Source organism: Sorangium sp. So ce1014 (assembly GCF_051521505.1).
In the GTDB taxonomy this organism is placed as follows: Bacteria; Myxococcota_A; Polyangia; order Polyangiales; family Polyangiaceae; genus Sorangium.
Genome location: NZ_CP150356.1, coordinates 6,844,143 through 6,901,813, shown reverse-complemented (window position 1 = coordinate 6,901,813; position 57,671 = coordinate 6,844,143). Strand labels below are relative to the sequence as shown.

The window sequence follows — 57,671 nt, the reverse complement described above, 5'->3', positions numbered from 1 at the left end:
GCCGTCGGCGTGAAGCTGAAGCAGGTCGGCGCCTACGTGAAGCAGCAGGCGATTGGCGCGATCATCGGGGCGGTCCTCGCGCACCAGATCGCCGTGACGAAGCTGTGAGCGCGGATGCGAGTCGTTAAACCCCTCAAGATGCCGGCGCTCACGCGCGTCGTCGAGGTCGCGCGTCGCCTCAGGTTCCACGTGGGCGCCATGGTCGCGTTCCCGCTCGACGCGCCGCGCGCGGTCGTCGACGAGATGACCTTCTGGCCGGCCGCGATGGCGGAGCTCGGCAACATCGCGCTCGACGACGGCATCGCCAAGGCGCGCGGCGAGCTGCTCGTCGCGGGCCGGTGCCACGCCCCGGAGGGCCGCCGCGTCGCCGCGTCGTTCGTGCGCGCGCGGCTCGGCTCCATCGACAAGCGCCTGGCCGTGCTGGGCGACCGGCACTGGACCGGCCGCGGCTTCACCGAGCCGGAGCCGTTCTCGGACATGCCCATCGACTGGGCGCGCGCCCTCGGCGGGCCGAAGGACCCGGCGAACCCCTACGGCAAGGGGATCGAGGAGATCGAGCGCGGCGGGCAGCGCGTCCGGCCGCTCCCGAACGTGGAGCACTACGGCGCGCTGATCCGCTCGCCGTCCGACCGGCCGGGCCCGGCGTCCTTCCTCCCGATGGACGTGAGCTTCGCCCAGCGCCGCGCCCGCGCGGGGACGTACGGCGGGGACTACGCCGAGAAGTGGGCGCCCGGCCTGCCGCCCGACGTCGATCCGTCGTTCTTCAACGTCGCGCCGAGCGATCAGTGGAGCGCCGAGCCGTTCCGGGGCGACGAGGCGTTCCTCGTGGAGAACATGCACCCGGCGCGCCCGCGCATCGAGGGCGCGCTCCCCGGCCTCTGCGCGCGCGTGCTCGTCACCCGCCGCGACGCGAGCGGGGAGGCGTTCGTGGAGCTCCCGGTCCGCTGCGACACGGTGTGGCTCCTCCCCTCGGCCAACCTCGGCGTCGTGATCTTCCACGGCTCGATGCCGGCGGCCGACGACGACGCGGCGGAGATCGTCGACCTCGTCGTGGCCTGCGAGGAGATCGGCCGCCCCCGGCCGATCGAGCACTACCGCGAGGCGCTCGCCCGGCGGCTCGACAAGGACCGGGGCGCGATCGCGGGGCTCAGCGACAGCGATCTCATGCCGCCGCGCGAGTCGGGCGTCGCGGCGAACATCGCCGGGCTCGACATGATGCAGTGGATCAAGAGCGAGAACCTGGCCGCGAAGAACCTGCGGCGCGGCGCGGAGCGGGACCGCGAGCGCCGCCGCGAGGAGCTCCTGGCCGACGGCGACGATCCGGCGCGCTACGGCCTCGACGCGCCGCTGCCCGAGGAGGAGGCGCCCCCGCCCGTCGACGACCTCGACGCGCTGGTCGTGTACCTGGACGACGCGTCGCGAAAGTTCGAGGAGGAGCAGGTGAAGGCGGCCCGCACGAAGGACGAGGCCGAGGCGCGCATGCGGGCGCGGGCCGCGGACATGGGGGTGTCCGAGGAGACGCTCCGGCGCGCCGAGACCGAGGGCGAGCCCCCCGGCGGCCCGCCGAAGTTCTCGGCCCAGGCGCAGCTCCAGCAGTACGCCGAGCTGGCCGAGGCGGGGCGCCGCGGCGGCGTGCCCAACGACGAGCTCGAGGCGATGCTCGCAGATCCGGCGTTCCACGAGCAGCTGGTCCGCCTGGAGCAGGCGGCGCGCGAGGGCTACCGCGGCTCGGCGCACCTGACGCCCGCGGCCCTGCCGATGACCTCCGAGGCCGCCCTGATGGCGCGCGTCGTCATCGAGGCGGCGCGCGACGCGCGCGAGCCGCTCGACGAGCGCGATCTCACCGGCGCCGACCTGCGCGGGGTCGACCTGCGGGGGATGAGCTTCGCGCGCGCGTTCCTCGAGGGGGCCGACCTGCGCGGCTGCGACCTGTCCGGCGCGGTGCTCGAGGGCGCGGTGCTCGCGAAGGCCGACCTCACGGGGGCGAACCTCACGGGCGCGCGGCTCCGGGGCGCGAACCTGGGCAAGGCGAACCTCGAGCGCGCCGTGCTCGACGACGCCGATCTGACCGAGGCCGTCCTGATGGGCGCGAAGCTCGCCGGGGCGCGGCTCCAGCGCGCGCGGCTCGAGCGCGCCGACGTCCTGCAGGTGAGCTGGGAGGGCGTGGATCTCTCCGGCGCGGACCTCGCGGTCTGCACGTTCCTCCAGGCGAGCTTCGCCGGGGCGAACCTCACCGGGGTGAACCTCGAGCGGGCGATGCTGCTCGAGTGCTCGCTCGACGGCGCGGACCTCTCGGGCGCCCGGCTGCACAAGGCCACGCTGATGAGCTGCACGGGGGCGCGGGCGCGCTTCGTGGGGGCGCGCTTCTCCGAGGGCGTCGCCATCTACAAGAGCGGCCTGCCGGAGGCCGATTTCCGCGACGCCGTGCTCGAGAAGACGTGCTTCAGGACGACGGACCTGCGCGGCGCGCGCTTCGATCGCGCCCAGATGACGATGACCGATCTCTCCGAGGCGGACGCGACGGGCGCGATCTTCGACCGCGCCGTCCTGAAGGGCGCCCTCCTGATCCGGACGATCCTGGACGGCGCCTCGCTCCGCGGATGCAACCTGACCGAGGCGATCCTCTCGAAATCGCGCCTCGCCGGGGCGGATTTCACCGGCGCCCAGCTCTGCCGCGCCGATTTCAGCCGCGCGCGCGGGGACAGCCGGACGACCTTCGCCGAGGCGGCGGTCGATTTCACCCGGTTCGACCGGCAGGGCGCGCCGGCCGCTGGAGGCGCGACATGAACCGCGACGAGGTGCTCGACAAGATCCGCCACGGCGAGGCGATCCAGGCCGTGGATCTCTCCGGGCTCGACCTGACGGGCGCGGATCTCTCGGGCGCGGTGTTCGACCGCGTGCGCATGCCGCGCGCGATGCGGGGCGCGCTCATCAAGGAGTCGACGTTCTCCGAGTGCGATCTGTCGGGCGCGGACATGACGGGCGCGGACCTGCACCTGACGAGCTTCGTGCAGAGCTGCCTCGACGGGGCGGCGCTGTCGGGGTCGAAGCTCATCGGCGCGAGCTTCGTCGAGACGACGTTCGAGGGCGCGGCGCTGTCGGGCGCGGAGGCGCAGGTCGCGAACTGGGCGAAGTGCTCGTTCACGCGCGCCTCGCTCGAGGGGGCGAACCTCGATCGGTCGAACCTCATCGAGATCACGGCCGACGGCGCGAATTTCTCGCGCGCGAACCTCGAGAAGGCGACGATGTACAAGCTCGACCTGCGCACCGCGCTGCTCGACGGCGCGAACCTGACGCTCACGACGCTGCTCGAGTCCGAGCTCGGCGCGCGGGCGTTCCAGGGGACGAAGCTCTTCCGCACGCAGTTCATGCGCGGCAGCGTCGCGGGATCGAGCTTCGCGGGCTGCGACGCGACGCAGTGCAACTTCGTCGGGGCCGACGTCTCGGGCTGCGACTTCAGCGACGCGGTCCTGACGCAGGCGCTCTTCAGCGAGGCGAAGGCGGCGCGGGCGCGGTTCTCGCGGGCGAGGCTCCAGCAGGCGATGTTCGAGCGGGCCGCGCTCGCGGAGGCCGATTTCTCGGGCGCGGAGCTCGTCGAGGCGTACCTCGCCTTCGCCTCGTGCCCCGGCGCGCGCTTCGTCGGCGCGAAGCTCGCGTACGCCGACCTCTCGCACTGCGATCTCTCGGGCGCGGACTTCACGCAGGCGGGGATGTTCCGCGCGAAGCTGCACCGCGCCCGCCGCGACGGCGCGCGGCTGCCGGCCGGGGCAGGGTGGCTCGGCGACGACGAGAAGCTCGCCGCGCTCGAGGACTGGAAGCCGAAGCGCGGCGGCGAGCGCGACGCCGAGCGCCCGTGAAGCTTCGGTGAAGCGCGAGGATGCCGTTGATTCTCTCCGAAAACTCCCCGAGACTGGCGCTGCTGCGCGCACGTCCCGGACGGGCGGAGCCAGGCCGAGGAGACCCGAGATGCAGAGCATGGCGGCCCGCGAGCCCCTGACGGAGGCACACGACGACAGCGCGCAGGACGATCTCCTGGCCGCGGTGGATCTGCCGTCGATGGAGGCGTCGCCGCGGCGCGCGCCGTCGCTCGAGACGGGCGTCGTCCGGGGCACGGCGTCGGGGCTCCTTGTCGAGCTCGGCGGCGGTCCAACCCTCGCGCGGCGGGCGAAGAGCTGCCTCGTCGCGCCGGACGCGGGGGATCGCGTGCTCTGCGCGGCGGACGGCGACCAGGTGTTCGTCCTCGCGGTGCTCGAGGGCGAGGCCGGCGCGACGACGCGGATCGTGGCCGAGGGCGACCTGAAGGTGCAGGCGACGGGGCGCCTCGGGCTCTGCGCGGGCGATCAGATCGAGATCGCCGCGGCCCGGGAGGTGGGTCTGTTCACGGGCAAGCTCCAGATCCGCGCGCAGGCGGCGGCGGCCGCGATCGAGGAGCTCGGGCTCGTCGGCCGCTCGCTCGAGGCGCACCTCCAGCAGGCGGTTGTCGTCGCCGAGCGCATGGAGGTGCGCGCCGACCGCCTGGTGCAGCGCGCGAAGAAGGCGTTCCGCTTCATCGAGGCGCTCGATCAGGTGCGCGCGGGCATCTTCGACCTCCGCGCGGAGGGCCTCGCGGCCGTCCGCGGGGAGAACACGATCGTCGCCGCGCGGACGCTCGCGAAGCTCGACGGCGAGCAGGTCAAGATCGGCTGAACGGCGCGCCGCGCGGCGTCGCGGACGCCGGCAAGGACGAGGGGTGAATCGATGCTCGCGAAGACGACCGCAGGGGGGATGTGCCTGGCGTTCCCCGACGTGTGCCTGACCCCGACGCCGGCCCCGGTGCCGATCCCGTACCCGAACATCTCGCTGCATCCGATGAGCGTGATGTTCGTGCCGAACGTGCTCGTCACGTGCGCGCCGGCGCACAACATGCTGACCGTCGCGCCGCTCACGATGGGGGACAACCCGGGCGTCGCGCTCGGCGTCGCGTCCGGGATGGTGATGGGCCCGTCGCGCAACGTGACCGCGGCCTTCACGGTGATCGTCGGCTGCGCGCCGATGACGCGCCTGACGAGCATCTCGCTGCAAAACAGCACGAACGCGGTCGGCATGGCGATCGTGCCGAGCATCACCACGGTCATCGTGCTCTCCCCGTGAGCGGCGCGCGCCCTGGATCCGTGATGGCGGCGACCGCGCCCGAGAGGAGCCCGCTCGCCGAGGCGCTCGTCCGGCTCGACGAGGCGATGCGCCCGCTGCGGGGCAGCAGCCTCGATCCGGAGCGGCGCCGCGTGGCGGTCCGGCTCGCGGACCTGGCCCGCTGCGAGGACGCCGACCTGTCGGCCTTCGCCAGGCGGCACCTGCCGGGCCGCGCGGTGGACGAGCCGGCGCTGCGCGCCGCGCGCGAGATGATCCTGGCGATCGGCCGCGTCCTCGACCCGGAGGGCGAGAGCGCCGAGGCGATGGGCGCGCTCCAGGGCGTGCATCGCGTGCTCGACGAGCGGCTGGCGGAGGCGAAGCGGGCCGCGGCGCGGCGCGAGGCGGAGGCAGCCGCGGCCGCAGCCGCTGACGCTGTCGCGACGGGCGCGCCGGCGCTGGTCGAGGCGTCGGGGCCGCTCTCTCGGCCGGGCGCGGGCTTGCCCTTCGTGTCCGCGCCGATGGCCGTGTCCGCGCCGATGGCCGTGTCCGCGCCGATGTCCGTGTCCGCGCCGATGTCCGTGTCCGCGCCGATGGCCATGTCCGCGCCGATGGCCGTGTCCGCGCCGATGGCCGTGCCTGTGCCCGAGCCCGTGCCGGCGTCCGCTCCCCGGACGGAGCCGCCGTCTTCCCGGGCGGGGCCGCCCGTGTGGGGCGAGGAGCCCAGGCCCCCCAGCAAGACGCTTCCCGAGACGGGGAGGCTCGTCGACTCGGCGTTGCCGTTCATCCCGGTGGCCTCCGAGGAGCGCCCGCGGCCGGCCGTCGCGCGCTTCGACGCGGCCCTTCCTTTTCAGCCCGTCGCGGGCCACAACGGAACACCGCCGCACGAGATCCCCCCGGCGGCGGCGCACCACGGCCCCGCGGCGCCGTCGCCCCCTCTCGAGCGCCCCCCCGTCGTGGCCGGTCCGAGCGCCTTTCCGGCCGCCGCGCCGAGCGTCCCGCCCTCGGTCATCCCGACCGCTCAGCCGGCCCCCCTGCCGAGCGTCCCGCCCCCCTCCGCGCCGGCGCCTGCGAGCACCGGCGACCCGCTCAGCACGCGCTCGACGCCCCCGCTCTCGCTCACGCTCAACCAGTACGCCGGCCTCGTCGTCGCGTGCGAGCTGTACCCCGCCTACGTCGAGAGCACGCACGCGCGTTACGGCGTTCCCTCTCCAGCCGCGCGCGCCGCGCTCGACGCCTTCTGGGCGACCCGCCTCGCCGCCGATCCCGCGCTCGCCCAGCGCTGGCCGGAGCTCTGCGAGGCGGCGCGCAGGTACTTCCTGCAATCGCGCTGAACGCCGGGATGCTCGCGCGCTTCCGCGGCGCCAACCTCGACACGCCGTCGCCTCAGGGCGTGCTCTCGGGATCGGCCGGATCGCTGCCCCCCGCGATCTCGTCGCCGTCGAGGTGGCCGTCGAGATCGCGGTCGACCCCCATGCGCTCGCCGGATCCGGGGGGCGCGCAGGTGTAGGTCAGCGCGCTGCCGGGCAAGGCGACAAGCCATCGCAGCAGCGTATCCGGGATGGCGTCGAGCAACTGCCGGTCGCCCGCGAACTGGCCGCCGCCGAGGTAGAGGAACCCGAAATCGTGGTGCGCGAGCCGGCCCTTCGCGATGAGATCGCACTCGCCGGCGTCCGCGCGCTCCCTCAGGAGATCGATGCGCTCCGTGACCGCGGCGTAACTGCTCGCGGTGAGCGTCGCCTGCTGCCCGACGATCGGCGCGAGGTTCGTGTCGAAGGCCAGCATGAACTGCTCGATATCCCGCTTGACCTGGGCGTTCTCAGGGGTCACCGGGAGTCCGAGGGGATTGCCCGCGAACAGGTCGAATCCGCTGTTGAAGCGGAACAGATCCGGGAAGGCGCCGTCGTGGTTAAAGCCGAAGCCGCGCACCTGATCGCCGAGGAACGGATCGGGGCCGAGCGAGACGTGGTTGAAGCCCGCGCCGAACATACCGACCTTCTGGTAAAGGCCGCGGAGGTGCGGGACCTTGAAGAACTGGGGATCCGGTGAGGTCCCCGCGCGGCCGTCGGTCCCGAAGAAGCCGGCGAAGGCGCCCTCGGAGGGGTTGGCGTCCGGGTCGAGCCGGTGACAGCTGTCGCATGCGCCCGTCGGCGTGACGACGGTGTTCAGGAAGGCGTCGCGCCCGCTCTCCTGGGAGGGAGTGAGCGAGTTGTCGAGGCTCCGGATCGGGTTGGGCGGGTAGGTGACCTGGAGGATGAAGTCGGTGAAGGCCTGCATCTCCGGGTCGTCGAGCTCGGCGTGCCGCCCGAGCAGATCCATGAACGCGGGGTTGAACCTCTTGAACGCGGCCTCCTCGTCGAAGCCGCCCTCGTCTGGCTGCGACGTGGCCCCGGCGTTGCCGCCGGTGCGGTCGCCGCGCCAGTGCATGGGGCCCTGGTTTTCCATGCCGCGCAGGCTCTGGGTCGTCATCGGCCCCTTCATCGGGTGGAAATCGGGGTTCTCGCCGAAGAACCCGTCCTCGCCGAACCCGGCGCCGGGGATGGGCGGAACGACGAGCGTCGGGTTGTCGATCACCGAGCCGTCCGGATTGCCGAGGTCCCAGGCGAGGCTGTCGAGGTCGCCGAAGATATGGCAGCTCCCGCAGGACGAGTCCCCGTGGCTCGAGCTCCTCCGGGCGTCATAGAGGAACGGCCGCCCCTCGACGACGCTCGGCGGCTCGGGGTTGTACATGGACAGGTGCGCGATCTCCTCGCGCGCGGCGGTGTTCACCACGGAGATCGCGTTGTCGAAGCGGGTCATCACGTACATGCGCCCGCGGGCCTCGTCGAGCACCATCCCGGTCGGGCCGCCGCCGGTGAGCGGGATCCGGTCGGCCGTGCTCGGCACGAAGGTGTCGCCCTCGAGCGCGGCTGTGTCATAGACGCCGATCCTGGAGGAGCCGAACGCGGCGACGTACAGCGTCTCGCCGTCGCCGCTCACCGCCATGCCGAGCGGCTGCGCGAGGCTCTTCTCGTTCTCGTCGTTCGGGAGCGGGGCGCAGCAGGCGTCGTACTCGATGTGCTTGTTGAGGTGCCGCGGGGCGGCGCCCGCGGAGCTCAGCACCGTGATCCGGCTCTCGTGCAGGTGACCCCGCAGGCTGCTCCCGGCGAAGATGCCCGGCCCCTCGAAGCGGAGGTCGTTGCGCGCCTCGGTGTTGCTGACATACACCTTCCCGCTCACCGGGTTCACGGCCATGTTGAAGAGGACGGTGCCGACGCCGGTGTAGAAGCCGCCCGAGCCCGCGAGCTGCGCCGGCGGATGGGCCGTTGCGTCGATGACGAACACGTCCTTGTCCGGCAGGGAGAGCCGCAGCTTGTCGTCCCAGGGACGGTTCAGCTCATCGACCCAGTGCTCGCCGTCGAACTTGACGATGAGCCCCACCTCGGGCCTCGGGATCTCCTCGAAGTTCGTCGTGGGCCCGGGCAGCCCGCCGGCCGTCTCGCCCCCGTCGGGAACGAGGGAGTCGTGGACGATGGTTGTGCGGTTGCCGGAGTGGAATGCCGCCGCATAGACGCGGGATCCGTCCGGCGTCGCCGCCAGCGCACGGGGCGTGTCGCTGAACAGGGTGACGATGGTGAGCGGGTCGCCGCCGAGCGAGGCGCCGAGGCTCGCGGCGTCGAAGACCCACACGTCGGCGCGGCCGACCCCGGGCGTTGTGAGCTGCGGATCGTGGGGGATGTTCTGGCCGCGATGGGCCGCCGTGATGAAGGCGCGCCGCTTGTTCGGCCCGGCGAAGACGATATCGCGCGGCTCGTCGCCGACGAGCAGGGTGCGCACGACGGCGCCCCGGTACCCGAGCGGGCCGAGGCGGACCACGCTCACGCTGTCGGACAGGTGGTTGACGACCCAGACCTCCTCGTCGCTCCGCGCCGCGACCGCGACGGGCTCGAGCCCGACGGGGATCGAGGCGCGGTGGGCCAGTCCGCCCGTGTTGACGGCAAAGACCTCCAGTCGGTTGTCCGGTGTGTTGACGGCGAAGAGCAGCTTGCCGCTCGGCGAGAGGGCGAGGGGACGGACCTGCCCGCTCTCGAACAGCCTGTAGGACGTCGTGGCGATCGCCTCCGGGCAGATGGACAGGCCAGCGATCAGCGTCGTGGCGAAGGCAGCCCTCGAGAGAGCACGGCCAATGCCGCGCCTCGAGAGCCCGATGCTCCTGGCGTTCATGAGTCCTCCTTCAAGGGGGGTGGCGCTGGTACGTGAAGAGGCAAGCGAAGGAAAGGTGCTCAGCTTCGGATGCTACAGAATGTGTTGTGACTGACAACAGTAAAGTAGTTGAAGAGCGCGGATCGCCACGCCGTCCCGCGGATACGGCGGACGTCCACGCTGGCTGGTAGTTGCCGTGATGTTGCTGAACACCCGCGTACGCCGCCGGCAGAGGGCTCCATCGATCCCTGGAACGTGGCTCCGACGCCGCGGCGTACATGGACATCGGGCGTCGTCCCGCCCGCGCGCGCCAGGTCGCGGCCGCGGGCTCGCGGTGTCGGGGGTGCGCCGTGGATTTCGGCCTGATCGGCCGTTCGTCAGCCCCGGACGGGGCGATCTGCGGGATGGCGGGGAGCGCTGGCGATTGATGCGTACGCCGCCGGTGGGGGCGCAGCGAGGGGGGCGATGCTCAGTTGTCGGGGGCGCCCGCGCAGATCCAGTCGTTGATCGTCTTGAGCTCGGCCTCGGGCAGAGACGCGCCTGGGGGCATCTTGCTTTCGTCAGGGTCGCACAGGCCGGTTTCCTTCAGCTTGTTCATGAGATAGCTGCTGCTCGGCATGAACGGTACGACGAGCGCCTGCTCGCGGGAGCACGAGCCGGCGTCCTGATGGACCATCGCGCCGATCGCCTCGCTCGGGCGGAGGTCGAGCCCGCCGGCCAGAAAGGCGGGGTTCCCGTGGCAGGTCGAGCAGCTCCTCTCGAGGATCGGGACCACATCGGCGAAGGTCGCGGTGTCCGGGCCGCACGCGGGATCCATCGGAGGTGCGCCGCCGGTGCCGGCGGTTGTGGAGCCGCCACCCGCGCCGCCGGTGCCGGCGGTTGTGGAGCCGCCGCCTTCGCCGCCGGCGCCAACGGTGGTGGAGGCGCCGCCCTCGCCGCCGGCGCCAACGGTGGTGGAGCCGCCGCCTTCGCCGCCCGCGCCAGCGGTGGTGGAGGCGCCGCCTTCGCCGCCGGCGCCAGCGGTGGTGGAGCCGCCGCCTTCGCCGCCCGCGCCAGCGGTGGTGGAGGCGCCGCCTTCGCCGCCCGCGCCAACAGTGGTGGAGCCGCCGCCCGTGCCGGCCGTGGCGCTGTCACCGCCCTGGCTCGAGCTGCTGGCGCTGCCGGTCGTGGTGGCGGCGTCGCTATCGTCCGTGTCGCCGGCGCCAAGGATCCCAGGATCGATGTTGAGCCCGTTGCAGGCCGTCGCCGAGATGCCGATGGCCAGGCACAAGACCAATCGAAGCGGAGTGTTAAAGTAAAGCAAGGTACCTCTTCATGGTGATGGTCGCGCGACGTTCGTCGCGCGATCGATTCATGAACAGATTAGAAAGCACGGTGGCGCTCACGATGCAATGCGTGATGACGGGCGAGTCGAGCGTTTCATGTGATGATATCACTGCAATGCAATCACGACGCTGGACCTCGATGTTGGCTGAGGCCTCCTGCTATGGTGCGCGCACAGGCGATGTTGTCGTTTACCCGGAGAGGTTTCCGCATGAAGACGAGATGTTGGAAATATCTATCGAGTTGCACTCCCACGTTCCTGGTTTCGTGTGCAGCGGGCAGCGCCACCCGCACGCCGGAATGAGACGCACCGGCAAGGACGCCGGAAAAATCCTCTCCTCTCCTGGCGTTCTTGGCGCCTTGGTGGTTTTTTTTCTCCGGGAGGCAGTTCCCAGGCAAGATTCCGGGCCAGCCTCTGTCGGACACGCCTCGTTCGCTCTGCGTCGCGATCGACCTGATCTCGATTCGTGAGTGATTCTCGAACCAGCGCCGCTTTCTCACGAGAGCGGATTGCGTGGCGCTCATCGATCCACCAGCGTGTGCAGCGTGGCTGTACGATGGGATGGCTGCCGCGAAACGCTCGATTTTCAGCTCGCACTTCAGCTTTCCGGCCCAGCTCGCGCACAGGACCTTCGCTTCCGGACAGCTCGCGCGGCGACAGGAGGGTGGTACGGCCGATCGGCCGCGCCGGCAGCCCCGGTGACCGGCTGGCCCCCGGGCTGGCGCATGTGGTAGTCCGTGCGGGTGACAGAGCCCGCGCATGATCCTGGCCGTGTTCCCACGCTCGTCGGTCGATCGAGCTCCCATTTCACGCGCGTCACGCGCATCTTCGCCGCCGAGCTCGGGGTCGCCCACGCCTTCGAGGTCGTACCCGACCTGCGCTCGCTGGACACCGCGGACTACGCGGGCAACCCCGCGCTGCGCCTGCCGATCCTGCGGACGGGGGCGACCACGTGGCTCGGCTCGCTCAACATCTGCCGAGAGCTCGCGCGCCGGGCGCCGGTGCCGCGGCGCGTGGTCTGGCCCGAGCACCTCACCGAGGCGCTGACCGCGAACGCGCAAGAGCTCGTCGTGCAGGCCATGGCCACCGAGGTCACGCTGATCATGGGCCAGCTCGCGGGGACGCCGCAGGACGACGCGCAGCTCACGAAGCTGCAGAAGAGCCTGCTCAACATGCTGGCCTGGCTCGACGAGAACCTCCAGGCGGCGCGCGCGGGGCTGCCCCAGGATCGCGACCTCAGCTACCTGGAGGTCTGCACGTTCTGTCTCGTCACGCACCTCGAGTTCCGGAAGATGCTGCCGACGAGCGGCTATCGCGCCCTGACGGCCTTCTGCGACGAATTCGGCCAGCGCGCCGCGGCCCAGGCGACCACGTACCGCTTCGACGCGCCGTGAGCCCGCCAGGCCGGCGCGCGGTGTCGCTCCGCGCCGGGAGACCTGACCCTAACGCCGCCTCACCGCGCCCGTGCGCGATCGCCGGAGCCTCCGCCGCGGCGCGGCGCCTCCCCTGGAAGGGCTGAGCGCGCCTCGCCAGAGCGGCGGCGAAAGGATAGGCGAAAGCGTGGCCATCCGCCGGGTCGCGGCCTCAAGGCCGCCAGGCGTACGGCGGTGCGACCGTCACCTCGGTCGCCGTCGAGACGCCTCTCCAGTCGTCGGGAACAAACCCGTAGAATGTGTCGCTCGACTTCGACGAAGCGACGAACTCGACGTCTCCGAGCAGCTGTGCCGTTCCGGAGACGGACTGGTTATCGCCAAACCAGCCCAGCGGATAGAACGTGGTCTGCACGATCGCCGAGCCGCTCACGTCGAATCCGCGCGCCTGGATGCCCGAGCCGCCTTGCCCGACGAGGCTGAGCGCGCCGATCCGGCCGCCGGAGATCGCGCCGCTCACGATCGTCGCATGATCCTCGACGCGGACATCGCCGCTCACCTCGCCGCCGAGGATCGTGGCGTAAGGACCCACATGGACGCGCGACGGCGTGCCCGCGGGCGCGCAGCCGCCTCCGTTCGCGTGCCTCGCGGTGCCCGACGGACACGCCTCGAGCTGACCGCCCTGGAACCCGGCGGGCCACGCGCCGTCGATCTGCACCATGTACGGATAGCGATAGATCGACGGGTACGCCGGACCATCCGAGGGATTCGTCCAGACGAGCTTCTGGTACTCGGTCGGCGTCGCGACCACGACCAGGTAGACGTTCTCGCCCGGGCTGACGCAGAGGTCCAGCTCGCCGTCGCTCCCGCGCTGCAGCGGGCTGTAGCGCGACGTGGTGAGCTCCGGGTCCGTCGCCACGAGGCCCCAGCGCCAGCCGGAGTCGGCGCCTGTCTGCGTCACACCCCGGAACGCGACCCGCACGCTTGTCGCGTCCGGTCGCGGGTGCAGGCGCACGACATTGTAACCCCAGCGCTGCGGCGCCCAGTGGTACGGCGACACGAAGCGGCGATCCTGCGCCCAGTCCGCGTCGAGCGCCTCGAGCCGCGTGAGCCGGAGCCGCCGATCGGTGCGACCGCGCGACGTCCGGTCGGCCTCGATCGAGCCATAAGCCCGGCGATACACGCTGGATGGATCGCCGCCGTCCGTCGGCGGCGGGTCCCTGTAGTCCCAGGTGATGTTGTGCATCGCCCACTCGCCGAACAGGTCGTTGAGCTGCTCGATGTCCCACCCCCGGCTCAGCATGAGCTTCTGCCACGGATCGCCCTGGCCGCGCGGCGCCTCGTGGGCCCACATGTCGTTGACGGCGCTGTAGCAGTGCTTGTCCTTCAGGAACTCGAAGAACTGCCAGTTGCAGTAACGGTCGCGCGTGTTGCCGTAGTAGAGGTGCGGCATGTTGGGCAGCATCTCCGAGCAGTGCACGTTGTCACGCCAGATCTGGTGCGGCATCCAGTTCGCGTGGCTCTCGAAGATCCAGCAGCCGGTGCCGCCGCAATCCGGGAATGCCTGGGTCGTCGACTGCACGCCGTGCATGAACTCGTGGGCGAGCCCCCACGGGTCGCGGGCGGCGCCGGGACCGATCCACATTCCCATGTAGCCGACGCCGTCACGGGTCCACCCGCCGCCCCAGAGCGGAAAGCTGTTGTCGAAGTGAACCGCGGCCTTCCACTTGTTCGCCGAGCCGCAGTACGGCTCGGGGAAGAAGATGGGGCTGCCGAAGTACGTGTCCCAGATGCTCTCGAGCGTGTCCGCGGCCTCCCGCGCCTGGCTCAGCGTGATCTCGGTGCCTTCGGGCCAGTAGAAGGCGAAGTGCGCGGACTCGTGGCGCAGCGGCGCGCCCGTCTCACCGCCGCCGCGCGGCGCCGTCCAGGTGCCCGCCGTGCAGCTCGCCCCCGTGGTCTCGCAGCTCGTCGCCCACGTCGTGCTCGTCGTGCCCTGCTGGCAGCCGTCGGGGCCGCCGCCTGCAGCGCCCGTCGACGTGCTCGCTCCCATCGGTCCGCCGGCCCCCCCGGCGCCCCCGGCCCCCCCGGCGCTCCCGGCGCCTGCGATCCCCCCCGCGCCGGCGGCGCTTGAAGTCGCCTCCGTGCCGCCGCCGCTGGACGCCGATTCCAGAGCACGTTCCTCCGATGGAGCACCGCACGCTGCGAGGAGCCCGGCGACGGCGAGCAGCGCTGAGCCCTTCGCGAGCCGCTGCTCGACGACCGCGCGAGCCGTGTGCCGATGGCCCGTTGACGCGCGGTGTGGGGTCGTGGAGCTCCCACGCACGGCGTGGTCGCAGTTCGCCGGTGACTCATCCGCCTCGTTGAGCATGCCGTATTCTCATCCGGTGCGCGCTCGGCAGGCAAAAGAAAACAAGGCGGGCCGGCCGCGCGCCGCAGCGAGCTTCTGCCAGTGCGCCCCACGCTGCGTCACGCGCGTCCGTACCGTCGCTGTCCGTGCACCACCACGGCTCGCGCCTCGCGCTCGGCGTCCTGCGTCTTGATTGTCTCACGCTTGTCGTAGATCTTCTTTCCCCTCGCCAGCGCGATCTCGACCTTGGCCCGACCGCCCTTGAAGTAGAGCCGGGTAGCGACGGCGGTCATCCCCTCGCGGGCGATCGAGAAGCCGATGCGCTCGATCTCGCGTCGGTGGAGGAGGAGCTTGCGCGCGCCCTTCGGCAAGTGGCCGAAGGCGGCGCTGGCCATCGCGGCGATGCTCACACCTTGCAAGAACACCTCGTCTCGGAAGACCGTGCAGAACGAGTCGGTCAAGTCGGCCTTGCCGGCGCGAAGCATCTTCACCTCGCTCCCCTTGAGGACGATCCCCGCCTCGAACCGGTCGCCGAGGTCGTAATCGAAGCCCGCGCGCTTGTTGCGCACGATGAGAGTCTCGCCCGGCCTGGCCTTTTCCTTCGGCACGAGGGGGAGCTTAGCACGACCCCGGGCTACGGGGTGAGGCGCGGAGAGGTCTGTGTCCGGTTCATCCCCTCATTCCCCTGCTGAGTTGGCGTGAGCTGAAGGTCAGGAGTCGGCCAAGCGTCGGCCAAGCGTCGGCCAAGCGTTGGCCAAGCGTCGGCCAAGCGTCAGATTGCGTGGCGCGTGTCCTCTTTGCGCCGATCCGTCCGGCGCTGCCCTGCGGCGCTTTCGCGCTGTAGCACATCGCGCGTCGGAGCTCGCTGGATTTTCATGACCCGGGTCTCCGTGGCGGATCGAGCCGCTGTGAGCGACGTGGCTCACGGACCTCTCGGCCGCCGACAGGCGGTGTGTGAAAACGTGGACCGTGGCTGGAGCGCCAAGGTATTCTTCTCCACGAGGGCTCGCGTGGTATCCATCGAGGTGGTCGAGGGGGCAATCTTCGCCGGCCGTTATCGGCTGATTCGCCGCCTCGCCGCCGGCGCCATGGGCGCGGTGTACGAGGCGCGTCACCTCGGGACCGATCGCCGGTGGGCGCTCAAGGTGATGCTCTCCCACATCATCGAGCGCCCCGAGCTCCGCAGGCGCTTCGAGATCGAGGCGCGGGTGACCGCGCACATCGAGAGTCCGTTCATCGTGGAGGTCTTCGACGCCGGGGTCGACGACGCGACCGGGGTGCCGTTCCTCGTCATGGAGCTGCTCCGCGGGGAGGAGCTCGGCCGATGTCTGCGGCGCGTGGGGCGGTTCTCGCCCGAGGAGACGCTCGCGTGCCTGCACCCGATGGCGCTCGCGCTCGACGAGACGCACCGGGCGGGGATCGTCCATCGCGACCTCAAGCCGGCAAACGTCTTTCTCAGCGTGCGCGCGGACGGCGAGCGGCGCATCAAGATCCTCGATTTCGGCGTGGCAAAGATCATCGCCGAGAGCACCGCCGCCGGAGGCGCGACCCAGACCGTGGGGACGCCGCTCTACATGGCGCCCGAGCAGTTCCGGGGCCGGCGCGTCTCGGCGGCGACGGACATCTACGCGCTCGGGATGATGGCCTATACGTTCCTCGTCGGCGAGGCGTACTGGGTCGATGAAAGAAAGGAAGAAGACAACCTCGTCGCCTTCGCGCTCAGCGCGGCGTATGGCCCGGTGGAGCCGGCGAGCTCGCGCGCGGCCAGGAACGGCGTCTCCCTGCCCGGCGGCTTCGATGCATGGTTCGCGCAGGCGACAGCCGTCGATCCGGACCGGCGATTCGCCACGGCGACCGCGGCGGTGCGCGCGCTCGGCGGCGCGCTCGGGATCGCCGACAGGGCTCCCCTCGACCTGCCTTGTCCGGCCCCCGGCAGCGTGGAGGGATCTGCGGCGGAGACGGTGGCGGCCGCGGAAGGGGACGGCGCCCACGAGCAGGGCGGGGCGCGACCAGGACCCACAGGGACCGCGCCGGAAGAGACCGAGTCGGCGTTCCCCGAGGGCTCGACGGCGACACGTTCGATATCGGAGCTCGAGTCTGCTGCTCCCGTCGGAGCCGGAGGACAGGCGGCGCCCGAGGACTCTGTGCCATCGCTGCGCGCGTCGTCGCCGCCCGGTCGACCTCGAAGGGCGGGAATTGGGCTGCTGGCTCTGGCGAGCGGTGCGGTCGTCGCGGTCGCCGGCGCATCGGTCCTCTATCGGCAGATGTCCGCACGAGCCGTGCCTCCTTCCGACTCGGCCGTGCCCTCTCCCGTCTCGCCCCTGCATTGGCCGTCTTCGGTGCTGGCGTGCCCGCCCTTCGATGCGTCGGGCGTCGACGCGCCTGCAGGTTGGCTGGGCGCTGCTGCGGCGTCCCTCTTCTGCGAACGAGCGCGCTTCGTGCTGGGGGGGGCCTCCGGGCGGACGCTCATCCCCGCCGAGCTCCTGGCGCTCCCGGCGCAGCCCGTGGACCGGTTCCCCGAGGATCCCTACGCCGCCCCAGGAGCACGCGCCAGAGCGGTTGAAGAAGCGCACCGGCGAGCGGCCGCCTACGTCGACGGCGACGTCGTCCGGGAGGGCTCCGGCTTCCGGATCACGGTCACCCTCCGCCGCCCCGACGGGGCCGAGATCGACCGCTCCGTGGGCGCCGGGCGTGCCCTCTACGAGGCCGTGAGGGACGCGATGCATCCTCTCGCCGAGCGGGGAGCGCTCCCGGTGGCGCCTTCCCTCGATTCGACGATGGCGGACTTCTCGCGCGCTCGCGACATCGGCGGCGCCCTCGTGCTGTTCGACCTCGCCGCGGCCATGAGCAACAACGCGGGCGGGCTCCCGGACGAGTGCTCCCGCGTCGCGGCGAGGAGCGCCGATCTCGCGGAGCTCGGGCGCGCCGAGGGCCGCCATTGCGCCTACACGCTCGGCCTTCCCCTGCCGGAGGTGGAGCTGCCTCCGCGGAGCGAGCCTGCCTCCTCGGGCGAGCTCGCCGCGCGCGGTCGCGTCGAGCACGTGGCCCTGCGCGAGGACGATCCGGCCACGATCGCCGAGCTCGAGGGCCGCTTCGCGCGCGAGGCCACGCCGCTCGGGCGCTCGACGCTCGCCACGACCCTCTCGTGCCTCCTTCAGTCGCCCGACCCGAAGCGGGCCGCGGAGATGGCCCTGCTCGCGGTCCAGGCGGAGCCGAGGAACCCGATCGGCGAGGGCTGCGCGCCTTGGCTCCAGCTCCTCTCGGTGACCTATGGCACCACGAGCGCAGGGGCGACGCTGCGCGCGATGCAGGCCTGGGTGCCCTGGAACAGCTATGGCTGGCTGTTTCAGGCGAAGCGCCCGGGCGACAGGGCCATTGCGCTCGCGGCTGCCCGGCGCGCCTATGTCCTCTCGCCGCTCGACACGTCCGTGGCCGGCACCCTCGCGGACGAGCTGCTCGCCTCCGGCGCGCACGAGGAGGCGCGGGGCATCGCGGTCGCGCTCGCGACCGGGGGGTATCCCGTCCACCGCGTGGCGAGCGACCTGCTCCTCGTGCGGTTCGAGGCGAGCGAGGCTCGGTTCGGCGCCGCGCTCGCGCGTGCCAGACGCGCCATGGTCGTCGCGGCGGACGACGCCGGCTGGCTGCGCGTGCAGCGCCTCGAGATTGCCTGGCGCGCGCTGCAGATCGCGCTCGTCCTCGGCCGCGCGCAGGAGATCGCCGATCTCCTCGTGGAGCGATTCCTCGATCCCGAGCCTCCGCCGCTCGACGGCGCATACCTCGACGTCCCGCTCCGGCTCCCTGCGATCTGCGCGCACGCCTCGCCCGCGGTATCCCGCCGCTGCTTCGCCCGATTCCGGGAGCTCCGAGAGCGCCTGTCGTACAGCGCCCTCCCGGACGCGGACGCCTTCACCGAGGGCGCCGAGCGCTATGCGAAGCGCGATTTTGCGGGCGCGGCGCGGGCGTTCCGGCCTCTGCTCAGGACGCCGGGGCCGTTCGTCGAGGTGCTCGCCGAGCCGATGGTGGAGACGTTCGAGCGCACGGGGGAGAGCGAGCTCGTCGCGCGGCTGGAGGCGGCGCTCGCCGATCGCTCTTTTGAGCTCAACGGGGCGAGCCTCGCGGTGGTGCGCGCCGCGCGCCGCGCGGCTCGGCGGGGGGAAGGCGACCGGGCGCGGGCGCTCGCGCAGCAGGTGCTGGACGCGTGGTCGGTGGCGGATGAGACGGTGCCCGCGGTGGCGGAGATGCGGCGGCTCGTCGAGGCGCCGGCGCGGTGAGCGGCGCTTTGCTCGGGGCTCAGTCGCAGGCTTGGCCGCCCACGGTCTGGACTTCCCTGACGCAGACGCTGTCCCAGGCGGTGGTGCAGCAGAAGGGATCCACGCTGCAGATGCTCGTCGCGAGCGAGCTACAGTCGCCGAAGAGCGCTGCGCCGGTCGTGCATTCGTCGTGGGAACACGCGGTGAGCGCGCACTCGCTCTGAAATTCGTCAACGCAGAGGCTGTCCCAGGCGGTGCTGCAGCAGTAGGGATCCGCCTCGCAGATCCTGGCCACGCAACCGGGCGAGGAGAGGGATGGCACGTCGCAGCCGGGGGTGAGCTCATCGCCTGCGGTGGAGAGCGTGTGGCCGCAGGCGCCTTCGACGCACTGCGCGCTCTTCGCCACGGTCTTCACCTCGGTGACGCATTGGCTGTCCCAGGCGGTGTTGCAGCAGTAGGCATCCGCGGCGCACACGCTCGTCACGACGGGGCTGCATTCATCGTCGAGCGGGGCCCCCGTGGTGCATTCGCCGTGGATACATTGGTTCGCCAGCAAGCAGCCCTTGCTGTCGCTGGAGAGGGCGCAAGGGTCGCTGAGAAACACGGTGATCCCGTGCTGCCACGGACGACGGGCACGTTGCTCCCCTTCGCAGTCGAGGTACGCCGAGCTGGGGGCCTCGCTCTCACCGAAGCAGAGCTGGGTGTACGCGGGCGCCGTGCGCACGTCGCTGCTCGGCGCCGCTCGACAAGGCAAGGGCTCCCGCAGGAGACAATCCTCGTCACTGGGGCCTCCGCAGAGCCGGTCGGCGAGGTGCGCCTTTCCGACGCTCCAGATGTCGCTGTAGCACGCGTATCCATTCTTCGGCCAATTGTTGAAGATATCGCCGAAGAACGAGCCCTCGCGATAGGTGAAGACATCCTCCTCCCTGGCGGGGTATTTGGCAGGGGTGCCGGGGGAGGGGACCACGTCGAGCTCGGGCGGCAACTGCTCCTTGGGGTCCGGCGACGCGAGCATGACGCTGAACAGGTCGCCAGGCGGGCAAGGGAACGAGATCTCCTCTTCCTCGGCGAAGTCTGCCACGAAGCCCGCATAACCAGGTAGATGCCTGGAGCTCGCGACGTCCGGTTGGTCGTGATCGCAACCGTGGATGCCTCTGCACACGCGCACCATGGGCTGAACCACGGACCCGCGCTCGCGCTGCAAGGTCACCGAGGTCTCGGGCTCGCACCTGCCCACGTAGGCCGCCTGCCAGCCGCAGTCGCGCCTGTTCTTGTCTTCGGCGTCGTGGGGCGTGCATGCCTCGAAGCTGGCGATCGGCGCCCGGTCGCGGAGCTCGCGCTCGACCCGGACCTTGTCCCGGAGCACGAAGAGGCTCGCATCCTGGCCGCGGATCGAGATGGGGACCTGCCTATCCAGGGCATTCAGCCGCGCAAGGACACAGCTCGAGACCACCTCGAGGCACCCTTGCGTGGGTCGATCCCCCCAGCTACCCAGCGGGGACTTCTCGCCGCAAAGGCCGAGCTTGCCCTGCCAGATGAAGGTCTCGGCGTGGATCGTGGCCTTCACTTGCTCATCGGGACCGAGCGCGCACGAGACGATCACCTCCATGAGCTCGCTTGCGTTGCCAGCGGCTGCGTCGATGAATCGCTCGGCCATGTGGGGGGACGCCGACAGGATCGCGTCGAGCCCCTGGGTATCGAGCCTGTGGTCCCTCAGCGCCTCCAGCAGCGAGGCGTTCTGGGAGAGCGCTCCGGGGTCGAGCCCATTCTGTGGCATCTCGAAGGCCGTGCCCCTCAGGGCCTGCCGCGTCGAGGCGGTCACCTCGTCTTCCATCATGTTTCCGGCCCTGCACCCCATGGCGACGACGGCGGGCACGAGGGCGAACCAGGCAAGGACGTGTCGACAGCTCATGCCCACCGCCCTTACAAGACCCATGCCCGCCCCCGTCGAACGCCCCTCCGCGCTCTCGGTCCGCGAGGCGCAGGTTGCAGGGTTGCACCTCCTGTTGCATCCAGTGCTCGGTTGCGCCTCGGCGACGCCCGTCCGGAGATGGTGTATGCAGAAAGTGCGATGATCGACGGTCCGGAGAACGGAACGCTCTCCTCCACCGAGGAGCCCAAGGAGATCGGCGACGTCCATCACCGCCCCCACCTGTTCCTCGTCCTCGAGGCGCACCGCCCGCTCGCCCCTCCCATGCGGCTCTCGCTGGCGAAGCTCGACGAGCTCGTCATCGGCCGCGGGACCGCCCGCGAGATCGAGGCGATGCCCGGCGCTCGCCGGCTCACGCTTCGCACCGACGATCGCCACATGTCCTCGACCCACGCGCGCCTCGGCAAGCTGCTCCAGCGCTGGGTCCTCGACGACCTCGGATCCAAGAACGGCACGCTGATCGACGGCGTTCGAACGACTCGAGCCGAGCTCAAGGACGGCGATCGGATCGAGCTCGGGCAGAGTTTTTTCATCTACCGGGAAGCCATTCCCTGCGATTCGAACGATCCTCCCGTGCTCGACTGGACTGCGTTGCGTCCGGAGGTCCCGGGCCTCGCGACCGTGCTCCCTCAGCTCCATCGCATGTTCGCGAGGCTCGTCCCCATCGCGCGCTCGACGGTCTCGGTGATCCTCGAAGGCGAGACCGGCACCGGCAAGGAGGTGATGGCGCGCGCCCTCCACGCGCTCTCGCGGCGGACCGGCGATTTCGTTGCCGTCAATTGCGGCGCGCTCCCGAAGGACCTCGTGGAGGCCGAGCTCTTTGGCCACAAGAGGGGAGCTTTCTCGGGCGCGACGGAGGATCGTCTCGGCCTCGTCCGCAGCGCCGACCGGGGTACGCTGTTCCTCGACGAGATCGGCGATCTGCCGGCGCCGGCGCAGGCGGCCTTGCTCCGGACCCTGCAGGAGCGCGAGGTCCGCCCGATCGGCGGCGCGCGCTCGGTCGCGGTCGATCTCCGGGTGATCGCGGCGACCCACCGATCCCTCGAGCGGATGGTCGAAGGCGGCGCGTTTCGTGGCGATCTCTGGAACCGCCTCGCCGGCCACAAGGTCGAGCTTCCCCCGCTCCGCGCGCGCCGCGAGGACCTCGGCCTGCTCACCGGCGCGCTCCTCGCCCGCCTCCCGCCGGAGCACGCCGCGCGGCTCCGGATCCACCCGCGCGCGGCGAGGGCGATGCTCCGCCATGATTGGCCGGGGAACGTGCGAGAGCTGGAGAAGTGCCTCGGGACAGCGGTCGTGCTCGCGGGGGAGGAGGGGCAGGTGGGGCTGGAGCATCTTTCCCCTGCGGTGCAGCGCGCGCTGGAAGCGCCGGAGGCAAGGGATGCCGCGCGGCGGGAGGAGCTCGTCCGGTTGCTCGGCGTGCACAGAGGGAATATCTCCGCCGTGGCGAGCGAGATGGGCAAGGCGCGGATGCAGATCCAGCGCTGGCTGAAGCGGTATGGGGTCGACGCGGAGCGGTTCCGGAGATAGCCACGCTCCTGACCGGCGGAGCGCCGCGCGGCCGCGGGCTCACGGCCGTCTGCAATGCGGTGAGGTCCCGCGGCGCGGGAGCGCCTGGTTCAATTTTCCCGGAATGGAAGAACTCGAAGCGGCTTGCGCCGAAGTTCTTCTGTCGATTAGGATCAACCTGTGAAGCGCGCGCCATCGTCGGCGACGCCAGCTCAAGAGGTGCTCGGACATGCGTCGATTTCAGAATCACGTTCTCGTTGTCGCGTCGATCTCTCTGGGACTGCTCGCGGCCGAGCCAGCGCACGCGGCGTCCGTGGTGCCGGTGAGCCGGGCGACGTGGGGGGCGAGCGGCGTACCGGACTACGTCAACATGCACATCTACGTCCCGGACCAGCTGGCGGAGAATCCACCCATCGTGGTGGCCTGCCACTCTTGCAGCACGCCGGTGAGTGGGTTCTTCAACAGCATCTCGGGTATCCGCGCGGGGGCCGACAAGAACGGCTTCATCATCATCCTTCCGGAGGCCATGGGCCGAAACTGCTGGGATGTGGGCACGACGAAATCCCTGACCCACGACGGCGGCGGCGACACGCAGGCCGTCGCTCAGATGGTGAAGTACACGCTCGAGAAGTACAGCGGCGACGCAGAGCGCGTCTACGTGATGGGTGGCTCATCCGGAGCGATGATGACGCAAGCCATGCTGGCGGTGTACCCGGACATCTTCAGGGCTGGCGCGGCGAGGGCGGGGGTGCCAGCTGGGTGCTGGGCCGACGGCTTCGACCCGAGCAACCAGTGGAGCGGCAACTGCGCGGGGGGCAGGACGAGCAAGACGGCCCAGCAATGGGGAGACCAGGTTCGTGCGATGTATCCTGGCTATACGGGACATCGCCCGCGCCTTCAGATCTTCCACGGCACGGCAGATGCGACGATCAACTACAACAACCACGGCGAGGCGATCAAGGAATGGACGAACGTCCTGGAGCTCAGCGAGACCCCGACCTCGACCGACAGCACGACCACCGCGAACGGGACCACCTATGAGCGCAAGTTCTGGAGCAACGAGTGTGGTACCACGGTGTTCGAGGCCTGGTCAGGGAAGGACGGCGCGCACTCCATGGCGTACGAGAGCGACGCCATCCTCGCGTTCTTCGGTCTCGACAAGGCCGGTGGTGTCGATCCAGAGACCGATTGTTCGGGCTCTGTCGGCAGCGGTGGCTCGGGCGGCTCGGACGGCTCGGGCGGCCCGGGCGGCGGCGCCGGGGGGGCTCAGAACGCCGGCGGCGCCGGACCCGCAGCGGGGAGCGGTGGCATCGCGGGTGACGGCGGAAGCGCCGGCGGCGGCGCAGCGGGCGGCAGCGCGCCAGCCGGCACCGCCGGCACCGCCGGCGGCGCCGACCCCGGCGCGGACCCAGCTCCCGCATCTGAGTCCGGCGGATGCGCCTGTGTCGTCGGCCATGCGAAGCCGAGGAACTCCTACGCAGCGGCCGTCGCCGTGGGGCTCGCGCTGTTGACGCTCCGTCGCCGGCATCGAAACGCCAGGAGCTGACACGCTGTCTCGTCGGGGAGCTCGGGTTACAACCCACCTCCGTGAACGGGCAGGATGCGTGAGGAAGGGCAGCGTTCACCTGCGCATGTGAGCGCGTTCACGTGCGCAGGTGACGTGCGTGGTTCAAGGGCACAGCAGATGGTAGTCGGGGCAGCAATCCCCGTACAAGGTGCAAGAGTTGTCGCAGAAGCACACCGGGGCTGCACCGTTGGGCTGAGGGCCGGCTCCGCCGCAATAGTTCCGGAGCCTGTCGCCGCAGGTGTAGACGTTGCTGCGCGCCTCGAAGCTCGTGGCGATGCACTCTCCGCCGCCCCAGAACGCGTTCGTGTGCACATGGAGCTTCGCGCGACAATCGGTCGGATTGCCCGGGTTGACCCAGCCGGCGAACTCGCAGGCTCCGTTCCCGTTCCAGCGCACGTCGACGTTTACCCTCTCGTACCCCGGGGAGCACATCCCGCCGAACTCCGGGTAATGGTCCTCTTCCTTGATGTTCCCGCCGTAATGGCGGCTGAAGCTCGCGTGCCGCCGCGGCGCGCCGACGGCGAGCGCCTGGGCGTCGCTCGCGACGGCCTCCTCCTCCTCGTCGTCGGCGCCGGCGAGCTCCTCGCGATCCTCGTCAAGGCCGCCCGTGTCCCCCGCGTCGACGGCGCACCCGAACCCGAACAGCGAAGCCACAACGACCGCACACGTATTACGGATCAACATAGTTTGCTCCTCGTAGAGAAGAAAAAGAGTCCGATGGTCAGCGCGACGGCATCGAGCGCTCTTCAGCGCCCCGGTTCATCGTGTCGTCGCGACGCAAAGCCGTTTCGCAAGGGCCGTGCCAGGCGAGAGATCGGGTGTTTCCCCGCGGTGCGCCGCGCGCGCCGCGAGAGCGCGGGGGCGCAGCGGCGGCGCCTCCCGCCGCCCTCGGCCGGCGCGACACCGCAGGGATACGGGGACGCGCCGCGCCGGAACGCCGGGCGACGCCCCGCTCGCCCCTGGCCTGCCCGGGCACATCGCCTCGTGGCCGCCGTGCTCGTGGGGGGCCCACGCCGACGGGCCGGCCCGGGTGTAACCGGGTGCAACCGGGTGCAACGCCGCCGTTCCCCGCGCACCTCGCGCCCGGCCGCGAGGCCTCTTCGCCTCCGCCGCCCTGAATCGGCTCACGCCGCGCGGATGTCGCTCTGGAACGGGGAGATGTTCTCCGGAAACAGGAGCCACACGAAGAGGCAGCGCACCTCGAAGTATTCGTCGGCCGCGATCACCGCGAGCGTGGGGTCGAGCCGGTCGATGGCGTGCCCTTCCCAGACGAAGCCCGGCACGCCGCGCGCCCGGCTGACGAGCCCGCCGGTCTGCAGCTGATCGCGCGCGCGGAAGCAACGGGTGAGCGACATGTTGACCGCCGCCGTGAAGTCGGGCCGGGGCGCGATGCGCTCCGGCAGCGCGACGCGGTCGAGGCCGGCCGACCAGCAAAGCCAGCAGAGGGCGGCCCAGTCGGCTCGGGCCCTTCGCATCAGGAGCGAGACCGGCAGCGCTCCTGGGTCGAGCGTCTCGTCCACGGTGAGCTCGACGGTCTCCACGCCGTCCTCGGTCTCCTCGGTCAAGGTCGCCGCCGTCCGCGCGAGCTCCACCGGCCCATCCGGCAGCACGTGCGACAGGTCGGGCGGGAGCCACGGACAGGGCTCCGTGCCCGGCAGGCTGCGCTGCACGGCCTCGCGCAGGCGCAGCAAGCGGGTAGCGTAGAGCTGGATCTTCTGCCGGACCTGCTCGAGCGGCTGGTCGAGCTCGACCGTGGCCGATGCGTCGGCCGGCAACGGATCGATGACCTGCCGCGCCGGCCAGAAAGCAAACTCCGGGAACAGCAGCCGCACGAAGGTCCTGAGGTGCTCGGCCATGGCGGCGGCCTCGGGCTCGATGCGGTCGGCGTCCTCGAGCACCCCGCGCGTGTCGCCGAGCTGGAGCCGCAGGAGCGCGCGCGTGATGCAGGTCGAGCGGCGCTCGGGCTCGAGCAGCAGCGCCGCCTCGACGAGCGAGAGCGCGACGCGCCGCGAGCACGGCAAGGCGGCGGCGAGCGTGCGGTAGGCAGCGCTCGGCTCGGCGCCGAGGAGCAGCTCGTCCAGGGCGCCCAGCGCGGTCGCGTCGGGCGTCTCGAGCAGCGCTCGCCCGCGTCGCTCCGCGACCTCGGGTCGTGGCCGCAGCGTCGCGGCGTGCAGGAACTCGGCGAGCCTCTCGCGCTCGCCCCCGCGGACCGCCGCGCGGGCCGCGGCGCAGCAGGCTTCGCGCGCGCGGCCGCCCTGCAAGAGCTCTCGCGCGAGGGCCCAGACGCGCTCGGCGTCCCACGCCGCGAGGTCTTCGGCGAGCGCGGGCGACGCGACGAGGCTGGCCTCGTCGAGGGCCGCGCCGAGCTCGCGTCGGACGACCGGCGCCCCGCCCGCGTCGAGCCCCGTGAACGCCCCGACGGGGTGGCCGTGCGCGTACTGACCGCGCTCCTCGCGCACGCGCGGATCGAGGTAAGGGCTCGCGTCCGGATCGGGAAACCAGCGGACGGACGGGCCGTGGAGGCGTCCCTCGGGATCGAGGTGCCGCTCCTCGGAAGGGCGGCCCAGCGCGCCGTACCGGAGCTCGCGATACCGCGCTCCAGCGCGAATTTCGATCTCCTGAGAGGGCTCGCCCTCGCGCGTGAAGTAGCGATGGAGGAGCGCGGCCGACGCTTCGTCCTCCTCGCGGACCAGCCAGCGTTGCGAGCCCTGGTCGTAGTCCGCCTCCTCGGTGACGCCGGCGGGTCTGTCGGGCCAGCGGGAGCCGTCCGCGGAGACCGGGTACCCGGCGCGGTCGTGAAAGACCTGCCGCACGATGCGCCCCGCCCGATACTGCGTTCGCAGCTCCCACGCGCCGGGCGGCACACAGCACGGCCGCAGCTTGAGCTCGCTCGGGGCGTCGCTGCCGTACACAACGACCTCGCCGTCGAGCTGGCCGTCCCGGTAGCGCCCGCGCTGCGCGGGTTGGCCGTTCGGGTGGAACATCGCGAACGGCCCGTCCTTCACGCCGCCCGCAGTGCGGCAGCGCGAGAGCAACGAGCCGTCGCTCGCGCGGTACGCGCGGCACTCGCCGGAGGGGCGGCCGTCGGCGTCGGTCTCCACGAGCTCGAACGTCCCGTGCTCGGGGTTGTACCTGGCTGCAGGCGGGACCGACGGAGGTCGCTCCGCGCCGTTGTGTGTCGTCGAGTCCACGCATCGCAGCCTATCGGGTTTCGCGCCGACAAGGCGGTTGTTCATGCTGGTTGCAAAGATCCATGAAGCGCAGCTTCGGGGCGGGTATCCGAGCGAGCCGCGCGCGCAGCGGCCGTTGCAGGACGCCTCGTGCCTGACAGGGATCTACGAGATCGCACAAGGACACGCCGGGCGCTCCCTCGTCAGGTACGCACCGACGTTTCGTCCCGGGGCCCTGCCGTGGCGATCGTACGACGAAGATCGATTGAGCTCTTCGCGCGGCTCGGTGTCCCACACGCCCTGGGCGCACCTTGTGGATTCAGCAAGATGCTTTCCAACGTCTAGCCATCCCAGTCTTTCCATGATAACCCTGAAGCTTGCGTCCATCCGTCCTTCCGCCGCCTGGCACGGGTCGACCGAGCACCAGCACTGCGTCCGTCGAGGGGCCTTCCCCGGCGTCCCGGCGGGTGAGCGGACCTTCGTCCTTCCGGAACGGAGTCGGTCTCCCGGACGCCATGGGGGTGGCATGCCAATTCGTTATTTCCGTCGACGTGCGGTGTTCAGGCTCGTGCCCAGCTGCGTGGTGGCCGCGCTTCTCGTCGTGAGCGCGTCCGCGGACGCCACGGCGCCTTCCTTCACTCTCTTCGAGAGCGGGCAGGTCCGGCCGCTCGCGCTCTCCCCGGACGGTCGGCGGCTGTTCGCCGTGAACACCCCCGACAACCGCCTCGAAGTGTACAGCGTCCGCCAGGGCGGTCTGGTCCACCTGAGCTCCGTGCCTGTGGGGCTCGAGCCCGTCGCGCTGGCCGCACGCACGAACGACGAAGTGTGGGTCGTCAATCACCTCTCCGACAGCGTCAGCGTCGTGCGGCTCGGTCGCAACGGAGCGACCGGCCACGTGGACCGCACGCTGCTGGTCGGCGACGAGCCGCGCGACATCGTGTTCGCAGGGCCCGGACGACGACGCGGGTTCATCACTGCAGCGCACCGCGGCCAGAACGTCCCGTTCGATCCGCAGCTCACCACGCCGGGTGTCGGCCGCGCCGACGTCTGGGTGTTCGACGCCGGAGCTCTCGGGCGCTCCCTGGGCGGCGACCCGCTCGCCGTCATCACGCTGTTCGCGGATACCCCCCGCGCGCTCGCTGCAAGCCCGGACGGCAGCCACGTCTATGCGGCCAGCTTCCACTCGGGCAACCGCACTACCAGCGTCTTCGAGACGATGGTCTCCGACGGCTTCGGGCCGGGCGGCCTCCCTCCGCCGAGCACGAATTTCGAGCAGCAGCCCGCGCCGGAGGTCGGCATCATCGTCAAGTGGAGCGGCGCTCACTGGGTGGACACGGCAGGGCGCACCTGGGATGACGCGGTGAAGCTGTCGCTCCCCGACAAGGACGTCTTCGTCATCGACGCCATGGCGACCCGGCCCGCGCTGCGCCCGGGGCCCGCGGGGTTCTTCACGGGCGTCGGCACCGTCCTTTACAACATGGCGGTCAACCCGGTGAATGGGGCCATCTACGTCTCCAACACCGACGCGAACAACCTGGACCGCTTCGAGGGCCCGGGCACCTTTGCAGGGCAGACCGTGCGAGGTCACCTCCACGAGAGCCGGATCACCGTCATCGGCGCGAACGGCGTGACCCCGCGACACCTCAATCCCCATATCGACTACGCCGCGTGCTGCGCGGCCACCCCGAACCAGGAGAACGCCGCGAGCCTCGCGAGCCCCACCGGGATGGCGGTCTCCAGCAACGGCGAGACGCTCTACGTCGCCGCGCTCGGGTCGAGCAAGGTGGGCGTCTATCGGACCGCAGCGCTCGAGAGCATGACCGCGCCGACAGCGAGGTACCAGATCCCCGTGACCGGCGGGGGCCCCACGGGGCTCGTGCTCGACGAGCCCCGCCAGCAGCTGTATGTCCTGACCCGCTTCGACAATGCCATTTCCATCGTCAGCACGGCTCGGCGCGCCGAGGTCGACAAGGTCTGGATGTTCAACCCCGAGCCGGAGAGCGTCGTCCGCGGTCGCCCGTTCCTCTACGACGCGTCGTTCTCGTCGAGCCATGGGGACTCTTCCTGCGCGAGCTGCCATGTGTTCGGCGACCTCGACAGCCTGGCCTGGGATCTGGGCAACCCGGACGCCCCCGTGGTCGACCACCCGGGGCCGTTCGCGGATGATCCGCTCGTCAACCTGATCACCGGCGAGCCCATCACCCATCCGACGTTCCACCCCATGAAAGGCCCGATGACCACCCAGAGCCTGCGAGGGATGGCGAACCATGGCCCGATGCACTGGCGCGGGGACCGCACGGGCGGCAACGACGCGCCCTCCGCGCAGCCGGACAGCGGCAGCTTCGATGAGCGCGCGGCGTTCGAGAAGTTCCAGGGCGGCTTCACCGACCTCCTCGGGCGGCACGCTCCCATCCCCGACGCGGACATGGAAGCGTTCACGGACTTCGTCCTGCAGATCACGTATCCGCCGAACCCCATCCGCGCGCTCGACAACTCGCTGACCGCCGAGCAGCAGAGCGGCTTCGAGGCGTTTCAATCCACGCTGGATACCAACGGCAAGGCGTGCATCGGGTGCCATGTGCTCGACGCGGACGCCGGGCTCTTCGGCACGGCGGGGTTGTCCAATTTCGCTCTGGAGACGCAGCTCTTCAAGGTGCCTCAGCTCCGCAACGCCTACCAGAAGGTGGGGAAGTTCGGGTTCCCGGCGGCGTTCGGGTTCATCCCGGGCGACAACGGCTTCACCGGAGCTCAGGTCCGCGGCTTCGGCTTCATCCATGACGGGAGCGTGGACACCATCTTTCGATTCCTCCACGCGCTCGGGTTCTCGACGCAGTTTCCGCCCGGGGAGATCCCGGACCCGCCGGAGGGGGAGGTGACCCGGCGCAACCTCGAGGCCTTCGTGCTGGCCTTCGACAGCAACCTGGCGCCGATCGTCGGCCAGCAGGTCACGCTGACCCAGACCAACGCCGCGGTGGCCGGGCCGCGCATCGATCTCCTGATGTCGCGCGCCGATACCGGCGAGTGCGATCTCGTGGTGAAGGGGCAGATCGCCGGTCGAGCGGTCAGCTATCTCTATGTTGGCGCGGACGAGCTCATGGCCGATCGCCAGGCGAGCCCGACCATGTCCGGCGCCGCGCTCCGGGCGCGCGTCACGGGCGCCGCCGCCCGCCTGACCTATACCTGCGCGCCGCCGGGCTCCGGGGATCGCATCGCGATCGACCGCGACGCCGACGGCTTCCTCGACGGCGACGAGGAGGATGCGTGCAGCGATCCCGCGGACCCTGCCAGCACGCCGTGACAGGGCGGCATGCGCACCGGTCGAAGACGTCGCGGGAAGTGTCCCTATCGCGGACGACTGCGCCGTGCCTGACCCGAGCTGCAGCAGAGCGGGCGTCGTTCACGGCGCTCCGGCGTCCGGGGTGAACGGCGTCCGGCCGTACGCGTGCTCGCTGGACTCGTGGCCCCGCCGGGCGTCTTCGTCGCCCGGCGATCACCGGTACATGCGGTCGATCCGCGCTTCGGGGGCGCGCGGGTCGAGCAGCAGGAGCGCGAGGTAGAACGCCCATTCGAGGGGCTTCATCGCGAGATAGACGAGATCGGCGGCCCAGGCGGCGCCGATGTAGCGGCTCACGGGCAGCCCGAGTCGGTCGTAGAGGCGGCGCGCCGCGCGTCCGAAGCGCGGCCAGCGCTCGTGCAGCAGATCCTCGAAGGCGTTCGCGATCGCGAGCTGGCGATTGACGAGGATCGGCGCGCCGCCGCGCCGCCCGAGCCGGAGCGGGCGCACCAGCCAGGCGTGGCCGCGCGCTGCCACGGTGCACAGGTAATGGCAGTCGCCGGGGAGCGTGACGATCGGGAGCTGCGACAGGGTGTATCCGCAGGTGCGGGTGAAGACCTGGAGCGCGGCCGCCGGATGTCCCAGCCAGGCCGCGTGAACGACGGCGTGAACCCCGAGGAGCACGGGCGAAACCGCGAGGGCGCGCCAGAGCGTCGGCCAGTGGAGCGCGGGCGGCGGTGGGAGCGGGACCTGGGGCGGCCCCGCGCGATAGGCGGCCTCCGCGGCGGCGAGCGGGGCGGGCGCGGCGGTCTCGACGCCCCGCAGCACGAGGCGCGCGCGCAGCTCGACCGAATAGAAGGCGACCGCGAGCACCGGCGCGACGCAGGGCAGGAGCAACGGCGGAACGAGCAGGCCGCCGAGGACCCAGAGGCCGAAGTGGACGGCCAGGAGGGCGTGGAGGGCGACCCCGAGGAGCAAGGCTGCGTGGACGAGGAGCTCGGCGGGGCCGAGGAGCGCTCCTGGCCGGCGTCGTGACACGACATACGCGAGGGCGGTGAGGACGTGCAGCGCGAGCAGGCCGTAGACTTCGGGCTCGGCGAGCGGCCGGAACGCCGTGGTGCCGGCGTCGCAGGCCTGGACAGCGCACGTGTCGTTCGCCTCGTGGCTGTACGCCATGCCCCATGCGGGCAGGACGAGGAGCGCGAGCACCTCGGACGCGACCTGGAAGGGGGCGCGCCCGCGGCGCCGGAGCGCGCGGTACGTCCATACGGTCAGGCCGAGCCACCCCGCCAGGCAGAGCGCCACGGCGATGAGGATCGCTCCGTCGAACGGCGCGACGGTCGCCGCGCCGAAGAGCAGCGCCGAGGGCACCGGAATGCCGTAGCCGGTGGCCACGAGGGCGGCGATGCCGGCGTCCGCCAGGGAGAACGGCTGCTTGGATGGGGGGGGCGGCGGCTCGGGCGGCGGTTGCTGCGACATGCGTCCAGCATGGTAACGGCTCCAGTCGGGGGAGACCAACAGACCCGACTGGTCTCCCCCGACAGACCCGACCCGGGTTGGACCCAGACCCAAACAGACCCGACCCGGATTGGACCCAGACCCAGACCCGACCCGGGTTGCGCGAGACCGCAGACCCAGACAGACCCGACCCGGGTTGCGCGAGACCGGCGCGAGACCGACCCGGATTGCGCAAGACCGAGACACGAAGACCTGACCCAGTAGCAACCCCGGGACGGACGACCCCAGCTGGCGGCCGCCACCCAGGGAACGCGGCCGCCACCCCCAAGAAGAGTGGCAACTCCTTGAGATAATTCACCACAACCCCGGCACGACATTTGTTGTGTGCGCCGGCCATGAGCCAGCCTCGCGAGATCACTCACGGCGCCACGTATATGATCACACGTCGCGTCCTGCGTCGGCACCTGCTCTTCCGCCCCGACGCGGCCATCACCCAGCTGCTGATTTATGCTCTCGTGGTCGCCGCGCGCCGTTACGGCCTCCAGGTCCACGCCCTCTGCGCGATGTCAACGCATCTTCACTTGATCGTGACCGACGTGACGGGCGTCTTGCCGCGCTTCCTGCAGTTCTTCCATCGCATCGTCGCGCTCGGCACGAAGGTGCTCCGCACATGGGAAGGACCCGTGTGGGACCACGAGGCCCCAAGCGTGGTCCGGCTGCTGACGCGCGCAGCGATGGTGGAGAAAATCGCCTACGTCCTCGCGAATCCCGTGGCTGCTGGCCTCGTCCGACATGCGCGTGAGTGGCCGGGCGCCAAGGTGGATGTGGACGAGCTCGGTCGCGGCATGCTGCGCGCGGCACGCCCCTCTGTGTACCTCGACCCGGAAAACCCGCTGTGGCCCGATGAAGTGACGCTTCCGCTCTCGCTGCCACCGGCTATCGAGCAGGACAGCGCGGAGGGCTTCCTCCAAGAGGTGGCCGCCGAGCTCGGGCGACAAGAAGCGCAAGCTCATGCCGAGATGCAGCAGCATGGGCGCTGCTTCTTGGGCGCGAAGCGAGCCAGCAAGATCTCCCCCTACGAGCGTGCTACGAGCTTCGAGGCGCTGCGCGAACGCAATCCTATATTTGCGGTAGGCCGTGAGCAGGGTGACGCATGGCGAATCGCTGGTGCCGCTGTACGGGCGTTTCGCGCGTCATATCGCGCAGCGCTCGAACAATGGCACATCGGTGTGCGCAGCGTCGTATTTCCGGCGGGGACGTGGTGGATGCGTACGTTTCATGGCGCCAGAGTGATGGACGGCGTGCTCATGGTGTAGGCACTGGGCGAGCGCGCTACACACCGCGGTGGGCGAGGGCGGGCGACGGCTTCGGCACGTCGTGGTGGGAAACGCTTGTCTTCACAGCGTACGGCGTACGGTCGACCACGTCGCATAGTGCTGCGCGGCTGCATTCATATGAGTGATGCCACTCCAAGCGCGCACCAAGGGGCGCCAACGACAGCATAATCGTAGATCCTGGCTGTCCGAACGGCGGCGACCCCGAACGGGGGCCGCCCAGCTGGAATGACCCAACCCGGGTTGGGAACGGACCGGGACCCGCGACCAGGTTAGGCGACCCGGAACCGACCTGGCGGCGGTGGAACCGACCCGCTGGTTGTGGGACTGACCCGACCCAGGTTGCGGGTGGGCCGGGGGGCGACCCGACCCAGGTTGGGGGTGGGCTGGGCCGCGACCCAGGTTGGGGGTGGGCTACGGGGGGTGGGCTACGCCGTTCCCGCCTCGGCCGTCTCATACCCCGCCTCGCTCCGTTCAACCCCCGCGGGGCACGCGCCCTCCGAGCCGGGGGACGGCTTCCGCCATCCCCCCGGCGACCCACCGCCCGTGCTGGGGTCTCCTCGCTACGACCGCCGGCGCGCTTCCCTGGGACCCCGGTGCAACCTCCCCGAGTGGGGTCTCCCGGCGGCTGCTCCGGCGCACCGACCCGCCGCGCTCCGACTCTGCGTCCTCAGCGGCCCGCGGGCCCGAACCGGCGCTCCTCGGCCGGTGGCGCCGGTGCGGATGGCGCCTCCGCGATGAGCTCGCCGCCGTGGGTCAGCGCATACCAGCGCGCCTCCCGCGGCCCGGATGCCGCGGCCTTGGGCCCTCCCTGGACCTCGGGCGCCGGCTTCGGGACCCCGCGGAACCGCACGCGCCCGTCGTCCCGCACCTCCATCCGCATCAGCTTCTGGTCGACCTCCACATCGCGCGCCAGAGCGAACACCGGGTGACCCGGGCGATCCAGCGCCAGGTCGAGGCGTGCGCCTGCCGAGGCCGCGGGCGAGGTCGCGAGGAGCGCCGCGCCGCCGGGAGCCGGCAGCGCCGCGACCCCGTCCGGCACCACGATGCGCCGCCACGCCTGCGCCACGCCGAGCGGCAGCGGGCGGCGCACGAGCGCCTGCAGCGGCTCGCGTCCCTGGGCGCTCGCCGGAAGCGCCGGCCCGCGCAGGAGCAGCGTGCCGTCCGGCGCCGCGGCGATCGAGCCGAGCGCCTCGGCCGGGATCGCCTGCCGCCCCTCGGCGTGCCACGGGCCCTGCGCGCCCCGCACGAAGATCGCCGCGCTCCCGCTGCCGCCGCGGCAGATCAGCACCCCGGCGCCGGCCGCGTTGTGCAGCGCGACCGGCTGCGGGCATCCCTCCGGCGCCGCGACGGGCGTCACGGTGCTCGCGAGCTCATCGACGACCGCGAACGTGGGTGGCCGCGCGAGGTGCGCGGCGCAGGCGCCGCCCGGCGGCACGCGCGCCGGATCGCAGAGGCCGTCCCCGAACGCCGTGATCCAGGTGCGCGTCGGCGGCGGCTGCGGCGGACCTGCGTGGAGCAGGCAGAGCGCGCCCTTGCACGAGGCGCCGTACGCGCCCAGGATGCCGCCCACGACGCCGCCCGCGCCCAGCGCGTCGTCGCTCTTGCACGGCGGCTCCCGCCCGACCGCGGCGGCGCTCCGCGGAGGCGGCTCGGGCGCGGGCGGGGCGATGGTCGAGCGGAAGGAGCCCGCCGCGCTGGCCCGGATGGCGGTGGAGAGGTAGAGCGCCGAGTCGAGGGGGGGCCTGCCGTGCAGCAGGTCGAGCGAAGCGGCCCGCGTCCACTGCTGGCCGTCGCGGCTCAGCACGGCGGGGCAGGTCGAGTCGCCGTTCCAGATCCAGGAGCCCGCGCGCTCGATGGTGCGCGGCTGGAACGCGGATCGCTTCCAGGTCTGCCCGCGATCCAGCGAGAGGAACGTCTCCGGCGCCCCCGGGCGCTGCCCGCGCGCCGGCGCCTCGACCACGGCCGCGAGCACGCCGTCGGGTCGCACGAGCACCGCGCGCACCCGCTTGCCGGGCGCGACGACGGCCGCGGTGAAGCTGCGGCCCTCGTCGGCGGAGACGCTGACGCGCTCTCCCGCCGCGGCCGCGATGAGGGCGCCGGCGGCATCCCACGCCGTCGCCCCGGCGACGCTGCCGCGCGGCTCGAAGCCGTCGGGTCTCAGCGCCTCGTGGATCCCGGCCGCGCGGTGGAGCGCGCCCTCCGGCGTGGCCGCATAGAGGGAGTCGGCCTGCGAGCCGGCGACGCCGACCCAGGTTGAGCCGGCGACGCCGGCCCAGGTTGAGCCGGCGACGCCGGCCCAGGTTGAGGGCGCGCCGACCCAGGTTGAGCCGGCGACGACCCAGGTTGAGCCGGCGACGCCGACCCAGGTTGAGCGCGCGGGCAGCTTCAGGGGGCCGACGACGCCGAGCCTCTCGTGGATGGCGAAGACGCCGGCGCCGGCGCCCGCTCCACCGCCGCGGCCGGCGCCCGCTCCGCCGCCCGGGCCGGCGAGCTCTCCGTTCGCGGCGACGATCGCGACGTGCTCGCCGAGGGCTATCTCCCGGTGCTCGCGGAAGGGGTTCCGGTGGGCCCGCGCGCGCTCCTGCTCGGCGAGGGGCGGCTCGATCCAGCCCGCCGGAGGGCTCGCGGCGGCCGGCAGCGAGAGCGGGGCCGAGGGATCGGCGGCCGGCCCGCCCGTGGCGCGCGCCGGCGCCTCCGGCGGCGGGGCGGGGGGGATGGCGACCGTCGCCGGCGCGAGCGCCGGCGCCGGCCCGGCAGCGGGGCCACAGGAGACCGCGACGAGCGTGAGCGGGAGGGTGAGCGTGAGGGGCGAGAGCCGCGGAGCGACCATGCAGGGAGAGCCTCCTGCTCCACGTCTAACAGGCCTCCCGGCCGGGTCACCAGGCGTCGGCCGCGCCAGGGGGACGCCTCATGAACAGCTCGAACCAGCGTCGACCCTGGATGCGGGCAGGCGCTGGTCTGGCCCTCGTCTCCAACAGCCGCCTGCCGGCCGCCGGAGCCGGCGCCGCGCGGGCGCTACTCGCTCTTGAGCCAGCCCTTCTGCAGAGCGTAGCGGACCGTGTCCGCGCGGCTCGTGAGGCCGAGCTTCTCCATCGCCCGGACCTTGTAGGTCTCGATCGTGCGCGCGCTCAGCTCGAGGCGGGCCGCGATCTCCTTGATGGCGTGCCCCTCGGCGATGAGCCGGATCACCTCGGCCTCGCGCTCGCTCAGCTCGGAGCCCGAGCCGGCGCCCCCGAAGGTGCGGCCGACGACGCTCGACACGACGTGGGCCGTCATCGACGGGTCGAGGTACACGCCCCCGGCGGCCACGGCGTGGATGGCCCGGACCAGCTCCGCGCCCCGCACGCCCTTGAGCACATACCCCGACGCCCCGGCCCTCAGGAGCGGCTCGACGTTGGACTTGTCCTCGTAGCCCGTCAGGGCCACCACGTGGACCTCCGGGCGCGCCTGCTTGATGCGCTCGGTCGCCTGCGCTCCGCCGAGCCTGGGCAGGGTGACGTCCATCAGGACGATGTCCGGCCCGAGCTGCGTGACGGCCTCGACCGCGCTGAGGCCGTCCGCCGCCTCGCCGACGACCGTCATGTCAGGTTGTGCGTTGATCAACGCCTTCAGCCCGTCGCGTACGATCGGGTGATCGTCGACCAGGAACACGCCGAGCTTCGTCATGCGCTGTCTCCAATCAAGATCGGGGTGGATAGGTCCGGTCGCTGGGACCACGGAGGCGGCTCGCGGGGGCGTGAGGGTGGCCACCCTCGGTGCTCGTGACCACGGAGCCCGACCGTAGCACGGCCTCGTCGCGGGCCTGAGCGAGCCGTCCGCATTTTCCCGAGGCGCGCGGCGCTCCAGGGCAGCCGGTTGCTGGTGCCACGCTGGGTCATGGTCGGGTCGGAGCACGGCGGCGGCCCGTGGGGCGCTGTCGCGCTCGTCACATCCGCGTGACCTCCACGCCCCTCACGCCGATGCGCAGCTCCCCGGTCCCAGGCCGCCGCTCCACGATGCCCGCCGCGTTCTGGATTCCCAGCGCCGCGAATTGCTTGCGCGCGCGGTGGATGTCGACGTTCAGCTTGTTCACGTCCGTGGCCAGCATGCGGCAGAGGACGTCCCGGTCCACCCAGCCCCGCTGCGCTTCCACCTTGCCGCTGCCGGAGAGCCACGCGCGCGCCAGCGTCACCAGAAGGTAATGGTGGGTGCGCAGCGGGAGCGTCGTCTCCTGCCCGCGCAGCACCACCGTGGTCCGGACGCGCTCCTCGTCGCCGCTCACCGCGAGCCGCAGGTGAACGGATTCCAGCACGAGGCCGCCGCCCTCGCTCTGCCAGGTCTCGGCCTCGCAGCGCGGCAGCTCCAGCGTGAAGGCCTCGCCCCCGACGTGGATCACCTCGTGATCCACGACCGGCCGCACCTCGTCGCCCATCTCCAGCACCCACCGGCCCGCGCTGTCCTCGAACACGCTCACGAGGGGCCGGTCCTCGTCGGGCAACACAAGGATGCCCCCGGACGCCGCGCGCAGCGCGCCGCTCGCCTCGCTGCGCGCCGCGGCGCCGGGCGGATCGGCGTCCACCAGCACGAACGCCGCGCCCTGCCCCGCCAGCGAGAACGTCGCGTCGCAGGCGAGCGGCACCCGCTCGCCCGGCGAGAGCCGCCGCCCCTCCACGAACGTGCCGTTCCGGCTCCCGAGGTCGCGCAGCTCCCAGCGATCCCCCATCCAGTGCAGGCTCGCGTGCTCGCCCGACACGCGCGGCTCGTCGATCCGTACATCACAGGCCGGATGCCGCCCGAACAGGCAGCGCGCGCCCAGCGTCATCGAGCGCCCGGTCGCCGGATCCTTCAGCGTCCCCATGCCTCACCCACGTCGTTTTCGGCCCGCGGCGACGCTACCATGCTCGCCCGCTTCGCAGACGAACGAACCCATGGCCCCAAGGTCCCTCTCCTCCCGCCCGCCGAACGCGGTGACCTCTTTCGATCTCGATGGAGACGCGCCCGAGCCCACGGTCCCACCCACCCTGCACGAGTCCGGCGTCCGTGACGCCGAGCCCGTGGACGGCGGGGGGCCGTCGCTGCCGCCTCGTTACCAGGATCTCGGGCGCCTCGCGCGCGGCGCCTCGGGCGACGTCCGGCGCGTGCGAGACGTGCTCCTCGGCCGCGTCCTCGCCATGAAGGTGCTGCGCTGGGAGCACGTGGGAAACCCGCGCATGCGCGCGCGCTTCATCGCCGAGACCGAGCTCACCGCGCAGCTCCAGCACCCCGGCATCATTCCCGTGCACGACCGCGGGACATTCGCGGACGGACGGCTCTGGTTCACCATGCAGGAGGTCCGGGGGCGCACCTTCGACAGGGTCATCGCGGAGGTGCACGCCGCGTCGGAGCCCCGAGGACCCAGGGCCCAGCCGCCGGGCATGACCTTCCGCCGCGCGCTCGACGCGTTCGCCCGCCTCGCGCAGGTCGTGGCGTACGCGCACGGCATGGCGATCGTGCACCGCGACCTCAAGCCCGCCAACCTGATGGTCGGCGACCTGGGCGAGGCGTTCGTGATGGACTGGGGTCTGTCGCGCAGGCTCGACGCGCCGCCGAGCACGCGGGGCGGCGAGGACGCGGGCGACGCGGGGCACACCCGGCACGGCGAGGTGCTGGGGACACCGGCGTTCATGCCGCCGGAGCAAGCGCAAGGCCAGCGCGCGCTGCACGGGCCCCCGAGCGACGTGTATGCCCTCGGCGCGATCCTCTACCACCTGCTCGTGGGGCGCCCGCCGTACCAGGGCAGCGGCCTCGCCGTGTGGCGGCAGGTGCTCGTGGGCCCGCCCATCCCGGTGGCCGAGGCGGCGCAAGGCGGGCCGCCCGTGCCGAAGGAGCTCTGCGCGATCTGCGCGCGCGCGATGGAGCGCGCTCCGGCCGAGCGCTACCCCGACGCCGAGGCGCTGGCCCGCGAGATCGTCGACTGGCTCGACGGGGCGCGGCGGCGCGAGCAGGCGCTCGGCTTGCTCTCGGGGGCAGCGGCGCTCCTGCCCGAGATCGCCGCGTTCCGGGAGAGCGCGGAGGGGATCGCAGCCGAGGCGCGGCGCTGCGTCGCGTCCGTGCGTCCCTACGATCCGGTGGAGATCAAGCGGCCGGTGTGGGCGCTGGAGGACGAGGCGGCGCGGATCCGGCGAGAGGCGGCGCTCCGCGAGGTGGCCTGGCTGCAGGCGGTGCACGGCGCGCTGAGCGTGGATCCCGGCCTGCCCGAGGCGCACGCGCTGCTCGCGGACCATTACCGCGAGGCGCTGCTGCGCGCCGAGCGCGCGCGCCGGGACGAGGACGCGGCGCAGGCCGAGGCGCTCCTCCGCGTCCACGGCGCCGGGCGGCACGCGGCGTTCTTGCGGGGCGACGGGGCGCTCTCGCTCGTCACGGATCTCGAGGGCGTGGAGGTGACGCTCTGCCGGTACGTGCTGCGCGATCGGCGCCTCGTGGCCGAGCCCGCGCGCGCGCTCGGGCGGACGCCGCTCCGCGAGGTGACGCTGCCGCGCGGGAGTTACCTGCTCCTCCTGTCCGCGCCGGGGTGGGCCGAGACGCGCGTGCCGGTGCTGATCGAGCGTGGCGCCCTCTGGAGCGGCGTGGCCCCCGGGGAATCGGAGCCGCGCCGCATCGTGCTGCCGCGGGCCGACGAGCTCGGGGTCCACGATCGCTACGTGCCCGCGGGCTCCTGCTGGATCGGCGGGGACCCCGAGGCGCCGGACAGCCTGCCTGGGCGGCGTGGTTGGATCGAGGGCTTCGTCCTCCGGCACCATCCGGTGACGAACGGCGAATACCTCGCCTTCTTGAACGGGCTCCTCGACGAGGGACGCGAGGACGAGGCGCTCGCGCGCGCGCCGCGCTCGCCGCTCGGAATGGTCGAGGCGGCGGACGAGAGGCCCCTCTACGGTCGCGACCCTGCGGGGCGATTCGTGCTGGGAGGGGACGATGCCCAGCCGGGCTGGACGCTGGACGGGCCCGTGGCGAGCATCGATTGGCACGCGGCGGTCGCCTACGCGCGCTGGGTCGCCGCGCGCACAGGGCTGCCGTGGCGATTGCCCGACGAGCTGGAGCGCGAGAAGGCGGCGCGGGGCGTGGACGGGCGCCTCTACCCCTGGGGCGACCACGCCGATGCGACGTTCGCGTGCGTGCTGGAGAGCCACGCGGGGGTGCCGACCCGCGCCGGCGTGGAGACCTATCCTGCGGACGAGAGCCCGTACGGCGTGCGCGGGCTCAGCGGCAATTCCCGGGACTGGTGCGCGAACGTGTGGCGTCGCGAGGGGCCCCGCAGCGCCGGGGAGCGGGTGCTCCTCGAGGAGGCGTCGCCGGACGATCCGGAGCACCGCGCGGTGCGGGGAGGCGGGTGGAGCAGCGCCCTCCCGTTCGCGCGCGCGGCGGCCCGCTTCGGACTGCAGCCCGGCATGCGGCGGGCGACGGTCGGCGTGCGGCTCGCGCGGAGCTTTCCCGCGCCCCCCGCGGCTCGCTGAGCGTGGGTCAGGGCGATTTCGAGTCGGCGTACCAGATCGTGCCGGATCCGAGGCTCGACACCTCGATGTAGGTCCCGCGCGGGTCGAAGCTCGGCGAGGGCTGCGTCGTGCTCGTGCGATACCAGCGCAGCAGCGTGACGGTCGGGTCCTGAGACGTCACCGTGGTGGCCATCCGGACGTAGCAATCCTCGGTCGCGTGCTTGTAGAGCATACCCGTCGTGAGATCGGTGCCGACGATCTGCCACGTCGCGCTGGTGGGGGAGGTGAATTCCTGCACGCTCGCCTGGGTCGACGGCAGGGTCGCCGGCCATTCCATGTCCTGCCCCTTGATGCGGAGGGTGCGCTGGGGGGTGAGGCGCGCCTTGTCGACGACCCAGTACTCCCGTCGCGCATGGTACGCGCCGCTCGCCTTCCGGGTCGCCATCACGTCGACGAGCTTCACGTGATCGCCCCAATGGAAGGTGTAATGGCGCCAGTCCTTGAGCCCCGGATCGAGCTGGTGCTGGCTCGGCGAAATGTGCGCGGTCGTCTGCTCGTCCTGCTTCGTGATGCCCATGGGTTCCTTCCTTCGTAGGGGTCCGGCGATGCTCGCCTCGCGGACGCAGCGCTAGCCGGACTGGCCTCAGGGGGCAATTACAGAGCGATTACACGGCTCCGGCGGGGGGCGCCTCGGCGGGGCCGTGATGTCGTTGGCTGTTATGGACCTGTAAGTGCGCTCCGGCGAGACGCGTGGCATTCCCTTGGCTGTCCAGCGCGGACGCCGCGGAGGCGCCGCAACTCGGTCATCACATTCGCAATATTCGCAAGAGAGGACAGTAACGACATGACGACGCAGATCACTTTCCTTGTCGACTCCACGAAACTTCCGAGCGGGGGTACGATCGCGAGCCCGACGTGGCTCGTGCATCCCCAGTTCAGCCTGCAGCAAGACTCGTCTCCGCTCGTGGTCCAGACGGGCGACTACACCGTGAACATCGGACCCAACGAGCAGGTCATCCTCCGCGTGGTCGACGCGAATGGGATCGTGACCACGAGGATGGCGCCCTATGCCATCATCGTGAACACCTTCAAAAACGAGCCGCTCAAAGACGCGGACATGCTGAACGCCGCGACCCGACCCATCAACATCCCCGAGTTCGACGAGGAGCGGGGCGGCCTGCCTTACATGCAGTACGCCACCGGTTCTTCCCAGTGGGGGAACGCTCCCCCGACCTACTCCAACTGGCCAGGCCAGCCCATGATCGCGCAGGGCCTCACGGCGTCCACCGCGACGATCTACGACCCCTTCATTCAGTTCGAGGGCAGCGGCAACGTGACGGGGATCCTCGAATACGGGCTCGTGTTCGGGGTGACGAAGGACGGGAGCAAGATCGCGTACTACGCGTTCGATCCCAAGCTCGGCATCAACTCCAGGTAGGGCGACGAACGCCCGCGTCCGCGGCGAGGGGCCACGCGACGCGGGTCACGTCCCTCCCGGTTTGCGCGAATTGCGCGACTCTGGATCCACCCGTGGCGCGCCTGCGCCTCGCGGCGGCGCGAGACGTGCTACAGAGCGGGGATCGCGCCCGCCCCTCCGGCCCGATCCCCCCGCCGCCCCGCAGAATCGCTATGTCCCAGCCCCAGCCCAACAACCCGCTTCACGGCGTCACGCTCCAGGTGATCGTCGAGCACCTGGTCGCGCAGCACGGCTGGGAGAAGCTCGGGCGCATGATCGACATTCGCTGCTTCAAGTACGATCCCAGCGTCAAATCGAGCCTGCAATTCTTGCGGCGGACGCCGTGGGCCCGGCAGCAGGTGGAGGCGCTCTACCTGCGGGACGTGCAGGAGAAGGCCAAGCCCACGCCTTGACCAGCTTCCTCCGCGTCGACGGCATCGCGCATCGCGTACGCCGCGAGCCCCTCGGCGACTTCGCCCTCCGAGATCGCGGGCGCCCGACCCGCACCCGCGTCGAGCCGTCGTACATCGTCCGGGTGAGGGTCGGCCGAGCGTGTACGATGCTGGGGTGAACAGCTTGCGCATCGAGAGCGAGGGCGTCGCGTTCGTCCGCGCGCGCCGCGCGCGCATCGCCGCGTGGGCCGTCCTGATCGGGGGCGTCGCGCTCACGGCCGCCGCGCCCGTGCTGCTCGTGCTCACGCAGTGGGCGGTGGTCTGGGCCGTGCTCTTCCTCATCAGCCATCACACGTCCGCGGGGCGCACGCCCAGGCGAGGCTCCGCGCGCCCCGCCACGGTCGCGGTCGAGGAGGACGAGATCGTCGTCGCGCAGGCCGCTCGAACGACGCGGCTCGCGCGCGCGCGCCTCGAGGCCGGCTGGATCGACGGGTTCGCCGGCCAGCATCAGGTGGTGTTCCGGGACCGGGGCGGAGACGCCGCGTGGATCCGGGTGCGCGGCGCGGAGGAGGCGAGCGCGCTGCTCCGGGCCGCGGGCTTCGCCGCGGATCAGCACGTCTTCTCGACGCGCCTCGTGAGCGTGGCCGCGGAGCGGCTGACCCGCGCCGAGCGCGTCGGCCTCATTTGTCTCGCCGTCTGCATGGGGTATCCGACCGCGCCCATCGCGCTGATCGCGCTGTGGAGCGGCCCCGCGGCGCTCCTCGCGGCGGTGCTCGCCGTGGCGGTGCCGCTCCTCGCCTATCCGCCGCTCCGGCTCCTCGGCGCGAGGACGGCGCTCGTGGGCACGGACGGCATCACCCTCAAGGGCTTCTTCCACCGGCGCCTCATCCCCTTTGCGCTCGTCACCGGCGCGTCCGCGGACGAGCGCGGCGTCTGGCTCGCTCACCCCGGCGGCGCACGCACGCTCCTGCCGACGATGGCGCGGATGAGCAAGGGCTCCGCCGCGGCGGGGCCGGCGCCCGCGATCCTCGCCGCGAGCACCGAGGTGCTCCTCGCACGGGTGCGCGAGGCCATGGCGGCGCGCAGCGGCCAGGGCGCCGCGGCGCGCTTCGCGGCGCTCGATCGCCGCGGCCGCGCGCTCGAAGAGTGGCGCAGCGCCCTCGGCGCGCTCGTCCGGCGCGACGGCGGCGGCGCCGGCTACCGCCACGCGCCCCTCGACGCCGACGACCTCGCCTCCGTCGTCGAGGACGGCGCGGCCCCCGTGGAGCGCCGCATCGGCGCTGCCATGGCGCTCTCGACGGCGCCGGATCCAGGCCACCGGCGCCGCATCCGCATCGCCGCCGGCGCCTGCGCCGACGACGCGCTCGGCGCGGCCCTCGAGAAGGCGGCCGAGGGGGAGCTCGCCGAGGACGACGTCAAGCGCGCCCTCCGCGTGCGCGCTCGATGACCGCTCCACCGAAGGGGCAGCCTTCTCTCCACAGTCTGCGGGGTCAGGGCGAGATCGCCTGTCGGCCGCCTTCACGGCGCGCCGGCCGATCCTCCCGCCGCTCAGGTCGGGTGCCTGGCGACGGGAGGTTGTGAAAGGCGCTCCAGGTACTTGTATCTACGGCGACAGGGTGAGCGAGCCCTCGTCGAGCGCGACCTCGTAGTAGCCGTGCTCGTCCCACGCGAGCGTGCGGCCCCCCTGCTTGAGCGTTCCGCCGCCCACCTTGACGCGCACGTACTTGCCCGGCGGGAAGTGGGCCGGCAGCGTCCACCTCCACGTCCTGTCGCTGCCCGCCGTCGTGGGCGTGACCGAGGAGAGCACCTTCTGGGCGCGCCAGTAGGCGCCGATGTTGACCACGCTGTCGATCCACACGTCGCCGAGATCCTTCGTGTGCTGGACGTGATCGAGGAAGGCCCGGAGCGGTACGGGCTGATAGGCGCCGTCGCTGCCGCCGGTGAAGCCGTGCACAAGGACGGTGCGCCACCTGTTGGCGGACCGCGCGCTCGTGACCTGCTGATCGAACGTCGCCGTGGAGGCGCCGGTCGGGGGGATGAAGCAGGGCAGCGTGAACGGATCGGTCGAGTCGTTCGGGCCGATCAGGGCGTTGGCCACGCCGCGATTGATGAGGAAGCGCGTCCGCGCGATGTTCGAGTACACCGACGAGCCGTTCGGGGCCGCCATCGTCCACACCTTGACGCCGAACTTTTGCTCGATGAATTGCGTCGCGGCGTCCGTATCGGCGCCGCTGTCGTTGCTCGAGTGGCTCTTCGTGTGGTTGCCGAGCTCGTGCCCGTCCATCACCGCCCTCTGCCACACCGGATTGTTCGATTCGCTCTTGCCAGTCTGGAGGTAGAAGGTGAACGGCACGTCGAGCGCGTTCAGCGCGTCGTAGTTCTGGATCTGGCTCGAGTTCGAGTCGTCGAAGGTGTACGAGACGGCGCCCTGGAACCCCGCCCAGTTGAGCACGGCCAGGTTCCCGGGCGCGCCGGACGGCCTGGGCACGCCGCCGCCAGGCGGGACCGGGAGCCCCGAGCTCCCGCCCGGTGTACCGCCGCCGCCTCCTGCGCCGCCGCTGCCCCCTGCGCCGCCGCTGCCCCCTGCGCCGCCTGCGCCGCCGCTGCCCCCTGCGCCGCCCGTGCCGGAGCTGGCCGAGGAGCTGCTGCTCGAAGCGCTGCTGCTGCTGCTGCTCGAAGCGCTGCTGCTGCTGCTGGAGCTCGCCGAGGTCGAGCCCCCGGTCCCGCTGCCATTGACGGACACCAGCGATGGCCTGCCGGTGCCGTTCGCGCAGAAGCCCCAGCTCGTCGTCGCTCCCGCGTTCAGCGAGCCGTTGTAGCTCTCATTGGAGGCGATGAGCTGCCCGGCCGGCTCGGTTTTGCGCACCCCCCACGCGTTGGTCACCGTGGAACCGTTGAGCGCGACGGTCATGCCCCAGGCGGTGATCCGGCCGGAGCTCGTGTTCTTCACGGTCACGTTCGCGCAGTACCCCGCCGCCCACTGCGACTGGAGCGTGAGCTCCGCCGACACCGTGGAGTCCGCGCTGCTGAGATCGCTCTCCAGCGATTCGATCTCGTCGTCCTCGCCGTACGGGCCGCCGCTACAGGCGAGCAGGGAGCATGCGATCGCGACCGAGCCGTAGCTCAGTAAGCTGGTAAGACGCATAAATTTCTCCTTCGAGCGGCCGAATGAGCCGCAAGGTAATCGACAAGATGCTCAAGTAAGAATCTTATGTCAGCGTTTCACGCGCGGAGCGCGCAGCTCCGCGGGTACGGGTGGTATGCCCGGGAAGCGAGCCTTTGATCACGAGCTGCGATGGTGGAAGATATCATGTATACAAAATGGGCACCACGGCTGCCGTGCTCGCTGGATGTGACGAAGTATCGGCGGCGCCGACCCCGAGGGATGGGCTCGTCAGGGCACCGTCCGAGGAAACGGGCTCTGGAGAGGGGGATGCTCGCGGGGATGCTCGCGGGCACCTTTGCGGGGCTGCGCCGTCCGCGCTCACCCCGAACGCTGCGATCGTGAGCACCGCCATGAGGGCGCCGAACACCACGAGCCCCATGAAGACGGCGATGCCGACGTGGAGCGCCAGCGTGGCCGCCACCCAGAGCCGGCGGCTGCGCCGCGGCCAGATCAAGAACGCATAGCCGACCTCGACCAGGACCACGAACCAGCCGGCGATCATCGGGAACCAGGTGTGCTGCGCGAACCAGGAGAAGTCGACCTGGCGATACGTGGGCAGCATGACCGAGCGCCAGACCGCCTCCCCGGTCCACCACTGCTCGCCGGAGGCCTTCATGAGCCCGCTCGCGAGATAGGAGATACAGAGGTGCAGCTGGATCACGCGCAGCGAGAGCCGCGTGGTCTCCGGCGGGTCGACGGGCACGCGGCCGAGCCGGCGGTCCAGCGACAGCGCTGCTCCCGAGGGCATCCAGATGAGGTAGAAGAGAAAGATGTTGGCGTAGTCGTCCGCCCCGTAGTTCGTGCTGTCCGCCGTCATCATCAGCGTCAGATGGGTGAGCCAGGCCAGCGCCGCCGCCGCCCTCGCCCGCCACCCGAGGAGGAGAGCGACGAGGGCGAGCGTGTAGAGCGCGCCGGTGCCCATGACGATGGGTCCCTCGCTGATGCCCAGCGGGGCGAGGCGGTCGATGAGCCAGCCGATGCGGACCCCGTCGCTCCCGGCGAGGACGTCGTGGAGCGGCCCCTGCAGGATGCCAGACCGCCCGTACAGCTCGAGGAGCGCAGGACCGACCATCGCGGCCTGTAGAAGGAGGACCGACGCGAGCCCGATGCGCAGCGCCGCGAGGGGCATCGCGGACGCAGGAGCCAGGGCGAAGCGATCGAGCGAGAGCCACGCGCGCGCGAGCGCCGCCCGGACCGCGAACCGAGGACCTGCGTGCCCGCTCATGGCGCCTCCCGGTCTGCCGCCTGGGCGGCGCGAAGCTTCGCGTGGGGAACGAGCTTCGCCTGATAGTGCAGATGACACCTGAGCTCGTCCTTCTGGTGGTATTCATGCATCGAAGCAACCTGACATTCCTCCACGCGTACAACGACGCTGGCGGCTCCAGGGTGCCTGGCGAACATCTTGCCGGCCCAGGACGCGGCGATCGTGCGTTTCAGCGCCGGATCCTCCTCCCGCCAGAACCTCCCCACGATGTTCCCGGCTCGTAGCTCCGCTTCGGCGTTTGCCCCGGACATGAGGCGGTCGGTGGTCACCGCCCCCGCCGCGTCCACGACCTCGAACGTGGCCGTGGGGAGCGAGCCAACGCCGGGAGCGAAGAAGGAATATTTTGTGTCGGCGCCGGTGAGCCTGCCGTAGCCGGCGACCGCGTCCGCCACCCGACCCCGGTCCCGGAGGTCGACCTGAAACGCTCCCAAGAGGATGACCAGGCCGAGGTGCCCCGCGGCCGCGGCCAGGAGGACGAGAGCCCGTCCCCGGTCCATCGTCGCTCTTCCCATGGTTTCCCCCCTCACACCCGGTTCTCGTCGCCGCACGCGCCCGCCGGTGAGCTCGGGCGCGGCGACCGAAGGACAGCGGGGCACCCGGGCCCCGCGTCCTGAGCTGCCGGCCCGGAAGAGACCTGTCAGCGATTGTCAGCGAGGATCACGACAGGAGCCGGCAGCGCACCGTAAGGAGCCGCTCCGGAGAGGGAACGCCCGTGGTGATGGTGGCCGTGATGGTGACCATGATGGTGGCCGTGATGATGGCCGTGATGGTGACCATGATGATGGCCGTGATGGTGACCATGATGATGGCCGTGATGGTGGCCATGATGGTGCCATTGGCGTCCGTTCATCGCTTCGGCGTAGTCCGGGGCCGGCACCTCCTCGACAAGCGCGAGATCCTGGACAGGCGTGGTGCTGTCAGCCGCGGCGAGCTGGGTGCTACCGAAAACCGCCGCGGTCGCCGCGAGGATTGCGATCAGTTCTACAGGCTTCATCGTCGACTCCTTCTACATGGCGCGCCCGTCAGGGGTGCCACCGCGCCTGGCGATGCAAGCTGTACGCCCGTTTGGCCGGAACATTGGGTGACAGCGCCGCTGTCACCATCGGGTCGAGCCCTAGGCCGCTGGCCCCACGGCAGGGATCGTCGGTGATTCTGGTCCGCCCCGCGATCCCCGCCGGCGCGGATAGCGAGGGGAATCGGGCGGGCCAGGCTCGTACGGAGCTCCTGGCGAACAATGGCCTCGTCGGGTCGTTGTCGCATTTACCCGGAGAGAGCCAAGATGAAGGCGGGGAGCTCATCGAGCGCTTCTTCCCGCCTCCCCGTCTTCATGTTCGAACAGGACCACTGCACATCGTCGCAGAGCGCGACCGATCGGATCAAGGCATCTTCAGAATGCGCGATAGATCGTCGACGATCCTCTTGGCGTCGCCGTCTTCGTGGTTGATCAGCACGGCGATGCCGGCGCCGCGCTCGACCGCGTAGTACGACGCAGACACGAAGCCCCAGATGCTGCCGCCATGTCCGTACGTGGTGCCGACCGGCGATGAGCGCCGGGCCAGGCCGAGGCCGTATTCCCGCGCGTCAGCCGACAGGGCGCCGACCCCGCTGGTCATCTCCGCGAGCTCGGCCGGGCCGAGCAGACCGCCGTCGAGGAGCCGGACATAGAACGTGGTGAGGTCCTCGGTGTTCGACACAAGACCACCGGACGTCCATGCGGACGACGGATCCACCGCGGATGTCGTGTCGACGAGCTCGCCGTCGTACGACCCGTAGCCGCGCACGAGCCCCGGCACGGCGGGCTCTGCGCCGTCGAGGTATGTGTGGACGAGGCCAGCGGGCTCGAGGATGCGTGTGTGCAGCAGCTCGACGACAGGCTTCCCGGATACCGCCTCGACGATCAGGCCAGCGACGATGTAGTTCGTGTTGGAGTACTCGAAATCCCTCCCCGGTTCGAAGTACGGCGCCTCGGCGGCGGAGAAGGCGATGAGCTCCTCGGGCGTCCACACGCGGGTCGGGTCGGCCTCGGCGGCGCTCAGGAAGTCGTGGCTCTCCGTGTAATTGAACAGGCCGCTCGTGTGATTCAGGATCTGACGTATCGTGATCTGCTCGCCGCCGGGGACGCCCTTCACGTACCTGGATACGCCATCCTCGAGCGATAGCCCACCTTCGGCGCGGAGCATCAAGACCAGCGTCGAGATGAACGTCTTGGTGATGCTCCCTGCGCGAAAGAGATCCCCTGGCTTCACCGGCGTCTTCGTCTCGATGTCCGCCATGCCCGCCGCGCCACGAAACGAGCAGCCTCCGAGGTCCACGGCCGCGGCAGCTCCGGGGAGCCTCTGGGCGTCGATCGCCGCGTCGAGCGCCGCCTGGAGCTTGACGGCGAGCCCGTCGCAGCCCACCGCGCCGGCGCCCGTACCGGCCCCGCTCCCCGAGCCCGGTGAGCCTCCGAGTCCACCGCCGTGATCGCCGTCGACGTCGGCGAGCGCCTCCGTGGAGCCGGCGTGGCCGGCCCCACACCCAGCAAGCGATGGGAAGACCAAACAAGCAATCAAGGTAAGTGGGTAATCAATATGACGCATCGACAAGATCTCCAGGACCACCGCGGACGTTGAACATCAAGACACCGGGATGACGTGACCCGGGCGGGCACGAACGCGCCGCGCACCGAGCGGCGCGCAAAAGACGAAAGCGCGCCTTCTGTGTCAACTGCTTTTCAAATGTTTTGGAAGCGTGAGACCAGAGCTGCGCGGCGCGACCTGACCCGCGTTGACACAGGGGGAGCGCGCGCTGACCACTCACGACGTCAGCGAGATCGCGCGAGTTGCAGGGCCCGTCCTCGCCTGCGCGGCTTGCTGTCCCGGCTTGATGGAGCGAGCGTGCCTCATGTCGACAGGAGCCCCGCCTCCGGGGCGATCGCAGGGAGAGCCGCCGGCGCGCGCCGACGTCCTGGTGCTCGGCGGCGGCCCTGCCGGCGCTTCCGCCGCGATCGCCTTGCGTCGCCGTGGCATATCCGCGCTCGTCGTCGAGCGTGCCGAGGGGCCGGGCGTGGGGATCGGCGAGCACCTCGCGCCGCCCACCCTTCCGCTCCTGGCGCGTCTCGGCGTCCTCGACGGGGTCCTGGCTGGAGGGCACCGGCGCTCGGCCGGCGTCCGGTCCGCGTGGGGCGAGCCCGCGCTCCGGGACCGCGACTACATCTTCTGCGCCGAAGGCGAGGGCTTCCACCTGAACCGCGCCGCGTTCGACGGCATGCTCCTCGACGTCGCCGAGGCGGCCGGCGCGCGCGTGATCCGGGGGGGGGACCCGCCGCCTCTCGTGAGACGTGGGCCTTCAGGCTGGCTCGCCCGCATCGGCGGCGATGAGCTCCGGTTCTCCGCGGTCGTCGATGCGACAGGGCGGGCCGCGTCGTTTGCCCGAGCGCAGGGGGCGCGACGGCGCGCCTGGGATCGGCTCGTCGGCGTCTCCGCCTTCCTCGCGCCGCGCGACGCCGTCGAGCTCGAGGACGCGCTGTGGGTCGAGGCTGTCGAGGGCGGCTGGCTGTACTCGGCCCCCCTCGCGGGCGATCGGCTCGTCGTGACGCTCTTCGCGGACACCGACGCGCTCGCGGCGGGCGGCGCGGCGGCGCTCGCCGGCGCGCTCCTCGCGCAGAGCACGCACACCGCCGCGCGCGTCGCGCCGTTCAGCCCCGCGGGCGAGTGGCACGTGCGCCCGGCGTGCAGCGAGGCGTCCGACCCGATCGCAGGGCCGGGCTGGCTCGCCGTCGGCGACGCCGCCACCGCGCGCGATCCGCTCTCCTCGTCGGGCATCGCGCATGCGCTGGAAGACGCGCTCGACGCCGCCTCCGCCATCGAAGCCCACCTCGGCGGCGATCTCCAGTCCTTCTCCCGGTACGCTGAGGCCCGCCGCCGCGCGTTCGACGACTACCTGTCGACGCGGACTCGCACCTACCGCATGGAGCCGCGCTTCCCGGGCTCACCCTTCTGGCGGCGCCGGTGGTGGGCCAGCCCGGAGGAGGCGCCTGTCCTCCTCGATCCGCGCGCTCGCCTCCGCCTCGCGCCTCGCGGCTTGCAGCGAGCGCGCAGCGCCTCCCCGGAGCTGCCGGCGGGCGTGGAGGTCGAGGCTCTCTGCAGCGCGGCCGAGCGCGGCGCGCCGGCGCACGCCATCGTCGCGGCGTACCGGGCAGCCCACCCGGCCGGCGCGTCCGATCGCGCCGTGATCGTGGCCGTGCAGGCGCTGCTCGCGCGCGGGATCTTCGAGGCGATCGGGTAGGTCCCCGGAGGGGACCGCGCATGGGCGGGCGGGGCGGAGCGAGCCGATCTCGTGGAGCTCAGTGCAGGAAGCCCTTGCCGCGGACCTTCCTCTTGACCTTCGTCTCTCCGGCCACGCGCGCGTCCGCCGCAGCGGCCCGGGGACCGGTCGCGCCGCGCGGGGCGCCTTCGAGCGACGCCAGCGCCAGCAGGGGAGCGCCGTCGCGCGCGACGCCTTCGGACGGCGCCAGCACCTCGCCCGGCATGGGGCAGCCACCGTTGATCCAGGCGACGACCACGTCGCGGTAGGTCCTGTCCCTCCTGTCGGGCGACATCGCCTGGAACGCCTTGGACATCGGGCCGTTCCCCGAGAGCATCTGCATGACCAGCGCGCTCCGGCCGGCCGACCAGGGCACCACCCAGCCGTTGCTCGGCTCCGCGAGCACCTGCATGAGCGTCCGCGTGCGCGCGTCGACCTCCTCGGGCCTCTCGGGCAGCTTCCCGGCCGGCTCGCCGGGCCGCGCGAACCACGCTGACAGCGATTTCACCGCGCACTCGCCCGGCTTCGCGCCCGGCCCGGCGAGGAGCACGCCGTGACCCCCCGCGCCGACCTGCCGCTCGCGGAAGGTGTCGAGCAGCCGGGCCATGGCGAGGCCCGCGTCGTACTTCTCCACGGGCAGCTCCTCGTCCGACCGGGGGCGCGCCCCGGGCCGCTCCTCGCCCGCGAGGGCGCGCGTCCACGCCTTCCACATCTCGATCTGCTCGTCGGTGAAGACCTTGTACATGGGCCCTCCGAAGCGCGTGAGCTGGAAGAACGGGCTCAGCTCCGGCTCGCCGTCGACGATCATGCCCGAGCGCCGCAGCTCCTCGAGCAGGCCCTTGGGATTGTCGAACCAGTTGTTCAGCAGGTTCGCGCCGAGGCGCTTGGTCCCGTGGTTGCGGTTCGCATAAGGCCTCTTCTGCTCGATGATCGCGACGACCTGCGACTCCAGGGACGCGAGCCTGTTCAAGCTCCTTCTCCGCTCCATCAGCTCCTCCATGTCCTGGAACAGCGTGCTCGTGGTCGCGAAGGCCACGTAGCCGTTCCAGATCCGCCGCCAGGCCTCCTGCACCGCCTCCTCGCCGCCCTGGACCCGCGCGTTGTCGAGGTAAAGCTCCACCGCGGTCCTGGCCTGGCCGCCGTGGCCAGAGACGGCGTTGTCGATGGCGATGTGCAGCTCGTAGAAGTGCGGATCGATCCCGTAGCTCCGGAGCTGCTTCCGCGTGGTGACGAGCACGGGAGCCTCCCACTCGAGCTGGAGCGTCATGCCCAGGATCTCGGGGAGGAAGTCCTCCGAGAACTGGGATATGGCGAGCTGGAAGACCCCCACCGTGTAGGCGGAGTCGAGCATCTTCGGGTTCTGCGCGTAGGCCTCCGACTCGACGGGCGGCAGGTAGAAACCGACGCTCTGGAGCAGCGACGTGTAGATGTTGCAGTGGTTCTTCGCCGGATCGCCGTTGCCGACCTCGTCGGACCAGATGGAGAAGAGGAGGGCGTGGACCTCGTCGATCGGGCCGGCGCGCGGCACGTTGCGCAGCCAGGCGCCGTCGATCTGGTTGAACGGCGCGAACTGGTAGAGGCGATCGAGCATGTCCTCGTACGACTGGATCACCTCGTCGGTGGTCGGGTCGTAACTCGCGCCTTCGTTGACGAGCGCGTCGTAGATCGCCTCGAGCCGGGCGCTGAACGCCTCCTTGCTGTATCTGAAGGGCCGGTGGATCGGCGCGCAGTCCGGCGCCCGCTGCACCGCCTCGGCCTGGGCGAGGAAGTCGAGCGCGAGCTCCCGCGCCTTGGGCAAGAAAGCCCGGTTCTGCTCGATGTTGAGCAGGATGTTGAACCACTCCCGGTGGTTCTCCGGAACGTTGCGGCCCACGAAGGGAGCGCGCTCGGTCTCGACGAAGGCCTCGTCGCCGTTCCGGCCCTGCTTTCGCACCATGAAGCCGAGCTGGTGCCAGAGCTCGACCATATCGTTGTCCCCGGCGAAGGAGCTCGGCCAATCGTCGCCGTTCGGGCGGAGGCCGCGATCCCAGGGCGCGCGGCCGTCGAGCAGCGCGAGCAAGGTGCCAGGGGCGTCCTGGGCGCGGACGCGCGCCGAGACGCGCTCGAACTCCGCCTCGGTGGCGACGTCATCGGGCCGCTGCGCGGGCCACCAGTGCGTCTTGCACTCGTAGAAGTCCGCCTGCCACGGGACGGCCATGCGCTTCGTGACGTCGCCAGGCCCGAAGGCGGGCGACAGCCGGAACGGGGCGGCCCACGACCGCCGGTCCGCGGCGATGTAGGTCATCTCGATGCCCGGGTAGAAGGGCGCGCCGACGCACCGCTCGAGGGCCGCGCGGTCGAGGGCCTCCGGCTGCTCGTCGACAGGGTAGCTCTCGAGTTGCGCCCGCGGCGCCAGGCGATCCCCCGGCGTGAAGTCCCCCTCGGCCCAGCGGCGGAGGATCTCGTACTGGCTCGGGAGCACGGTCATCCAGGTCGCCGGTTTGCCCTGCTCGGGGTCGCCGCCGTCGCCGCCCAGGATCGGCATGAATTGCTCGCAAGCCTGGTCCCTGGCGAGCGGCGTGTCGACGGGCGTCCACGCCGGCGCTGCCCCGACCCGAGCAGGGGCGAAGAGGGCGATGCCATCGGGGGCCGGTGGGGCGGGCGCCGGGAGGTTGTCCGGGTGGAAACGGACCGCGGCCGGGTTGCGGATGCGCTTGAAGACCGCCTGGCGGAGCGGGGCCGACGTGGCCCCGGGGCTGGCGAGCTGCTGCTCGACCTTCGGGTCGAGGAAATCGCCGCGGCGCCCGGGGCCGTGGCCGCGCAGCGCGTTCGCGTTGACCCAGCGCAGCTCGGCGATGCGCCGGAGGATCGGCAGGACGTCGCGGTAAAAGGAGACCTCCGCCGGTGGGGTGGGGGACCATGCCTCGCGCGCGACGTCGTGGAGCGTCACGATGTTGGTGAGGTCGGGCGCGAAGTCCGGCGGGGCGACGAGGACATGGGCATTGCCGCGCACCTCGATCAGACGGTCGTCCGCCACGACGGTGGCGCTCACCGGTCCGTCGGAGATGTCGTCGTACCAGCCCACGTTGTTGGCGTAGTTGTTGAATGGCGGCTTCGTCGCCGTCTTCCGATTGCCGACGGGGTTGTCCGGGAGCGCCGAGGCCGACTTGCCGAAGCCGCCGAGGACGAGCAGGCGGCCCTCCGCGTCCGTCTGCAGCTCGCCGAGGGGGACGTTCCTCGTCTCGTACGTGCCTTCTGCGAGAGGGAAACGGAAGGTGCCGCTGTCGAAGCGGTGCTTCGCGCCACTCGCGCACGTTCCGGTGATCTCGCGCGGCCCTGGTCGGATGTCGAGGCCCGCGCGGTCCTCGCCCTGGACATCCGGGTTGCGCTCTCCCTCCGTCGGATCGATATACTTGTCGCCAAAGCGGGTGAAAGACGCCTTCTTGTTGGCGAGCTCGACACGCCACGTGATCGTCGCGTGGGCCGCGGTCAGCTCGCCGAGGGCGCGGCCCGCGGCGTCGTAGGCATAGATGCGGAAGCGGGCAGCCTGGCGCTTGACGCGGCCCTGGGCGTCCTTGTAGCCGCCCGGGACGGTGGCGGGCGCGCCCGGGTTCTCCGGGCCGATGAAGAAGGCCTCCGGGCTGTTGCCGACCCGGGCGACGCCGATCCCCGGGTAAATCTTGCAATAAGCGATAGCGCTCGTATCCATCGTCTCCCCTTGAACGACCTCGAGCACCCGCGGTGACGTGTGTCGTCGCCGGAGGTGCCACGCGACAGCGGCTCTCCGGCGCGCCCGCCGCTCGATCGGGTCGTCCTCGGCGACAGCCATACCACGGCCACGCTGCCGCGAGCTCGATCCCACGCGCCGCTTGACAGGCGGTGAGGGGGCCGCGTAGGTTCGACGCACACAGCCGGATCCTGTGTCCGCTGCGAGGGGTGGGCGCCTATGCAGCCGTCAGATCACGGGTGTGCGGTCGCGGTGGCCGCGTCGGCAGCAGCAGAAGCCGCTCCGGCGTCGAGCGGCACGACGCTCGGCTGGGATGGGCCGCCGGTCGCGCTGCTGCACTCCAGCCGCTCTCCGGCCATCCCTGGCTATGAGCTCGTGGAAGAGCTGGGCCGGGGAGCGATGGGCGTCGTCTACCGGGCCCGGCAGCTCTCGCTGGATCGGTTCGTCGCATTGAAGGTGATCCTCGCCGGGAAGCACGCCGGCAAGCGGCAGCTCGCGCGGTTTCGTATCGAGGCCAAGGCGCTGGCGTCGCTGAGCCACCCGAACATCGTGCAGATCTACGATGTCGGCGAGGCCGAAGGGATCCCCTATTTCGCGCTCGAGCTCGTGGAGGGAGAGACGCTGGAGCGGAGGCTCGCGCGGGGGGCGTGGTCGGTGCGCGAGGCGGCGCGGCTGGTGCGGACGCTCGCGGAGGCGATGGCCGCCGCCCACCAGCGGGGCATCGTTCACCGCGATCTCAAGCCCAGCAATGTCCTGCTCGCGGGCGACGGCTCGCCCAAGATCAGCGATTTCGGGGTGGCCAAACGGCTGGAGGGCGGCGCTGGAGAGACGCAGACCGGAGACATGATCGGCACGCCCCTCTACATGGCTCCGGAGCAGGCCCAGGGCCGCAGCGCGGCGATCGGCCCCGCGGCCGACGTCTACTCGCTGGGGGCCATCCTGTACGAGCTGCTCGCCGGCCGCCCGCCCTTCGTCGGGAATGGGCTCGTCGACCTCCTCCACAAGGTGCTCCTGGAGCCGCCGGTGCCCCCGAGCCGCCTGCAGAGCGGCATCTCGCTCGACATCGAGGGGATCTGCCTCAAGTGCCTCGAGAAGGAGCCGCACCAGCGCTACCCCAGCGCGGCCGCGATCGCCGAGGATCTCGATCGCTTCCTCACGGGCGCGCCGGTCCGCGGGCGCCCGCGCTCGACGTGGGAGCGCCTGGAGGCAGAGCTCTACTTCAAGAACATCGCCCTGGCCGAGCGCGAGTGGGCGGGTGGCCAGATGCAGCGCCTGGACGATCTGCTCAACGCGTGCCCCGCGCCGCTGCGCGGCTGGGAGTGGCACTGTCTCCTCGGGCTCCGCCAGGGCAAGCTGCTCACGGTGCGCGGCCACGAAGACGTCATCTACTGCGTGACGTTCAGCCCGGATGGCCGCCAATTCGCCACGTCGAGCGACGATCAGACGGTCCGCATCTGGGACGCGGTGACGGGCTCGCCGGTCCGGATCTTCCGCGGTCACACCGATCAGGTCTACGCCATGCGCTTCAGCCCGGATGGCGAGCGCCTGGCCGCCGCCAGCCAGGAGGGCATCGTCCGCGTCTGGGACGCCCGCGACGGCTCGACGGTGCACCTCTTCCAGGGCCACACCGACGTCGTGGTGAGCGTCAGCTATAGCCCGGATGGGCGCCTCGTCGCGTCGGCGAGCGACGATCATACAGTGAAGCTCTGGGACGCCGACACGGGGAGCGAGATCCGCACCTTGCACGGCCACACGGACATGGTGAACAGCGCGGTCTTCAGCGCGGACGGGCAGCTCGTCGCCTCGGCCAGCTACGACCAGACGGTGAGGGTGTGGGACGTCGCGACCGGCCAGGAGCGGTATCGCCTGTGCGGTCACTCCGCGTTCGTGTGGGCGCTGGCCTTCAGTCCGGATGGGCGCCATCTGGCCTCCGGAGGCGGAGACAAGATCGTCCGGATCTGGGACGCCACGATGGGGCGAGAGGTGCGCGCCCTGCGCGGGCACAGCGGCGGCGTCTTCAGCCTCGCCTTCAGCTCGGACGGGACGCGCCTCGTCTCGGGCAGCGGGGACAAGACGGTGCGTATCTGGGACACGGCCACGGGCCAGGAGGCGCTGACGTTGCGCGCGCACGCCGATACGGTGAACTGCGTGGCCTTCAACCGTGACAGCTCGCTGCTCGCGTCGGCGAGCGACGATCGCACGGTGCGTGTGTGGAGCGCGGCGACGTCCGACGCGGCCAACGACGCTGTGCCGATGACGCTGCACGGCCACGACGCGAGCGTCCATGCCGTGGCGTTCAGCCCGAACGGGCGGCGGATCGCGTCGGCCGGCGACGATCGGGCGGTGCGGCTGTGGGACGCTGATCAGGGGGAGTGCCTCTGGAGCGTGTCCAGGCACGCGGCGCTTGTGACGAGCGTGGCGTTCAGCCCCGACGGCCGGGTCCTGGCGTCCGCGAGCGCCGACAAGACGATCGTCCTCTGGGATACGGAGGGCATGGGCGGACTGCCCCTCTGCACGCTCCGGGGGCACACCGATCGCGTCTACGGCGTGGCGTTCAGCCCTGATGGCCGCGCCATCGCCTCCTGCGGCTGGGACCGGACGGTCCGCGTGTGGGACGTGGCCTCGGGCGAGACAAGGCACGTGCTCCGCGGACACACAAACTGGATCTGGAGCGTCGCCATCAGCGCCGACGGACGGCTCCTCGCGTCGGCGAGCACGGACTGGAGCGTGCGCTTGTGGAGCCTGGCCACCGGGGAGGAGATCCGCGCCCTGCGCGGACACACGCTGAAGGTCCTCGGGGTGACCTTCAGCCCCGATGGGCGGCGCCTCGCCTCCGCGAGCGCGGACCAGACGGTGAGGGTCTGGGAGGCGGAGACCGGCGCCGAGGTCTGCGCCCTGCGCGGGCACACCGAGCGCGTCTACAGGGTCGCGTTCAGCCCGGATGGCCGCTGCCTCGCCTCGGCGAGCGAGGACCAGACGGTGAGGGTCTGGGACGTCGCTGCCTGCCGGGAGCTACGCACCTTTCGCGGACACACCCAGGCCGTCAACCACGTCGTCTTTAGCCCCGACGGGCGCCGGCTCGCCTCCGCCAGCGATGATGGGACGATCAAGGTCTGGGAGGCGGCGCCGCGCTG

General features: G+C 71.4%; 37 protein-coding genes (2 of these 37 cut by a window edge). 19 read left to right on the top strand and 18 right to left on the bottom strand.

All coding sequences use genetic code 11. The features are described from left to right. From WME75_RS25970 to WME75_RS25945, 6 genes are all read left to right on the top strand, one after another. On the top strand, positions 1 to 108 hold the final stretch of the coding sequence (locus WME75_RS25970) for a type VI secretion system Vgr family protein (RefSeq protein ID WP_437476176.1). The gene continues 2,328 nt to the left of window position 1, outside the view; 108 of the gene's 2,436 nt are visible here — the last part of the coding sequence; the start codon falls outside the window, past its left edge; it ends in the stop codon at positions 106 to 108. 6 nt (positions 109 to 114) lie between these two features. After that, complete coding sequence (locus WME75_RS25965) at positions 115 to 2,787, top strand: DUF2169 family type VI secretion system accessory protein (protein ID WP_437476173.1); 2,673 nt, start codon at positions 115 to 117, stop codon at positions 2,785 to 2,787. Continuing rightward, positions 2,784 to 3,857 carry a pentapeptide repeat-containing protein gene (locus WME75_RS25960; RefSeq protein ID WP_437476171.1) on the top strand — a complete coding sequence of 358 codons (1,074 nt, stop codon included), beginning with the start codon at positions 2,784 to 2,786 and terminating at the stop codon, positions 3,855 to 3,857. The genes WME75_RS25965 and WME75_RS25960 overlap by 4 nt, the downstream gene beginning before the upstream one ends. 109 nt (positions 3,858 to 3,966) lie before the next feature. Next, entirely contained in the window at positions 3,967 to 4,686 is a 720-nt protein-coding gene (locus WME75_RS25955; protein ID WP_437476169.1) for a DUF3540 domain-containing protein, read from the top strand. 51 nt (positions 4,687 to 4,737) lie between these two features. Beyond that, complete coding sequence (locus tag WME75_RS25950; RefSeq protein ID WP_437476167.1) at positions 4,738 to 5,130, top strand: DUF4150 domain-containing protein; 393 nt, start codon at positions 4,738 to 4,740, stop codon at positions 5,128 to 5,130. Beyond that, positions 5,127 to 6,440, top strand: a complete 1,314-nt coding sequence (locus WME75_RS25945; RefSeq protein ID WP_437476164.1) for a hypothetical protein — start codon at positions 5,127 to 5,129, stop codon at positions 6,438 to 6,440. Before WME75_RS25950 ends, WME75_RS25945 begins: the two co-directional genes overlap by 4 nt. 52 nt (positions 6,441 to 6,492) lie before the next feature. Here the strand turns inward: WME75_RS25945 and WME75_RS25940 are convergent, their stop codons facing one another. Together WME75_RS25940 and WME75_RS25935 are read right to left on the bottom strand one after the other, a co-directional pair. Further along, positions 6,493 to 9,309, bottom strand: coding sequence for a hypothetical protein (locus WME75_RS25940; protein WP_437476161.1), 2,817 nt, complete (start codon positions 9,307 to 9,309; stop codon positions 6,493 to 6,495). A gap of 448 nt (positions 9,310 to 9,757) precedes the next feature. Next, positions 9,758 to 10,564 (bottom strand): hypothetical protein, encoded by an 807-nt coding sequence (locus WME75_RS25935; protein ID WP_437476158.1) that lies wholly within the window; start codon positions 10,562 to 10,564, stop codon positions 9,758 to 9,760. A gap of 38 nt (positions 10,565 to 10,602) precedes the next feature. On the opposite strand from WME75_RS25935, the gene WME75_RS25930 reads away from it, so the two are divergent. Both WME75_RS25930 and WME75_RS25925 read left to right on the top strand, forming a co-directional pair. After that, positions 10,603 to 11,082: a hypothetical protein gene (locus WME75_RS25930; RefSeq protein WP_437476156.1), complete on the top strand. Its 480-nt coding sequence runs from the start codon at positions 10,603 to 10,605 to the stop codon at positions 11,080 to 11,082. 267 nt (positions 11,083 to 11,349) lie between these two features. Next, positions 11,350 to 12,006: a glutathione S-transferase family protein gene (locus WME75_RS25925; RefSeq protein ID WP_437476153.1), complete on the top strand. Its 657-nt coding sequence runs from the start codon at positions 11,350 to 11,352 to the stop codon at positions 12,004 to 12,006. A 190-nt stretch (positions 12,007 to 12,196) separates the two neighbouring features. Here the strand turns inward: WME75_RS25925 and WME75_RS25920 are convergent, their stop codons facing one another. Continuing rightward, positions 12,197 to 14,032, bottom strand: a complete 1,836-nt coding sequence (locus WME75_RS25920; RefSeq protein ID WP_437476150.1) for a DUF6055 domain-containing protein — start codon at positions 14,030 to 14,032, stop codon at positions 12,197 to 12,199. Between the two features lie 416 nt (positions 14,033 to 14,448). Continuing rightward, on the bottom strand, positions 14,449 to 14,937 hold the full coding sequence (smpB, locus tag WME75_RS25915) for an SsrA-binding protein SmpB (protein WP_437476147.1): 489 nt from the start codon (positions 14,935 to 14,937) through the stop codon (positions 14,449 to 14,451). 402 nt (positions 14,938 to 15,339) lie between these two features. On the opposite strand from smpB, the gene WME75_RS25910 reads away from it, so the two are divergent. Then, positions 15,340 to 18,600, top strand: a complete 3,261-nt coding sequence (locus WME75_RS25910) for a protein kinase domain-containing protein (protein WP_437476145.1) — start codon at positions 15,340 to 15,342, stop codon at positions 18,598 to 18,600. A gap of 19 nt (positions 18,601 to 18,619) precedes the next feature. Here WME75_RS25910 and WME75_RS25905 read toward each other — a convergent pair whose 3' ends face one another. Continuing rightward, the gene (locus tag WME75_RS25905; RefSeq protein ID WP_437476143.1) at positions 18,620 to 20,491 is read right to left on the bottom strand and encodes a hypothetical protein; all 1,872 of its coding nucleotides are present in this window, start codon (positions 20,489 to 20,491) and stop codon (positions 18,620 to 18,622) included. 159 nt (positions 20,492 to 20,650) lie between these two features. Between WME75_RS25905 and WME75_RS25900 the strand changes: the two genes are divergently transcribed. Then, positions 20,651 to 22,036, top strand: a complete 1,386-nt coding sequence (locus WME75_RS25900; RefSeq protein ID WP_437476141.1) for a sigma 54-interacting transcriptional regulator — start codon at positions 20,651 to 20,653, stop codon at positions 22,034 to 22,036. 208 nt (positions 22,037 to 22,244) lie between these two features. Further along, positions 22,245 to 23,561 carry an extracellular catalytic domain type 1 short-chain-length polyhydroxyalkanoate depolymerase gene (locus WME75_RS25895; RefSeq protein WP_437476139.1) on the top strand — a complete coding sequence of 439 codons (1,317 nt, stop codon included), beginning with the start codon at positions 22,245 to 22,247 and terminating at the stop codon, positions 23,559 to 23,561. A gap of 123 nt (positions 23,562 to 23,684) precedes the next feature. On the opposite strand, the gene WME75_RS25890 is transcribed toward WME75_RS25895, so the two are convergent. Further along, a complete protein-coding gene (locus WME75_RS25890) occupies positions 23,685 to 24,266 on the bottom strand; it encodes a hypothetical protein (protein WP_437476138.1) in 582 nt (193 codons plus the stop codon). Between the two features lie 440 nt (positions 24,267 to 24,706). After that, complete coding sequence (locus WME75_RS25885) at positions 24,707 to 26,773, bottom strand: toxin-antitoxin system YwqK family antitoxin (protein ID WP_437476136.1); 2,067 nt, start codon at positions 26,771 to 26,773, stop codon at positions 24,707 to 24,709. Between the two features lie 505 nt (positions 26,774 to 27,278). On the opposite strand from WME75_RS25885, the gene WME75_RS25880 reads away from it, so the two are divergent. Then, complete coding sequence (locus WME75_RS25880; protein WP_437476134.1) at positions 27,279 to 30,050, top strand: YncE family protein; 2,772 nt, start codon at positions 27,279 to 27,281, stop codon at positions 30,048 to 30,050. Between the two features lie 192 nt (positions 30,051 to 30,242). On the opposite strand, the gene WME75_RS25875 is transcribed toward WME75_RS25880, so the two are convergent. After that, complete coding sequence (locus WME75_RS25875; RefSeq protein ID WP_437476132.1) at positions 30,243 to 31,505, bottom strand: DUF6688 family protein; 1,263 nt, start codon at positions 31,503 to 31,505, stop codon at positions 30,243 to 30,245. A 374-nt stretch (positions 31,506 to 31,879) separates the two neighbouring features. Between WME75_RS25875 and WME75_RS25870 the strand changes: the two genes are divergently transcribed. Then, a complete protein-coding gene (locus WME75_RS25870) occupies positions 31,880 to 32,800 on the top strand; it encodes a transposase (protein ID WP_437476131.1) in 921 nt (306 codons plus the stop codon). 688 nt (positions 32,801 to 33,488) lie between these two features. Here WME75_RS25870 and WME75_RS25865 read toward each other — a convergent pair. The 3 genes from WME75_RS25865 to WME75_RS25855 form a co-directional block, all read right to left on the bottom strand. After that, the gene (locus tag WME75_RS25865) at positions 33,489 to 35,651 is read right to left on the bottom strand and encodes a hypothetical protein (RefSeq protein WP_437476129.1); all 2,163 of its coding nucleotides are present in this window, start codon (positions 35,649 to 35,651) and stop codon (positions 33,489 to 33,491) included. 185 nt (positions 35,652 to 35,836) lie between these two features. Continuing rightward, positions 35,837 to 36,487 carry a response regulator transcription factor gene (locus WME75_RS25860; protein WP_437476127.1) on the bottom strand — a complete coding sequence of 217 codons (651 nt, stop codon included), beginning with the start codon at positions 36,485 to 36,487 and terminating at the stop codon, positions 35,837 to 35,839. Between the two features lie 259 nt (positions 36,488 to 36,746). Next, positions 36,747 to 37,658: an FHA domain-containing protein gene (locus WME75_RS25855; RefSeq protein WP_437476125.1), complete on the bottom strand. Its 912-nt coding sequence runs from the start codon at positions 37,656 to 37,658 to the stop codon at positions 36,747 to 36,749. A gap of 70 nt (positions 37,659 to 37,728) precedes the next feature. On the opposite strand from WME75_RS25855, the gene WME75_RS25850 reads away from it, so the two are divergent. Next, positions 37,729 to 40,290, top strand: coding sequence for an SUMF1/EgtB/PvdO family nonheme iron enzyme (locus WME75_RS25850; protein WP_437476123.1), 2,562 nt, complete (start codon positions 37,729 to 37,731; stop codon positions 40,288 to 40,290). A gap of 7 nt (positions 40,291 to 40,297) precedes the next feature. Here the strand turns inward: WME75_RS25850 and WME75_RS25845 are convergent, their stop codons facing one another. After that, on the bottom strand, positions 40,298 to 40,846 hold the full coding sequence (locus tag WME75_RS25845; RefSeq protein WP_437476121.1) for a hypothetical protein: 549 nt from the start codon (positions 40,844 to 40,846) through the stop codon (positions 40,298 to 40,300). Positions 40,847 to 41,113: 267 nt separating this feature from the next. On the opposite strand from WME75_RS25845, the gene WME75_RS25840 reads away from it, so the two are divergent. The 3 genes from WME75_RS25840 (at position 41,114) to WME75_RS25830 (ending at position 43,564) form a co-directional block, all read left to right on the top strand. After that, positions 41,114 to 41,707 (top strand): hypothetical protein, encoded by a 594-nt coding sequence (locus tag WME75_RS25840; protein ID WP_437476119.1) that lies wholly within the window; start codon positions 41,114 to 41,116, stop codon positions 41,705 to 41,707. Between the two features lie 191 nt (positions 41,708 to 41,898). Continuing rightward, positions 41,899 to 42,138, top strand: a complete 240-nt coding sequence (locus tag WME75_RS25835) for a VF530 family DNA-binding protein (protein WP_437476118.1) — start codon at positions 41,899 to 41,901, stop codon at positions 42,136 to 42,138. 154 nt (positions 42,139 to 42,292) lie between these two features. Beyond that, a complete protein-coding gene (locus tag WME75_RS25830; protein ID WP_437476116.1) occupies positions 42,293 to 43,564 on the top strand; it encodes a hypothetical protein in 1,272 nt (423 codons plus the stop codon). 156 nt (positions 43,565 to 43,720) lie between these two features. On the opposite strand, the gene WME75_RS25825 is transcribed toward WME75_RS25830, so the two are convergent. The 5 genes from WME75_RS25825 to WME75_RS25805 form a co-directional block, all read right to left on the bottom strand. Further along, positions 43,721 to 45,262, bottom strand: a complete 1,542-nt coding sequence (locus WME75_RS25825) for a cellulose binding domain-containing protein (RefSeq protein WP_437476114.1) — start codon at positions 45,260 to 45,262, stop codon at positions 43,721 to 43,723. A 163-nt stretch (positions 45,263 to 45,425) separates the two neighbouring features. Further along, on the bottom strand, positions 45,426 to 46,508 hold the full coding sequence (locus WME75_RS25820; protein WP_437476112.1) for a hypothetical protein: 1,083 nt from the start codon (positions 46,506 to 46,508) through the stop codon (positions 45,426 to 45,428). After that, on the bottom strand, positions 46,505 to 47,059 hold the full coding sequence (locus WME75_RS25815; protein WP_437476110.1) for a hypothetical protein: 555 nt from the start codon (positions 47,057 to 47,059) through the stop codon (positions 46,505 to 46,507). Before WME75_RS25815 ends, WME75_RS25820 begins: the two co-directional genes overlap by 4 nt. A 125-nt stretch (positions 47,060 to 47,184) precedes the next feature. Further along, on the bottom strand, positions 47,185 to 47,541 hold the full coding sequence (locus tag WME75_RS25810) for a hypothetical protein (protein ID WP_437476109.1): 357 nt from the start codon (positions 47,539 to 47,541) through the stop codon (positions 47,185 to 47,187). 382 nt (positions 47,542 to 47,923) lie between these two features. Then, complete coding sequence (locus tag WME75_RS25805; protein ID WP_437476107.1) at positions 47,924 to 49,099, bottom strand: serine hydrolase domain-containing protein; 1,176 nt, start codon at positions 49,097 to 49,099, stop codon at positions 47,924 to 47,926. Between the two features lie 331 nt (positions 49,100 to 49,430). On the opposite strand from WME75_RS25805, the gene WME75_RS25800 reads away from it, so the two are divergent. Next, a complete protein-coding gene (locus WME75_RS25800; RefSeq protein ID WP_437476105.1) occupies positions 49,431 to 50,813 on the top strand; it encodes an NAD(P)/FAD-dependent oxidoreductase in 1,383 nt (460 codons plus the stop codon). A gap of 58 nt (positions 50,814 to 50,871) precedes the next feature. Here WME75_RS25800 and WME75_RS25795 read toward each other — a convergent pair whose 3' ends face one another. Continuing rightward, entirely contained in the window at positions 50,872 to 54,519 is a 3,648-nt protein-coding gene (locus tag WME75_RS25795) for a LodA/GoxA family CTQ-dependent oxidase (protein ID WP_437476103.1), read from the bottom strand. Positions 54,520 to 54,756: 237 nt separating this feature from the next. Between WME75_RS25795 and WME75_RS25790 the strand changes: the two genes are divergently transcribed. Further along, positions 54,757 to 57,671 carry the 5' portion of a WD40 repeat domain-containing serine/threonine protein kinase gene (locus WME75_RS25790; protein ID WP_437476101.1) on the top strand. It continues 1 nt past the right edge of the window, so the window shows 2,915 of its 2,916 coding nt (coding positions 1-2,915); the start codon lies at positions 54,757 to 54,759; the stop codon is cut by the window's right edge — 2 of its three bases fall inside, at positions 57,670 to 57,671.

Excerpts from the sequence above, each read along its gene's own strand:
- WME75_RS25820 (WP_437476112.1), bottom strand. The coding sequence starts at position 46,508 with ATGAGCGGGCACGCAGGTCCTCGGTTCGCGGTCCGGGCGGCGCTCGCG.
- WME75_RS25795 (WP_437476103.1), bottom strand. The coding sequence starts at position 54,519 with ATGGATACGAGCGCTATCGCTTATTGCAAGATTTACCCGGGGATCGGC.
- WME75_RS25950 (WP_437476167.1), top strand. The coding sequence starts at position 4,738 with ATGCTCGCGAAGACGACCGCAGGGGGGATGTGCCTGGCGTTCCCCGAC.
- WME75_RS25800 (WP_437476105.1), top strand. The coding sequence starts at position 49,431 with ATGTCGACAGGAGCCCCGCCTCCGGGGCGATCGCAGGGAGAGCCGCCG.
- WME75_RS25900 (WP_437476141.1), top strand. The coding sequence starts at position 20,651 with ATGATCGACGGTCCGGAGAACGGAACGCTCTCCTCCACCGAGGAGCCC.
- WME75_RS25880 (WP_437476134.1), top strand. The coding sequence starts at position 27,279 with ATGCCAATTCGTTATTTCCGTCGACGTGCGGTGTTCAGGCTCGTGCCC.
- WME75_RS25965 (WP_437476173.1), top strand. The coding sequence starts at position 115 with ATGCGAGTCGTTAAACCCCTCAAGATGCCGGCGCTCACGCGCGTCGTC.
- WME75_RS25920 (WP_437476150.1), bottom strand. The coding sequence starts at position 14,032 with ATGGGAGCGAGCACGTCGACGGGCGCTGCAGGCGGCGGCCCCGACGGC.
- WME75_RS25955 (WP_437476169.1), top strand. The coding sequence starts at position 3,967 with ATGCAGAGCATGGCGGCCCGCGAGCCCCTGACGGAGGCACACGACGAC.
- WME75_RS25810 (WP_437476109.1), bottom strand. The coding sequence starts at position 47,541 with ATGAAGCCTGTAGAACTGATCGCAATCCTCGCGGCGACCGCGGCGGTT.
- WME75_RS25835 (WP_437476118.1), top strand. The coding sequence starts at position 41,899 with ATGTCCCAGCCCCAGCCCAACAACCCGCTTCACGGCGTCACGCTCCAG.
- WME75_RS25960 (WP_437476171.1), top strand. The coding sequence starts at position 2,784 with ATGAACCGCGACGAGGTGCTCGACAAGATCCGCCACGGCGAGGCGATC.
- WME75_RS25865 (WP_437476129.1), bottom strand. The coding sequence starts at position 35,651 with ATGGTCGCTCCGCGGCTCTCGCCCCTCACGCTCACCCTCCCGCTCACG.
- WME75_RS25875 (WP_437476132.1), bottom strand. The coding sequence starts at position 31,505 with ATGTCGCAGCAACCGCCGCCCGAGCCGCCGCCCCCCCCATCCAAGCAG.
- WME75_RS25845 (WP_437476121.1), bottom strand. The coding sequence starts at position 40,846 with ATGGGCATCACGAAGCAGGACGAGCAGACGACCGCGCACATTTCGCCG.
- WME75_RS25895 (WP_437476139.1), top strand. The coding sequence starts at position 22,245 with ATGCGTCGATTTCAGAATCACGTTCTCGTTGTCGCGTCGATCTCTCTG.
- WME75_RS25825 (WP_437476114.1), bottom strand. The coding sequence starts at position 45,262 with ATGCGTCTTACCAGCTTACTGAGCTACGGCTCGGTCGCGATCGCATGC.
- WME75_RS25815 (WP_437476110.1), bottom strand. The coding sequence starts at position 47,059 with ATGGGAAGAGCGACGATGGACCGGGGACGGGCTCTCGTCCTCCTGGCC.
- WME75_RS25930 (WP_437476156.1), top strand. The coding sequence starts at position 10,603 with ATGGTGATGGTCGCGCGACGTTCGTCGCGCGATCGATTCATGAACAGA.
- WME75_RS25890 (WP_437476138.1), bottom strand. The coding sequence starts at position 24,266 with ATGTTGATCCGTAATACGTGTGCGGTCGTTGTGGCTTCGCTGTTCGGG.
- WME75_RS25840 (WP_437476119.1), top strand. The coding sequence starts at position 41,114 with ATGACGACGCAGATCACTTTCCTTGTCGACTCCACGAAACTTCCGAGC.
- WME75_RS25905 (WP_437476143.1), bottom strand. The coding sequence starts at position 20,491 with ATGAGCTGTCGACACGTCCTTGCCTGGTTCGCCCTCGTGCCCGCCGTC.
- WME75_RS25860 (WP_437476127.1), bottom strand. The coding sequence starts at position 36,487 with ATGACGAAGCTCGGCGTGTTCCTGGTCGACGATCACCCGATCGTACGC.
- WME75_RS25870 (WP_437476131.1), top strand. The coding sequence starts at position 31,880 with ATGAGCCAGCCTCGCGAGATCACTCACGGCGCCACGTATATGATCACA.
- WME75_RS25940 (WP_437476161.1), bottom strand. The coding sequence starts at position 9,309 with ATGAACGCCAGGAGCATCGGGCTCTCGAGGCGCGGCATTGGCCGTGCT.
- WME75_RS25850 (WP_437476123.1), top strand. The coding sequence starts at position 37,729 with ATGGCCCCAAGGTCCCTCTCCTCCCGCCCGCCGAACGCGGTGACCTCT.
- WME75_RS25855 (WP_437476125.1), bottom strand. The coding sequence starts at position 37,658 with ATGGGGACGCTGAAGGATCCGGCGACCGGGCGCTCGATGACGCTGGGC.